Origin of the sequence: Deinococcus sp. Arct2-2 (assembly GCF_004801315.1) — a bacterium.
Classification (GTDB): domain Bacteria; phylum Deinococcota; class Deinococci; order Deinococcales; family Deinococcaceae; genus Deinococcus.
This window is the reverse complement of the sequence record NZ_SSNW01000002.1, coordinates 172,156-214,938: the sequence shown is the minus strand read 5'-3', so window position 1 is coordinate 214,938 and position 42,783 is coordinate 172,156. Positions and strand designations below refer to the sequence as shown.

At 62.1% G+C, this 42,783-nt stretch carries 39 protein-coding genes (1 of these 39 only partly in view); 20 read left to right on the top strand and 19 right to left on the bottom strand.

The window, feature by feature from the left end; translation table 11 throughout:
- The first annotated feature begins 110 nt into the window (after positions 1 to 110).
- Positions 111 to 2,177 (top strand): phenylacetic acid degradation bifunctional protein PaaZ, encoded by a 2,067-nt coding sequence (paaZ, locus tag E7T06_RS02120; RefSeq protein WP_136364202.1) that lies wholly within the window; start codon positions 111 to 113, stop codon positions 2,175 to 2,177.
- Positions 2,178 to 2,275: 98 nt separating this feature from the next.
- On the opposite strand, the gene E7T06_RS02115 is transcribed toward paaZ, so the two are convergent.
- Positions 2,276 to 2,788, bottom strand: coding sequence for an SRPBCC domain-containing protein (locus E7T06_RS02115; protein ID WP_136364201.1), 513 nt, complete (start codon positions 2,786 to 2,788; stop codon positions 2,276 to 2,278).
- Complete coding sequence (locus E7T06_RS02110) at positions 2,785 to 3,132, bottom strand: metalloregulator ArsR/SmtB family transcription factor (protein ID WP_136364200.1); 348 nt, start codon at positions 3,130 to 3,132, stop codon at positions 2,785 to 2,787. Before E7T06_RS02110 ends, E7T06_RS02115 begins: the two co-directional genes overlap by 4 nt.
- A gap of 162 nt (positions 3,133 to 3,294) precedes the next feature.
- On the opposite strand from E7T06_RS02110, the gene E7T06_RS02105 reads away from it, so the two are divergent.
- The 4 genes from E7T06_RS02105 to E7T06_RS02090 all read left to right on the top strand — a co-directional run bounded on the left by E7T06_RS02105 (position 3,295) and on the right by E7T06_RS02090 (position 6,439).
- Complete coding sequence (locus E7T06_RS02105; protein WP_136364199.1) at positions 3,295 to 3,609, top strand: hypothetical protein; 315 nt, start codon at positions 3,295 to 3,297, stop codon at positions 3,607 to 3,609.
- Positions 3,610 to 3,852: 243 nt separating this feature from the next.
- Positions 3,853 to 4,722, top strand: coding sequence for a metal ABC transporter substrate-binding protein (locus tag E7T06_RS02100; RefSeq protein ID WP_276605542.1), 870 nt, complete (start codon positions 3,853 to 3,855; stop codon positions 4,720 to 4,722).
- Positions 4,719 to 5,576, top strand: coding sequence for a metal ABC transporter ATP-binding protein (locus E7T06_RS02095; RefSeq protein WP_136364197.1), 858 nt, complete (start codon positions 4,719 to 4,721; stop codon positions 5,574 to 5,576). Before E7T06_RS02100 ends, E7T06_RS02095 begins: the two co-directional genes overlap by 4 nt.
- Positions 5,576 to 6,439, top strand: coding sequence for a metal ABC transporter permease (locus tag E7T06_RS02090; protein ID WP_136364196.1), 864 nt, complete (start codon positions 5,576 to 5,578; stop codon positions 6,437 to 6,439). The genes E7T06_RS02095 and E7T06_RS02090 overlap by 1 nt, the downstream gene beginning before the upstream one ends.
- 93 nt (positions 6,440 to 6,532) lie before the next feature.
- On the opposite strand, the gene E7T06_RS02085 is transcribed toward E7T06_RS02090, so the two are convergent.
- The 4 genes from E7T06_RS02085 to E7T06_RS02070 form a co-directional block, all read right to left on the bottom strand.
- Positions 6,533 to 7,420, bottom strand: a complete 888-nt coding sequence (locus E7T06_RS02085; RefSeq protein WP_136364195.1) for a BadF/BadG/BcrA/BcrD ATPase family protein — start codon at positions 7,418 to 7,420, stop codon at positions 6,533 to 6,535.
- Positions 7,421 to 7,485: 65 nt separating this feature from the next.
- Positions 7,486 to 8,586, bottom strand: a complete 1,101-nt coding sequence (locus E7T06_RS02080) for an ABC transporter permease (protein ID WP_136364194.1) — start codon at positions 8,584 to 8,586, stop codon at positions 7,486 to 7,488.
- Positions 8,587 to 8,629: 43 nt separating this feature from the next.
- Positions 8,630 to 9,601 (bottom strand): ABC transporter permease, encoded by a 972-nt coding sequence (locus tag E7T06_RS02075; protein ID WP_136364193.1) that lies wholly within the window; start codon positions 9,599 to 9,601, stop codon positions 8,630 to 8,632.
- A gap of 155 nt (positions 9,602 to 9,756) precedes the next feature.
- Complete coding sequence (locus E7T06_RS02070) at positions 9,757 to 11,499, bottom strand: ABC transporter substrate-binding protein (protein ID WP_136364192.1); 1,743 nt, start codon at positions 11,497 to 11,499, stop codon at positions 9,757 to 9,759.
- Positions 11,500 to 11,653: 154 nt separating this feature from the next.
- Between E7T06_RS02070 and E7T06_RS02065 the strand changes: the two genes are divergently transcribed.
- From E7T06_RS02065 to E7T06_RS02055, 3 genes are read left to right on the top strand one after another with little or no spacing between them, the layout of a single operon-like run.
- Positions 11,654 to 12,496 (top strand): GntR family transcriptional regulator, encoded by an 843-nt coding sequence (locus E7T06_RS02065; protein WP_168733320.1) that lies wholly within the window; start codon positions 11,654 to 11,656, stop codon positions 12,494 to 12,496.
- A gap of 41 nt (positions 12,497 to 12,537) precedes the next feature.
- Entirely contained in the window at positions 12,538 to 13,497 is a 960-nt protein-coding gene (murQ, locus tag E7T06_RS02060) for an N-acetylmuramic acid 6-phosphate etherase (protein ID WP_136364191.1), read from the top strand.
- Positions 13,494 to 14,492 (top strand): serine hydrolase domain-containing protein, encoded by a 999-nt coding sequence (locus tag E7T06_RS02055; RefSeq protein WP_136364190.1) that lies wholly within the window; start codon positions 13,494 to 13,496, stop codon positions 14,490 to 14,492. Before murQ ends, E7T06_RS02055 begins: the two co-directional genes overlap by 4 nt.
- A 152-nt stretch (positions 14,493 to 14,644) precedes the next feature.
- On the opposite strand, the gene E7T06_RS02050 is transcribed toward E7T06_RS02055, so the two are convergent.
- A complete protein-coding gene (locus E7T06_RS02050) occupies positions 14,645 to 15,040 on the bottom strand; it encodes an HU family DNA-binding protein (protein WP_019008439.1) in 396 nt (131 codons plus the stop codon).
- Between the two features lie 316 nt (positions 15,041 to 15,356).
- On the opposite strand from E7T06_RS02050, the gene E7T06_RS02045 reads away from it, so the two are divergent.
- Entirely contained in the window at positions 15,357 to 17,576 is a 2,220-nt protein-coding gene (locus tag E7T06_RS02045; RefSeq protein WP_168733326.1) for an APC family permease, read from the top strand.
- A gap of 105 nt (positions 17,577 to 17,681) precedes the next feature.
- Positions 17,682 to 18,302, top strand: a complete 621-nt coding sequence (locus E7T06_RS02040) for a hypothetical protein (RefSeq protein ID WP_136364188.1) — start codon at positions 17,682 to 17,684, stop codon at positions 18,300 to 18,302.
- Between the two features lie 32 nt (positions 18,303 to 18,334).
- Here E7T06_RS02040 and E7T06_RS02035 read toward each other — a convergent pair whose 3' ends face one another.
- The 8 genes from E7T06_RS02035 to E7T06_RS02000 all read right to left on the bottom strand — a co-directional run bounded on the left by E7T06_RS02035 (position 18,335) and on the right by E7T06_RS02000 (position 28,259).
- Complete coding sequence (locus tag E7T06_RS02035; RefSeq protein WP_136364187.1) at positions 18,335 to 19,582, bottom strand: cytochrome P450; 1,248 nt, start codon at positions 19,580 to 19,582, stop codon at positions 18,335 to 18,337.
- On the bottom strand, positions 19,579 to 20,220 hold the full coding sequence (locus tag E7T06_RS02030; protein ID WP_136364186.1) for a TetR/AcrR family transcriptional regulator: 642 nt from the start codon (positions 20,218 to 20,220) through the stop codon (positions 19,579 to 19,581). The genes E7T06_RS02035 and E7T06_RS02030 overlap by 4 nt, the downstream gene beginning before the upstream one ends.
- A 203-nt stretch (positions 20,221 to 20,423) precedes the next feature.
- Positions 20,424 to 21,704: an AMP-binding protein gene (locus tag E7T06_RS02025; RefSeq protein ID WP_136364185.1), complete on the bottom strand. Its 1,281-nt coding sequence runs from the start codon at positions 21,702 to 21,704 to the stop codon at positions 20,424 to 20,426.
- A gap of 161 nt (positions 21,705 to 21,865) precedes the next feature.
- A complete protein-coding gene (locus E7T06_RS02020) occupies positions 21,866 to 23,257 on the bottom strand; it encodes an FAD-linked oxidase C-terminal domain-containing protein (protein WP_136364184.1) in 1,392 nt (463 codons plus the stop codon).
- On the bottom strand, positions 23,254 to 23,973 hold the full coding sequence (locus E7T06_RS02015) for an ABC transporter ATP-binding protein (protein ID WP_136364183.1): 720 nt from the start codon (positions 23,971 to 23,973) through the stop codon (positions 23,254 to 23,256). Before E7T06_RS02015 ends, E7T06_RS02020 begins: the two co-directional genes overlap by 4 nt.
- On the bottom strand, positions 23,970 to 25,745 hold the full coding sequence (locus E7T06_RS02010) for a branched-chain amino acid ABC transporter ATP-binding protein/permease (protein ID WP_136364182.1): 1,776 nt from the start codon (positions 25,743 to 25,745) through the stop codon (positions 23,970 to 23,972). The genes E7T06_RS02015 and E7T06_RS02010 overlap by 4 nt, the downstream gene beginning before the upstream one ends.
- Before the next feature lie 67 nt (positions 25,746 to 25,812).
- On the bottom strand, positions 25,813 to 26,862 hold the full coding sequence (locus E7T06_RS02005) for a branched-chain amino acid ABC transporter permease (RefSeq protein WP_136364181.1): 1,050 nt from the start codon (positions 26,860 to 26,862) through the stop codon (positions 25,813 to 25,815).
- A gap of 245 nt (positions 26,863 to 27,107) precedes the next feature.
- A complete protein-coding gene (locus E7T06_RS02000) occupies positions 27,108 to 28,259 on the bottom strand; it encodes an ABC transporter substrate-binding protein (protein WP_136364180.1) in 1,152 nt (383 codons plus the stop codon).
- A 204-nt stretch (positions 28,260 to 28,463) separates the two neighbouring features.
- Between E7T06_RS02000 and E7T06_RS01995 the strand changes: the two genes are divergently transcribed.
- Together E7T06_RS01995 and E7T06_RS01990 are read left to right on the top strand one after the other, a co-directional pair.
- Positions 28,464 to 29,432, top strand: a complete 969-nt coding sequence (locus E7T06_RS01995; protein ID WP_136364179.1) for a hypothetical protein — start codon at positions 28,464 to 28,466, stop codon at positions 29,430 to 29,432.
- A gap of 53 nt (positions 29,433 to 29,485) precedes the next feature.
- Entirely contained in the window at positions 29,486 to 30,451 is a 966-nt protein-coding gene (locus tag E7T06_RS01990; RefSeq protein ID WP_136364178.1) for a DUF1731 domain-containing protein, read from the top strand.
- Between the two features lie 2 nt (positions 30,452 to 30,453).
- Here the strand turns inward: E7T06_RS01990 and E7T06_RS01985 are convergent, their stop codons facing one another.
- Positions 30,454 to 31,683, bottom strand: a complete 1,230-nt coding sequence (locus tag E7T06_RS01985) for a helix-turn-helix domain-containing protein (protein ID WP_136364177.1) — start codon at positions 31,681 to 31,683, stop codon at positions 30,454 to 30,456.
- A 121-nt stretch (positions 31,684 to 31,804) separates the two neighbouring features.
- Here E7T06_RS01985 and E7T06_RS01980 point away from each other — a divergent pair, with 121 nt between their 5' ends.
- The 8 genes from E7T06_RS01980 to E7T06_RS01945 all read left to right on the top strand — a co-directional run bounded on the left by E7T06_RS01980 (position 31,805) and on the right by E7T06_RS01945 (position 39,993).
- Positions 31,805 to 32,605 (top strand): fumarylacetoacetate hydrolase family protein, encoded by an 801-nt coding sequence (locus tag E7T06_RS01980; protein WP_136364176.1) that lies wholly within the window; start codon positions 31,805 to 31,807, stop codon positions 32,603 to 32,605.
- 62 nt (positions 32,606 to 32,667) lie between these two features.
- A complete protein-coding gene (locus E7T06_RS01975) occupies positions 32,668 to 33,414 on the top strand; it encodes a hypothetical protein (protein ID WP_136364175.1) in 747 nt (248 codons plus the stop codon).
- Positions 33,415 to 33,422: 8 nt separating this feature from the next.
- Complete coding sequence (hpaE, locus tag E7T06_RS01970; RefSeq protein ID WP_240740800.1) at positions 33,423 to 34,988, top strand: 5-carboxymethyl-2-hydroxymuconate semialdehyde dehydrogenase; 1,566 nt, start codon at positions 33,423 to 33,425, stop codon at positions 34,986 to 34,988.
- A gap of 124 nt (positions 34,989 to 35,112) precedes the next feature.
- Entirely contained in the window at positions 35,113 to 36,600 is a 1,488-nt protein-coding gene (gene hpaB / locus E7T06_RS01965) for a 4-hydroxyphenylacetate 3-monooxygenase, oxygenase component (RefSeq protein WP_136364173.1), read from the top strand.
- The gene (hpaD, locus tag E7T06_RS01960) at positions 36,593 to 37,576 is read left to right on the top strand and encodes a 3,4-dihydroxyphenylacetate 2,3-dioxygenase (protein ID WP_136364172.1); all 984 of its coding nucleotides are present in this window, start codon (positions 36,593 to 36,595) and stop codon (positions 37,574 to 37,576) included. The genes hpaB and hpaD overlap by 8 nt, the downstream gene beginning before the upstream one ends.
- Positions 37,577 to 37,588: 12 nt before the next feature.
- A complete protein-coding gene (hpaH, locus tag E7T06_RS01955; RefSeq protein WP_136364171.1) occupies positions 37,589 to 38,428 on the top strand; it encodes a 2-oxo-hept-4-ene-1,7-dioate hydratase in 840 nt (279 codons plus the stop codon).
- Positions 38,418 to 39,200, top strand: coding sequence for a 4-hydroxy-2-oxoheptanedioate aldolase (gene hpaI / locus E7T06_RS01950; protein ID WP_136364170.1), 783 nt, complete (start codon positions 38,418 to 38,420; stop codon positions 39,198 to 39,200). The genes hpaH and hpaI overlap by 11 nt, the downstream gene beginning before the upstream one ends.
- Positions 39,201 to 39,258: 58 nt before the next feature.
- The gene (locus tag E7T06_RS01945) at positions 39,259 to 39,993 is read left to right on the top strand and encodes a hypothetical protein (protein WP_136364169.1); all 735 of its coding nucleotides are present in this window, start codon (positions 39,259 to 39,261) and stop codon (positions 39,991 to 39,993) included.
- Between the two features lie 53 nt (positions 39,994 to 40,046).
- Here the strand turns inward: E7T06_RS01945 and E7T06_RS01940 are convergent, their stop codons facing one another.
- From E7T06_RS01940 to glf, 3 genes are all read right to left on the bottom strand, one after another.
- On the bottom strand, positions 40,047 to 40,934 hold the full coding sequence (locus E7T06_RS01940) for a ParB/RepB/Spo0J family partition protein (protein ID WP_136364168.1): 888 nt from the start codon (positions 40,932 to 40,934) through the stop codon (positions 40,047 to 40,049).
- Entirely contained in the window at positions 40,931 to 41,728 is a 798-nt protein-coding gene (locus E7T06_RS01935; RefSeq protein ID WP_136364167.1) for a ParA family protein, read from the bottom strand. Before E7T06_RS01935 ends, E7T06_RS01940 begins: the two co-directional genes overlap by 4 nt.
- A gap of 201 nt (positions 41,729 to 41,929) precedes the next feature.
- On the bottom strand, positions 41,930 to 42,783 hold the 3' portion of the coding sequence (glf, locus tag E7T06_RS01930) for a UDP-galactopyranose mutase (RefSeq protein ID WP_136364166.1). The gene runs 319 nt beyond the window's last position; the window shows 854 of its 1,173 coding nt (coding positions 320-1,173); the start codon falls outside the window, past its right edge; it ends in the stop codon at positions 41,930 to 41,932.

Here is a 42,783-nt window from a genome sequence, read left to right as displayed (position 1 = left end):
AAAGCTGAGCGCCTGCAACGGTACTCAGAGCTGCGGTGGAGTTCAGACACAAGCCCACGACTTTAGTCGCGGGTCATTGACTTAAAGACCAATCACCCAAAGGACACTCCATGACACAATCCTCCACCCAAATCCGCCCTATCCAGGTCGCCTCTTTCGTCTCCGGGCAGTGGCACGCAGCGAGCGGCGGGCAGGAAATTCGCGACGCTTCGTATGGGCAGCCTGTGGCCTACGTCTCGTCTGAGGGCGTAGATTTCGGCGCGGCCTTGCACTACGGACGCACGGTGGGCGGGCGCAATCTTCGCCGCACGACCTTCCATGAGCGGGCGCGGATGCTGCGGGCATTAGCCGTGTACCTGAATGAGCGCAAGGCCGAATTCAACGCCCTGTCTCACCTGACCGGGGCCACCCGCCGCGATAATTTAGTCGACATCGATGGCGGCATCGGCACGCTGTTCAGCTATTCCAGCATGGCGCGGCGCGATTTGCCCGACCAGAAGTTTTTTGTAGAGGACGACGTGAACCCGCTGGGCAAGGGCGGCACGTTTTTTGGCCGTCATGTGATGGTGCCGCGCGAAGGCGTGGCCCTGCATATCAACGCGTTCAACTTTCCGGTGTGGGGCATGCTGGAAAAGATTGCGCCCAACCTGATCGCGGGCGTGCCAGCCATCGTCAAACCCGCCTCGCAAACGTCGTATGTAACCGAAGCGGTGGTGCGGGCCATCCACGAATCGGGGCTGTTGCCGGAAGGCGCACTGCAACTGATTTGCGGCTCTACGGGCGATATTTTTGACCATCTGGAAGAACAGGACACCGTGACTTTCACCGGATCTGCAGCCACTGCCAGCAAACTGAAAGTGCATCCGAACATCGTGCGGCGCGGCGTGCCTTTTAATACCGAAGCCGATAGCCTGAACTGCATTGTGCTGGGCGAAACGGTCACGCCCGACGCACCGGAATTTGGCCTGTTCGTGCGCGAAGTGGTACATGAAATGACCTCCAAGGCGGGCCAGAAATGCACTGCCATTCGCCGCGTGATCGTGCCCGAAAACCGCGTGGAAGATGTGACAGCGGCGATCCGCGAGCGCCTCAGCGGAATTACGATGGGTGACCCTTCCCGCGAAGAGGTGCGGATGGGGCCACTGGTGGGAGCCTCGCAGCGAGACGACGTGGTGGGTGTGCTGGCGCGGCTGAGTGCTGAAGCTGAACTGCTGATTGGCGGTCAAGTGCAGCCCGAACTGTTGGGCGGCGACTGGGTAGCGGGCGCATTCATGGCCCCGGCCTTGCTGCTGGCCCACGATCCCCTCAACGCCCACGCCGCGCACGAACTGGAAGCGTTTGGCCCGGTGGCGACGCTCATGCCCTATACCGGAAGCGACATGGCCGCCGAACTTGCCCGCATGGGGCGCGGCAGTTTGGCGGGCAGCATCGTGACGCATGACCGGGATGAAGCCCGCGAGCTGTTTTTTGGTATGGCGTCGGCACACGGGCGCATTCTGGTGCTCAACCGCGATGACGCGAAGGAAAGCACCGGGCACGGTTCGCCGCTGCCTCAGCTCAAGCACGGTGGCCCCGGACGGGCAGGCGGCGGCGAGGAACTAGGCGGGCTGCGGGCCGTCAAGCACTACCTCCAGCGCACGGCCCTGCAAGCCGATCCCACCACCATGACTGCCATCACGGGCGAGTACGTACGCGGCGCAGCGGTGCGGGAAGACACGGTGCATCCCTTCCGCAAAAATTTTGAACAGTTGCAAGTCGGAGACAGCCTGCTGACCCCCCGCCGCACCGTCACCGAGGCCGATGTGAGCGCCTTCGCGGGCTTATCGGGAGACCGTTTTTATGCCCACACCGACGAAATTGCTGCCCAAGACAGCCTCTTCGGAAAACGGGTGGCGCACGGCTACTTTGTACTGAGTGCGGCGGCGGGTTTGTTTGTAGACCCCGGCGTGGGGCCAGTGCTGGCAAATTACGGTCTAGAGAATCTGCGTTTTACCGAGCCAGTGGGCTTTGGCGACACCATCCGCGCCCGCCTAACGGTGCAGAGCAAGACTGCCAAGGAAGCGCGGGAAGGTGAAACGCCGACAGGTGTGGTGAAGTGGCATGTGGACGTGACCAACCACAATGACGTGCTGGTGGCGACCTACAGCATTTTGACGTTGGTGGCTAGGGGCGATTAGGAGTCTGTGGGAACCGATTAAACAGCCGGGGCGGGTGCTTCCGGCTGTTCTATTGTGTTATTCATGGCTCAGAGTTCGCGACTCAAAGTTAAACTTATTCAGCCCGCTGCCACCGCCGCCAAATGCGCCTCCAGTTGAGCAAAGCTGCCTGCGAATCCTTGCTCCATGTTGGCCCGGAAGCCGTCAAACATGGCCTGTTCTTCGGGCGTGGCGTCCAGTGGTGCGCCCTGCAAGGTCAGGTGAGTCTGGCCGTTTTCTTCGGTCAGGGTCAGCGTGGTCATGATTTGAAGGGGCCAATGCTCCGAGAAAGGTGCTCGGGCAATCTGGCCCTCTGCATCGGCAAAAGCACTGACAAAGACGATGCGGGACGGAGGTTCCAATTCACGGAAGATCAGCAGCGCCTGCATCACGTTGCCGTCGGGCGTGGTTTGCTGATACAAAAAGCGTCCGCCGGGGCGAATATCGGCGCTGACCACGCGTAGGGGCACACCGGGCGATCCCCACCAGCGGGCCAGATGATCGGGGTCTGTCCATGCCTGAAAGACCAGTTCGCGGGGGGCATTGAACACACGGGTCAGCGTCAGTTCTGGGTGGGCGGTTTCGGTGGTCATGGGGTATCTCCTTTCTGCTGGGCCAAGAGGTCGGCCAGATGTTCTTCCAGACGGTCAAGCCGCCCAGTCCAGAGGGTTTGGAACGTGGCCGCCCAGTCGTAAATGGGCTTCAAGGCCGCCGCATTCAGCGAATACAGCCGCTGCTGACCCACGCCCCGCACCTGCACCAACTCCACTTCCTTCAGCACGGCCAAATGCTTGGAAACGGCAGGCTGACGCAAATTCAGAGTGGTGGCAAGGGCATTGACCGACAGCTCCCCTGCTGCCAGCACGGTCAGGATTTGGCGGCGCTGCGCCTCGGCTACGGCATTAAACACATCCGAAGTGGTGGGCGAGCGGGCCATGCGCCTAATATATTCCTTTATCAGAATATATTCAAGGGTGCCCCATACAGCGGCAACTTCTCACCCCAACCTCAATTGTGAGGGAACTCCCTAGGATCATGAACTCTGAATGTGAGGTGAGAGATACAGTTGCACTTTGACCCTTTCAGGCACGCTGTACAAGTGACTTCCAATGTGATGATTTCTGCCGACTCAGACGCCGCCTTACTGCGGACGTTGGCAGGTTCACGCATGGGCGGAGCCTCGCTGCCGACAGCAGACGAATTGGGTCAGTGTGTGCGGCCCTTCTTACCCGTGTTGTTTGCCTTGGCAGACCGGGCAGGCGTAGCAGACCGGGAAGCCGCCGTATTTGCCATGCTGGACGAGGTTCAGCACTGGTGTCACTGCTGGGAATCTACGGGCTTGCCTGCGCGGGCATGGGTCGTCGGTATGGCGCAAAAGCGGTTACGGCAATATCAACTGAGCAATCAACATTAAAATGTTGACCTGAGTAGGTAGGTTCTAGAGAGCCAACTCAACTTGAAAGCGTCGGCCTCACAGCGGCGCTTTTTGTTGGCTGCCAAGTTCGGAAGTTGGCCCACGAACGGCTCTTTTACCGCCAAAGAATGAAGCTTTCGAGCTTGACAAAAGAAATATTTTAGGGCAACCTAAATTATGAGTTCTTCGTCCAGAGACATTCGGTTGGCCGCCCCAAAGTCTCGATCTTTTGCACTACTAGGTTTGACCCTGCTTGTGGCTTCAGCATCAGCCCAAAACACTTCTAGCGGCAAAAAAACGGTACTGACAACATTTACGATCCTTGCCGATATGGTCAAAAACGTGGCGGGCGATAAGGTCAACGTGGTGTCTATTACCAAGCCCGGCGCAGAAATTCATGGGTATCAGCCGACGCCCAGCGACCTTGTGCGGGCCACCAAAGCCGACCTGATTTTTGACAATGGCCTGAATCTCGAATTGTGGTTCGAGCGGTTTCAGCGCAACCTGAAGGGCGTGCCGCGAATCACGCTGACCCAGAACATCACACCGGTGAATATTGCGGGCGACGCCTACCGGGGCAAACCCAACCCGCACGCTTGGATGTCACCCAAAAACGGCCTGATCTACGTGGAAAACATTCGGGCCGCGTTGGTCAAGCTCGATCCCAAGAACGCAGCGACCTTTAACGCCAATGCCAAGGCGTACAGCGCCAAACTCGCGGTGCTGGACAAGACCCTCAAAACTCAACTGGCGACGTTGCCGACTGGCACGCGAACCCTCGTGACCTGTGAGGGAGCCTTTAGCTACTTGACCCGCGATTACGGCCTCCGCGAAGCGTACCTGTGGCCCGTGAACGCCGAAAGTCAGGGCACGCCCCGGCAAGTGCAGGGCGTCATAGACACGGTTCGCAAACTGAAAGTGCCCACCGTGTTCTGTGAAAGCACCGTATCGCCCGGCGCGATGGAGCAGGTGGCGCGGGAGGCAGACACCAAGTTTGGCGGCCTGCTGTATGTAGATTCACTCAGCGATGCACGCGGCCCGGTGCCGACGTACCTGAAACTGCTGCAACACGATGTAGACACGATCTTACGTGGCTTAAAGGGGAACAAATGACCGCTTCCGTCTTGTCTAATACCGCCGGAACGGGCACGACTCAGCCCATTCCCAGCCTCAGCGTAGAAGGCGTGAGTGTGGCCTATTCGGGCGGACAAGTGGCCCTACGCGACGTGACCCTGCACCTGAATGCAGGCACCATTTGCGGACTGATCGGACTGAACGGCGCAGGCAAAAGCACCTTGTTCAAGACCATCATGGGGTTTTTGCCTACGCGTCAGGGGCAAGTGCTGGTACATGGGCAGCCGGTGCACATGGCGCAGCGCGGCGGCCTCATCGCATATGTGCCGCAAAGCGAAGAAGTGGACTGGACTTTTCCGGTGAGTGTCGAAGACGTGGTGATGATGGGCCGCTACGGGCATATGGGCCGCCTGCGCCGCCCGTCTCGCCACGACCGCGATGTCGTGACCCACAGCCTGAACCGCGTGGGCATGATCGACTTCCGGGGACGCCAAATCGGAGAACTGTCGGGCGGGCAACGCAAACGCGCTTTCTTGGCCCGCGCCCTGGCCCAAGAAGGCAAATTGCTGCTGCTGGATGAGCCTTTTGGTGGTGTGGATGCCAGCACCAGCGACACCATCATGGGCCTGCTGCGCGACCTGCGGGATGAAGGCCACACCGTGCTGATCAGTACGCACGATTTAGGCAGCATCGAAGCCCTGTGTGACACAGTGGCGCTGCTGGCGGGCCGCACCGTGCTTGCCAGTGGCCCCACGCGGGAAGTCTTTACGCCCGAAAATCTGGGCCGGGTGTTTGGCGGCCTGCCCATGCTGACCCCAAACGGGTCTGTGGTAGTGACCGGAAGCCAACCCAAATCACCCAACCCTAGTCCAACAAACACTGGGGCCAACTGATGGAAGTTCTAACAACTTTACTGGCCCCGCTGCAATACGATTTTATGCTGCGGGCGCTGGGGATCAGTGCACTGGTGGGAGCTGTCTGTGCCGTGCTGTCGTGCTTCGTGACCCTCAAAGGCTGGTCACTGATGGGCGACGCTGTGTCTCACGCCGTACTGCCGGGCGTGGTGCTGGCTTACCTCGTGGGCGTCCCCTTCATCGTGGGTGCGTTCGTGTTCGGGCTGGGCAGCGTTACGGCCATCGGGTTTATTCAATCGCGTTCCCGAGTCAAGGAAGACACCGTGATCGGCGTCGTCTTTACCGGACTGTTTGCGCTGGGATTGCTCCTGCTCTCCAAAGTGCCCAGCGACGTGCACCTCAGCCATATCCTGTTTGGCGACGTGCTGGGCATCCGGGATACCGATGTGATTCAGACCATCATCGTGGGCGTCATTGCGCTCATTTCCATCATGGTGCTGCGAAAAGACCTGATGCTGTTCGTATTCGACCCCACGCATGCCCGCTCCATCGGCCTGAATACCACGTTTTTGCACTACGCGCTGCTCACGATTTTGGCCCTGACCATCGTGACGGCGCTGCAAACAGTGGGCGTCATTTTGGTGGTCGCCATGCTCATTACGCCCGGTGCCACCGCCTACCTGCTGACCGACAAATTTAACCGCATGATCTGGATCGCGGTGGGCTGCGGCGTGCTGTCTAGCCTTTTGGGAACCTATTTCAGCTACTTTTTGGATGGTGCCACTGGCGCGTGCATCGTGCTGATGCAGAGCCTGTTTTTTGCTGCCGCCTTCCTGTTTGCGCCCAAGCACGGGCAACTGGCATTGGCGCGTCAGCGGGTGCGTGACCAGAGCGCCGCATAAGATAGACACGTTTAATTCTCAACAGCAAAGCTCAGGCCACTGCATCGGCCTGAGCTTTGTCCTTGCTTATCCTCAAGGCAGACTCTTTCTCGTTCACTCCCCTGCCAACACCGCCGCTGTTCTGGCCGCTGCTTCGGCGTGGTTGCGCTGCTGTACCACCGCACCGGGCAAAGCACGGGTCAGCAGCGCAGAAAACAAGGGGCTGACGCGCAGTGCGCCGCCTGTGACGGTAACGGGCAACGTCCCCACCCGTGCCCGAACCCGCCGCGCCAACTCGGCCAACGCTGCCGCCGAAGCGTCCAGAATCGCCAAAGCATCGGCATCGCCCCCATCGGCGGCGCGGCCTACGGCGGGGGCCAGACGGGCAATGGCAGACGCGCCGGGAGCAGCGTAGGCAAACGCCCGCAGGCTGTGCCAATCCAAGCCCCCGGTGATGGCTGCAAGCTCCCGTGCCAAGACGGTATCGGGCACCCGGCCCGAATCCAGCGCGTCGGTGAGGAGGCGTAGGGCCGCCCGGCCTATGCTGAAGCCGCCGCCTTCATCTCCTAACAAGAAGCCGCGCCCACCTGCCCGCACCACCGCACCGTTTTCTGCGACATGGTAGGCGATGCTGCCCGTGCCTGCATAAACCAAAATACCGGCACCGGGGCGCAAATGGGCGCGGTAGGCCAAGTCCAGATCGCCTTCTACACCCACCCGTTCGGGAGACATATTGAGTGCTGTAGCCAGCAACACTTTGACTTCTGCGGCGCGGGCAGAGTTGGTACTCAGGCCCGGCATTCCGGCGTGCAGAGCGTCAGGGTGGCCGGGCAGGGCGGCGGCCAATGCAGCCAAATTCGCCGCGCCCACCTCTGTGGCCAGCAGCGCGGCGGTCAGCGGCGGCGTCATTCCTGAAGCCACCGTGACGCCGCCGCGCACCAGCACCCATTTGGTACCGCTGCCGCCCGCATCGAGGCCCAACAGCAAGGGCGAGCGGGTCAAAAAATTACCGGGAATAGGGCTGAAGATAGAGGCATTTGGGGGTAGTGTAAGGCAAAACCAAGTTGCTAGCGGCTTTGGGTATCCGCCGCATCCCGCAGGGCATCACCGAAAAAGTTGAAGGCCAGCACCGACAGGAAAATGAGCAGGCCCGGAGCCAGCAGCCACGGACGGCCTGCCAGCGTCTCGAAGTTGTTGGCTTCCTTGAGGAGCAAGCCCCAACTGGTCATGGGTTCCTTGATGCCTACGCCGAGAAACGACAGCGTGCTTTCTCCGATGATGTAGCCCGGCAGAGCGAGGGTGGCCGACACGATCAGGAAGGAACTGAGATTGGGAATGACGTGGCGCAGGATGACGCGCAGATCGCGCACGCCGAGCGCCTGAGCCGCCGCCACATACTCCAGTTGCCGCGCCGCCAGCACTTGCCCGCGCACCACCCGCGCCACACTCGCCCAGCCGATCATCGCCAACACCGCCACGATACCCGCGTACACCCACGTAGACGGCCAACGCGCCGGAACGAGAACGCTGATGGCGAGCAGAATCGGCAAGCGCGGAAAGCTGAGCAGTACTTCTACGACCCGCTGAATGATGTCGTCGGTGCGGCCCCCGTAATACCCGCTGAGGCCGCCCATGACGATGCCGATGCCGAAGGAAATCACTACGCCCAGCACGCCTACTGTGAGGCTGACTTGGCCGCCGACCAGCATGCGCGACAGCAAATCGCGGCCCAACAGATCGGTGCCGAGCGGGAAGAAGAACTGGCCTTCAGGTACGCCGAACAGGTGAACGGTGGCCGGAATGCCCAGCATCCGGTAAGGCTCGCCGCGCACGAATAGGCTGATGTACACGGGGTTTTCGCGGTCTATGACATTGGTGCGGGCAAAGGTAACGGGATCGCGGCCCTGCTTGACGCCGTATACGAAAGGCCGCGACAGCTTGCCCTTGTGCACCATATGCACGGCTTGCGGAGCCTGATAACTGAAGGCTTCGTGTTGGGTGGTGACCGAATACGGCGCGAGGAAGGGCGAAAACAGCGTCACCAGATAGAGAATCAGCAGCATCCAGCCGCCCACCACGCCCAGCCGGGATTTCCGGTAGCGCCGCCAAGCCAACGCCAGCGGCGAAGGCACGCGGGCCACACCAGCAGGAGCAGAAACAGCCGTCACAGCCCCGCTCCCCACGGCGCATAATCCACGTTCCACACACCGGTCATGAGTACCTCACCCGTGGATCAGACCACGCCAGCAACAAATCCGACAGCAAATTGCCCAGCAGCAGCAACACAGCGCTCATCATCAGCAGGGTCAGGGCCATGTATTGGTCTTTGTTCAGCAGGCTGGTGTACAGCATCGGCCCGATGGTGGGCAGGTTCAGCACGATGGAGGCGACGATGGTACCGCTGATGAGGGCGGGCAAACTGAGTCCAGCGAGGCTGATCATAGGGTTGATGGCGTTACGGACGGCGTGCCGCCAGATCACTTTTTGCTGCGTCAGGCCTTTGGCTTTGGCCGTCCGCACGTAATCCTGCGTCAGCACATCCAGCATCGAGGCCCGCATTTGGCGCATCAGACCCGCCACACCCTCCAGTCCAATGGCAATGACCGGAATCCACAGGTGATTCAGCAAGTCCAGCACTTTGGGCCAAGACCAAGGCGCGTCTATGTATTTGGAACTGAGGATGCCGCCCACGTTGGTGCCGCCCAAGCTCAGAACGAAGGCCACCAACAACAGCGACGCCAGAAAGTCGGGCACGGCCAGCCCGATGTACCCGAAGAAATTGGCGATTTGTGCGCCGAGGCCGTTACGGTTGAAGGCCGTGTAAATGCCGAGCGGCACAGCCACCAACCAACTGACCAGCAGCGTGAGGCCCGAAATGAGCACTGTCCAGCCCAACAGTTCTCCGATGACGCTGGTCACAGGGCGGTTTTGAAAGAAGGAATAGCCGAAGTCGAAGCGGGACACCACGCCCCACAGCCAGCGCAAATACTGCACGGCGGCGGGCTGATCGAGGCCGAGTTGCCGCCGAATCGCGTCGGCGGTAGCGCGGGTAAACCGGGGGTCTTCTAGGTACTGATCGGTAAAATTGCCGGGTTGCAGCTTGATGACGGCAAAGCACACCACGCTGATGATCAGGATGGTGGGAATCATGCCCAGCAAGCGGCGCAGCGTGTAGGTCAGCATTGCGGGCGGTGGAGTGTGGGTTGTGGGGCGTGGAGAGACATCTGAAACTCCTTTGGGAGTCAAAACGGGGCGCGTGCGCGGGACGGGCGCTGTTCTGCCCTTTCACACGCCACGCGCCCCGAATTGACCTCTAGCAGCTAGCCTGACTGTCGGCCTTACTTCTGAAAAATAAGTGGGACGGGGTTGTAGCCCGGAATGACGCCGAGGTTGTAGATGTAGTTGCCGTATTTGTTGCTGACCGCGCCGATGTTTTCGGGCTTAGCCAGTGGCGTGACGGGCAGATTTTGGGCGAAAATAAGCTGCCAGCGGGTGTACAACGCCTTGCGGGTGGAGCGGCTGGTGGTGGTGGCTGCGTCGTTGAAGATGGCGTAGATTTCTTTTTCCCACGCAGCCATTTTCGCCAGATTGGGGGTTCCGCCGTCGACAGCGGGCTGCAAGGTACGGTGCCAGTAGTACAGCGCCCCGCCGGGTTGCCAGATGGGTTTGCGGAGTTCGGGGTCGGGCTGATCGCCAAAGGCGTGCAGGATCATTTCCCAGTCGCCGCTTTGCCCTGTAGACAGGAGTTTGCTGGACAAAATGCCCTTGAGGTTCACCTTCACGCCCGCCTTGGCAAAGTCGCTTTGGATAATGGCGGCAATGGCCGGGTACACGCTGGAATCGGTGCCGTAGGTCAAGTCGAATTCTAGATTTTTGCCGCCGGAGAGGTTGCGGATGCCGTCGCCATTGGTGTCGCGGATGCCGAGAGCGTTCAGGGCCGTGCCCACTGCCGCGATATTGAAGTTGCCGAGTTGCGGCTTGGTGTTGGCGTACCAATCTTTGTTGACCGGGGCCACGCCGTGACCGGGCAGGCTGGCGAGGCCGTTGTACACCGTATCGATGATGCGCTCGCGGTTCAGTGCGCCCTGCATGGCGCGGCGGAAGCGCACGTCGCTGAACAGTTTGGCGAGAGTCGCGTCTTTGGCATCAAAGTTGTAGGCCACGAAGGGCGGGCTGCCGAACAGGGCGGTAGAACGGAAGACCTTAAAGGCCGCGCCCGACACTTCTTTTTGCTTCAGGTCGGGGAACTGTGCGCCCGTAATGTTCAGTTGATCCACGTTGCCCGCCAAGAACTGGGCCACTTGCGCCTGTGGATCACGAATAATCAGGTATTCCACGGCGTTCAGGTAGGGCAGCTTGGTGCCGTTGGCGTCTACTTTCCAGTAGTTGGCGTTTTTGGTCAGGGCCACTTTTTGGCCTGCCGTGTAGCTAGCAAGCTTAAATGGCCCGGTGCCCACAATGTCGGCTGGGGCGGTGTTGCTGGGCCACACGTTGTTCACGGCTGCGCCTTTGGCATTGCCAAATTTATGCTGCGGCATAATGAAATACCGCTGCTGAAGCAGGAACGCAGGGGCGGCGCGGGGCAAGACGAACTGCACCGTGTAGGCGTCCACCTTCTTCATTTCTACGGGCTTGCCGTCCAGTTTGAAGTTACCCGGATCGCCCGCCCGCGCTTCGGGATTCATGATCAGGTTTTCGTAGGTGTACATCACGTCGTCGGCGTTGAAGGCTTGCCCGTCGCTCCATTTCACATCTTTACGAAGTTTGAAGGTGTAGGTTTTACCGTCGCTACTGACAGCCACGCTTTCGGCCAAAGCGGGTTCGAGCTTGTACGTAGACAGGTTGAATTCCATCAGACCGTCGAACATCTGCTGGGCCACCAAGCCGAGGTTACTGTCGATGACGCCGTAGTAATTCAGGCTTTGGGGGCTGTCACCGAGGGCGAGGGTGTAGGTGCCGCCCGCTTTGCCATCGACGATACCTAGAGAGCCGTACCCAGTTACTTTTTTGGGCGCAGCGAGGGCAGACCCGGCGAGGGAGAGCGTAATCAGGGCCAGCGCGGTCACGGAACGTTTGAACATAGACAGCCTCCAAAACAGGGGTTGGGCAAGCAGCGTGCAGGAATTGTGGAATTAAGCCCCTCTAGACTAATACCACTTGCTATCCACTTGCAAGCCCCTGACAAGTTTTGGCCCAGTGGTTGCGTAGAGGTGCGGAAGTGGTATGGTCTAAGCTATGACCGCTGTGCTGCCTTGGGTGATTCCGCTGGACGCGGCCAGTGCTACGCCCGTGTACGTGCAGGTGGCGCAGGGGCTAGAGCAGGGCATCGGGGCCGGGGCCATCCGCCGGGGCAGCGCCCTGCCCGCAGAACGGGAGTTGGCCCACACACTCGGCGTTTCGCGGGTCACGGTGCGGCAGGCGTTGGCGGTGCTGGCCGAGCGCGGCTTGTTGGTGCGGCGGCACGGCAGCGGTACGTTTGTCAGTTCGGCAGAGGTGAGTCCAACCCAGCAAACCGACTTGCCAGAGGATTCAGGCCAGCACGCAGCCTCTGGACTTGCTTCGCGCCCACTTGGACTTCTGACCGGATTCAGCGACGATATCCGCTCTAGGGGCCTCATTCCGGGGGCACGGGTGCTGCGGTTCGAGCGTGGGTATCCCACACCGCAAGAAGCTATGACGCTGGCGCTTTCACCCACAGAGGGCGTGATCCGCTTGCGCCGATTGCGAACAGCCAGCGGCGAACCTTTGGCGGTAGAAGACAGCACCTTGCCCGCCGCCCTCGCCGGAGACCTGACGCTGGACGCCGTGACAGACGCCAGTTTGTACGCCCTACTCGCGGCGCGTGGCCTGCGCCCCCACCGGGCCATTCGGCATTTGCGGGCCGTCAACGCAGATGCCGAACTGGCCGCGCTGCTGGACATCGCCCCCGGCGCGGCCCTGATCGCCACCGAGCGCGTGTCTTGGACGGCGGCAGGACGACCGATAGAACACGCCCGCGCCCACTACCGGGGCGACCGATACGACTTTGTGATGGAGTTGCAGGGCGGCCAAGAAGGGGAGTCTGAACGTGGGGGATAGAGCGTGCAGCGTAGAACGTGGAACATGGAGGAACAGACCAAATGACGTTTGAGCCAGCGCAGTTGACCGAACAGAACGGCACCGATCCGACTGACCAAGACCCGCGCCGTACCGAGCGGGTGCATCCTGACCACGCCGACCTTGATCTGCTGGACGCTGCCGCGCTGGTGCGGGTGCTGGTGCTAGATCAGCAAGACGCGCTGAATGCGGTGCAGGCCGCCGCCCCAGCGTTGGCGCGGGCCGTAGAAGCCGCACTGAGCCGCCTAGAGGCAGGCGGGCGCTTGGTGTATGCAGGCGCAGGCACCAGCGGGCGCTTGGGCGTGCTGGACGCCACCGAACTGACGCCCACCTTCTCTTGGCCGCCAGAGCGGGCCGTGCCCCTGATCGCGGGCGGCGAGCGGGCTATTCGGCAGGCGGTAGAGGGCGCGGAAGACGATGAGGAAGGCGGAGCAAGCGACGTGCGGGCGGTACAGATTGGCCCGCTGGACGTGTTGATTGCGGTGGCCGCCAGCGGAACTACGCCGTATGCCCTCGGCGCGGTGCGGGCGGCAAGAGAAGCGGGGGCGCTGACGATTGCGTTGGCGAACAATCCCGGTACACCACTGCTGCGCGCCGCCCACTGCCCCATTGTGTTGGACACTGGCCCCGAAGTGATCAGCGGCAGCACCCGCCTGAAAGCCGGAACCGCCCAAAAAATCGCGTTGAACACGCTGTCGAGCGCCCTAATGGTGCGGCTGGGCAAGGTGTACGGCAATCTGATGGTAGACGTGAAATCCACGAACGCCAAGCTGGAAGACCGAGCCGTGCGGTTGGTGCGCCACGCCACAGGTACAGACGAAACCACCGCGAAAGCTGTGCTGGACAACGCTGGAGGCAGTGTCAAGACAGCTTTAGTTATGCTGCGGCTAAAGGTGACGGCGGCGGAAGCCGAAGCACGCTTGGCAGCGGCGGGAGGCCATGCCCGGACGGCACTGGGCGAAACAGGTGAGGTGGACTCTTGATTCCTGACGTTAGTCGCGCCCTGTTGCAGCAAGCTGTGAGTGGGGGCGGAATACCGGGAGCCGCGCTGGGCGTGGTCTGGATGGACGGCAAGCGGGACGTATTGACTCTGGGGCACGCGCAACTTGTGCCGGAAGCCGTGCCGCTGCACCCCGATTTCTGGTGGGATTTGGCAAGCCTAACCAAACCGCTGTTTACGGCGAGGGCAGTCTTGCGGGCGGTAGAAGCGGGCCGACTTGATCTGGATGACCCCCTCTCGGCCCACCTACCTGACCTCGCGTGGATGCAGACCACCCCGCTGAAAGAGCGCACGCTGAGGCAACTGCTGACCCACACGGCAGGCTTGCCTGCATGGTCACCGCTGTACACGTGGGGCGCCGCCACCACCATCCGCGCCCGCTTATTGCAGGAGCCTTGGCAAGTGGCTGAAGCAGGACAAGTCGTCTATTCGGATTTAGGGTACATGCTGCTGGGACGCGTGCTGGAGCGGGTGTATGGGCAACCTCTGCGGGACTTTGCGCTGGACGACGGTCTGACCTTTGCCCCTGACCCAGCCCGCAGCGTAGCGGCTGAACACTGCCTGTGGCGGGAGCGGGTGCTGCGCGGCGAAACACACGACGAAAACGCTGCCGCATTGGGTGGAGTGTCGGGCCAGGCGGGGCTGTTCGGTACGCTGGCGGGCGTACTGGCGCAGGCCGAAGCTTTGTTGCGTGGCGGCTGGCTCTCCCCTGCTGGGCAAGCGGCGGCGGTGCGCCCCCACGCCGAGGGCCGAACCCTCGCCTTCGTGCAGGCCCAACCCGGCTGGAGCGGCGGAAGCCTGTGCAGCCCACAATCTTTTGGCCATACCGGATTTACGGGCACGGGGCTGTGGGTAGACCCGGTGCGCGGCGTGGCATGGGCGCTGCTCACCAACCGCGTTCACCCCACGCGGCATTCCGGCTTTGATATTCAGCGCTTACGGCGGGCGGTGGGGAATACGTTGCTGGCGGGAAATTGAACTGAGCATAGACGTGCAAAGTAGAGGTAGCGATTTCGTAGCGCCTGCGCCCCAGCACTTCAGGCCCTAGTCCTTTAGACCGCCCCTGCCCACCCACCAAAAAACCGGGCCACCCCCACTTGGGAGCGGCCCGGCCAACAGCTCTAAAAGTCTTAGAGGTTGCCCTTCAAGGTGCTGGCGACCTTGAAGGCCACTTTCTTGCCGGCGGGAATCTGGATTTTCTCGCTGGTGCCGGGGCGCACGCCGGTACGGGCGGCGGTGGCCTTGACGCTCAAGGTGCCCAGACCGGGCAGGCCGACACTCTTGCCGCTCTTGACCGCGGTCACGATGACGTCGAGCATGGCGCTGACGGCTTCTTCGCTCTGCTTCTTGGTCAGGCCGGTCTTGTCGGCGATCTGCTCGACGAGTTGGGTCTTGGCGACCTTGTTGCTTTCAGCGGGGGCGGCTACGGCAGCAGCCTTGGCGGGGGCCTTCGCAGCTTTGGGAGCGGCGGCAGCGGGTTTCTTGGCGGGGGCCTTCGTCGACTTTTTCGTCATGGTGAGCAGCATGACATATGAACTGTGCGCTGTGAAGGGGGGGGTAGGGTGGGGAAAGCCCACTGACACGCCCTTAGAGAAATCCGCAAAAATAAAACGACGTGCAGCACGCTCTTTTTCGGTTTCGGGCCGTTTTCTTGAGCGAGGCTAAAGAATGCCGTTGTGGTGGGCTTTCCCACTGTTTGGCCCAAGTATTAAGGCGGGCAAGCGGGCTATTCCGATCAGGGTTGGCCTAGTGCCGCTGCTTCGGCAGAACCGAAAGAGGCAAAACGATGGGGATTATCTGGCCAGTTGGCCAATGCAACCTAGCCAGTTGGCCACTAAGCTGATGGGCGTGCCGGATTCTGCCTCGCCCCCCCCACTTCGCAACGCCCGAACGCCCACCAGCCCGTTTTTGCGCTGGTTTTTAGATACTGGACAGCCCGAAAAAGAAGGCTTTTACGAGGAAGAAGGAGCCGTCAAGTCCCAGGAGCATACGCATCCGTGGTGGAAAGTGATGTGCCTGACGGGTGTGGATTACTTTTCGACGCTGGGCTACCAACCGGGCATCGCGGCGCTGGCCGCCGGGGCGCTAAGTCCGGTTGCGACGCTGGTGTTGGTCTTGGTCACGCTCTTCGGCGCTTTGCCCATGTACCGCCGAGTGGCTGCCGAAAGTCCGCACGGCGACGGCAGTATTTCTATGCTAGAGCGACTGCTGGCGTACTGGCCCAGCAAACTGCTGGTGCTGGCCCTGATCGGCTTTGTCGCCACCGGCTTCGTCATTACCATCACGCTGTCGGCGGCAGACGGCGCGGCCCACCTGATCGAGAACCCGTTGTTGAAAGAGGCGCTGGAAGGCAAGCAAGTGCCCATCACGCTGACCCTGATTGCCCTGCTGGGCGCGGTGTTCCTGAAAGGATTCAAGGAAGCCATCGGGATCGCGGTGGGCATCGTCATTTTGTACATTGGCCTGAGCGCGGTGGTGATCGGGCGCGGCCTGCTGGACGTGGTGGCCGCGCCGCAAGTAATCGGGGATTGGTGGCAAGCGCTGACCACGACCTACCTCTCGCCGCTGGCCCTGATCGGCGCGGCCCTGTTGGTGTTTCCTCGCCTGGCGCTGGGCCTCAGCGGATTTGAGACAGGCGTGGTGGTGATGCCGCTGGTACGCGGCGCAGCGGGCGACACCGAGGCCAAGCCTGCGGGCCGCATCCGCAACACCCAAACCTTACTCACCACCGCCGCCCTGATCATGAGTGTGATGCTGATCGGATCGGCGCTGGTGACGACCTTCCTGATTCCCCGCGCCCAGTTTTGGCCCGCCATCACGGTGACGCGCAACGTCAATGCCGCCGACCTGAACGCTGGCCGCGCCGTCTTCAACATGCCGCTGGACGACCCCGCGCAGCCCAACGAAGTGCATTCCTTGCCTCTGGTGGCCGGAAAGACCGGCACCTACCGTGTGGATGCACAAACGGCGGGCGGCGTGGTGCCCATGACCGTCACCGTCAGGCCCACCGCCGCCTCCGGTACCGAACAGGTCACGGTGGTCAAGCCCGCCGGAGAAGCCAACGGACGGGCGCTGGCGTACCTGGCCCACAAGCGGTTGGGTGAAGGCTTCGGCACCCTCTACGACGTTTCTACCATTCTGATCTTGTGGTTTGCTGGGGCCAGCGCGATGGCGGGCCTGCTGAACATCGTGCCGCGCTACTTGCCCCGCTACGGCATGGCCCCCGATTGGGCACGCGCCACCCGTCCGCTAGCAGTGGTCTTTACCCTGACCAGCGCCCTCGTCACCATCTTGTTTAAGGCCAACGTAGACGCGCAGGCGGGCGCGTACGCCACAGGTGTGCTGGCACTGATGACCTCGGCGGCCATTGCGGTCTTCCTCACCGAACTCCGGCGCAAGCACCGCTGGCCTGCCGCCGCGTTTGCGCTGGTGAGCGTGTTGTTCATCTACACCAGCGCCGTGACCGTCATCAGCCGCCCAGAAGGTCTATATATCGCCCTGATGTTTATTGGGGCCATTCTGGTGTTCAGCGTGGCCAGCCGGGTCAGCCGCAGCACTGAACTTCGGGTCAATTCTATTACCGTTGACGACACCGCCCACCTGATCATGGGCAGCACCAAAGGCCGCCCGCTGCGCCTGATCGCCAACGCGTTAGACGCCGGAGACACTGACGAATACCGCGAGAAGGAACTGGAAGTGCGGGCCGATACCCACCTGCCGGGACGCGACACCGCCACCTTTTTGGAAGTGCAGATTCGGGATGCCAGCTCCTTTAGCGATGATCTGCAAGTCACGGGTCACCATGTCGGGCCGTACCAAATCTTGCGCCTGAAAGGCGCCAGTAGCGTGCCCAACGCTATTGCCGCGTTCCTCTTGTTCGTGCGCGACGAAACGGGTGTACCGCCCCATGTGTACTTCGAGTGGGATGAAGACAGTCCTATCCGCAACGCCCTGCGCTTTCTGATTGCTGGAGAAGGCGACATTCCGCCCCTGACGCACGAGATTTTACGGCAGGCCGAACCCGAACGAAAACGCCGCCCGGTGGTCCACGCGGGAGGATAAAGCAGCGTCAGCGCAGCACAGGCGTAGGCAGTGAGGGGGAAACCGCAAAATGGGTTTCCCCCTCGCCTCACCTTGCCCGCCCCCCGGTTAGGGCACACTACACCTATGAAGCTGCGAACCCTGATTCGTCTGACCGGACTGGTGGAATCGGCCACCCGGACGCCTGAAACCCCTGCACCGGGAGCAGGCGGCGTGCGCGGCGCGGCGCGGCGGGTAGCCGACGTGGTGCGGCAAGATGGCCGCGTGCAGGGGGCGGCAGAGGGCGTGCTGGGGCGCGTGCGGGAAGCCAGAGCGTCGGTGAAGGAACGGGCCGACTCGCGCCTAGAGCAACTGATTTTTGAGCGCCGGGGCAATGTGGTGCCTGACGACGTAGCCGGCCTGCTGGCCCGCCGGAGGCAAGAACGCGAAGCCGAAGCTGCCCGCCTCCGCGCCCGCCAAACCCTGCTGGACACGGCAGAAAACCCGGTACAACGTCAAATCTTAATGTTGGTGGCCCAGACCACCGCTTGGGCAGGCGGCAACACGCCGGAAGCCCTGCGCTACACGCAACTGCTAGACCGATTGGCCCCCAGCGGCAAGGCCGAAGCCGAAATGCCCGTTCACCGGGCGCTGTGGACCTTGGCCGAACGCCGCGTGCTGGCCGTATCGCCGCACGGAGAAGTCACAGCCAGCCTGCCGGAAACGGGGCGGCAATTGGTGAAGGCGGGCACGCAACCGGCAGGGTAAGGAGAGTAGGACTGCGTGGGCAAGGTCAGGGGTTACAGCATCACGGGGAGCGCCTGTAGACCGCGGACAATGAAGCTTTTGCGCCACTGCAAGCCACTCGGCGGCGCAGATAAGCGCAGATTCGGCGCACGCCTCAGCAGGGTTCCTATGGCAATCTGGGCCTCTAAGCGCGACAAGGGCGCACCCAAGCAGTAATGCATGCCCTGACCAAATGACAGGTGCTTGTTGTTCTGACGGCCCACATCCAAAGTGTCGGGGTTCTGAAATACGGCTGGGTCGCGGTTGGCCGAAGCGATGACGGCCAGCACCAGTTCACCCTTTGGAATGCGCGTTCCTGCAAGGATCATGTCCTGTGCGGCGTAACGTTCAGTGGCGGTTTCGGCGGGTACGACGTACCGCACCAGTTCTTCTACGCCAGATTTGATCAAACCGGGATCATCGCGCAGACGGGCCAGTTGGTCTGGGCGGCGCAGCAATTCAAGCACGCCGCTGCCGATCAGGTTCACGGTGGTTTCGTGTCCGGCACTGAGCAGCAAAAACACCATCGCCAAAATCTCATCGTCGGTGAGGTGATCGTGGCTGTCTTGAGCCTGCACCAGCGCCGAAATCAGGTCGTCACCAGGCCGCGCCCGCCGCGTTTTAATCAGCTTGCGGAGATAGCCCACAAAGGACAGCAGCGGCGGAATCAGCAGCGGATTGGGGCTGCCCCCGATGGCGACGAACGCTGTCATGCCCCGGTTGAACGTGGCGTTGTCTTGCTCCGGTACGCCCAAAATTCGGCCAATGATGGTCAGGGGCACGGGTAGGGCGAAATCGGCCACCAAATCCATGTGGCCCACACGCTCGGCCCGGCCGAGTGCGGCGTCGGTCACGGCTTGGGTGAGGTCACGCATCCCTTCCACCCGGCGCGGCGTAAACGCCTGATGCACCAACACTTTCAGGCGGTCATGGTCGGCTCCGTCCAGGCTCAGCAGGTTGCGTTGCAGCGCTCCGAACATCGGCGGCAGCTTGGGCGCACGCTTTAGCTGTTCGGGCGACATAGCATTTTGTTTGTCTTTTACGAACCGCTTGTCATCTTTCAGTACAGCCAGCACGTCTTCGTAGCGTGTGATCAGCCAAGCCCGCTGCTGGCCGCGCAGCTTCAGCGTGACCGGAAACACAGGCGCTTCTTCGCGCAGACGGGCGTAAAACGGAAAAGGGTCGGCCTTGAATGCCGGGTCAGTGATGTTCAGACTCGTCAGGGAATCCAGCGGCACGGTGAGCAGATCGGCGGGAGTCATGCCTGCTCCCGCGTCTGGTCTTGCCCGTGTTCCGGTCTGAAACCTTCCATCAGCAGATCGGCCAGCATTCCCGGCAATTCGGCCCAGTGTGCTTCCAATGTTTCGTCGCCCAACACCCGTTGCAGGAGTAGGCCCAAGATCAAGCTGGACATCAGGCGCACCCGCAGCTTCAGGCGCGGCGCAGAATCTCCATTGTGTCCCGCCCAACGCTCAAATGCCGCCTCGCCGCCCACCAGCATCGGCCCCAACACCTGCGCCGAAAAGCGCCCGCGCAACTCGGGGTTGACCATCATTTCGGACACGATGACCCGGAACCATTCGAAGTTGTCAGCCCCCAGCGCCCGCAGAGGGTGGGCAAGGTAAGCGGCGATGAAGTCGCGCTGACGTAGGCCGGTAAAGCTGGCTGGATCGATATTTTGCTGCGCCCGAGTGCTCATAGATTCAAACAGGCCCAGCAGCAGCGCCGGTTTATTTTCAAAATAGTTGTAAATGGTGCCGTCAGCCACGCCCGCTGCCCGCGCCACATCCCGAATTGTGGCCGGGTGAAAACCTTTCTCGGCGAAGACGGTGGCGGCAGCTTCCAGAATCTGCGTGCGCCTCGCGGCCGCTAGCCCTTCTTGCACAGCATCCTTGACCATTCCGAACCTCCTTGAATTTCCATTCAACTGAATGAATACTCATTCAAAGCTTGACGCAAGAGAGGAGACGTGTCAAGTGGTGGGATGAGTGCGGGCACGTTGCTCACATATCCCCTCTCCTGCAAGGGGCGAGGGGACCGGCTAGAGGGGAAACTTTTCCCGCGACCTGAGCTGCTGAGACGCCCTCCCATCACCCCAATCTTCTACCTTTCCCCCCGCAAATCCGTCACGCGCTTCAGCTTGCCGCCTTCGCTACGGGGCAACGTTCCGGGCGGGCACAGCACGCATTCCACCGTCACGCCCACTTGCGCTTTGATCAGGCGGGCTACCTCATCCCGCAGAGCTGCCCCCTGATCGCTGGTTTCCAGTTGCAGGCGCAGATCGTCGCGGGTTCCGGTGCGCGTGAGGGTGATGTGGTAATGCGGGCTGATCTGGCCCATGCCCAGCAGCACGGCTTCCAGTTGGGTCGGGTACACGTTCACGCCGCGCAGGATGATCAGGTCATCGCTGCGGCCCCGGATCAAGTCCATGCGGCGCATCGTGCGGCCTGTGGCGTTGGTGGCAGGCAACAGGCGCGTGATGTCGCCCGTCCAGTAACGCAAGATAGGCAGGGCGGTGCGCGAAATACTGCTGAGAACCAGCACGCCGTATTCTCCGTCTGGCAGCACTTCGCCTGTTTCGGGATTCACGATTTCGGGATAAAAATGGTCTTCCCAAAGGTAACTTCCACTCTGCTCGGCGGCGTCCTCATTGCTGACGCCAGGGCCGATAATTTCCGACAGGCCGTAAATGTTGGTGGCCCGCACGCCCAGCCGCGTTTGCACTTCGGCCCGCGTTTTTTCGGCCCAGGGTTCTGCACCCAGCACGGCGTACTGCAGGGAAATGTGTTCTGGCCTAAGGCCCCGGCGAGTAAATTCGTCGGCCAGCACGAGGGCGTAACTGGGCGTGCAGGCAATCACTTCAGGCTGAAGGTCAAGGATAAGTTGCACTTGCCGCTCGGTGCCGCCGCCCGAGACGGGCACGGTACACAGCCCCAGCCGCTCGGCCCCGGCGTGCGTGCCTAGGCCGCCCGTAAACAGGCCGTAGCCGTAGGCATTGTGGAACGTCATGCCGGGGCGAGCGCCGCCCGCGTAGAGGCTGCGGGCCACCACTTCGGCAAACACGCCGAGGTCGTTGTCATCGTAGGCCACGATGGTCGCCCGGCCCGTCGTGCCGCTACTGGCGTGGATTCGGCGCAGATCGGCGCGGGGCACGGCGGTCAGGCCCAGCGGGTAGCTGTCGCGTAGATCGGCCTTGTAAGTGAAGGGGAAGCGGGTCAGATCGTCCAGCGTCTTCAGGTCGTCCGGAACGAGGCCCGCCGCCCCGAATTTGGCGCGGTAGGGGGGCACGTATTCCCACTGCCGCGCCACCATCGTTTGTAGGCGCGACAGTTGCAGAGTGCGGAGTTCAGGGAGCGGCAGGGCTTCTAGGTGGGGTTGAAACATGGAAAACCTCGGTGGAGAGAGGGTGGAGTTGGAAGGTGAACCTCCCGGTGCTTTGCAACGCCCCCCCTGAGCGGGGAGGACAAGTGCTCTTTTGCTTCCCTTCAAGGGGGGCTGGCTGCGGAGCAGACTGGGAATTCACCTTGCACCATAGAAGAAACCGCTCACTCTCCCACCACCTTCTCCGGATTCAGCAAATTCAAAGGGTCAAACAGGTTCTTCACGTCCCGCATCATGTCCAGCGCCTCGCCGTGTTCTTCACGCATATACACGCGTTTGCGGAGGCCCACGCCGTGTTCCCCCGTGCAGGTACCGCCCACCGACAGCGCGTGCAGGGCAATAGCGTGCAGCGCGTGATCTATGTGTGCCCAAGCTTTGGCATCTTCGGGCGGCGCGTGCATCAGCAGATGCAAGTTGCCGTCTCCGATATGCCCCACCAACGGGGCAGTAAGGGCGTGTTGGGAGAGAGTTTCAGTCATGAAGCCCACCGTTTCGGCGAGAGCCGACAGCGGGACGCAGACATCACCGATACGGGTGGAGTGGCCTGGCCATGCAGCGCGGAGAGCGTCATAGACGCCGTGCCGTGCCGCCCACAAGTCGCTTTGGGCTTCAGGCGTGCGGGCCTCGCCTACCACTTGCCCGCCAGTATCGGCAGCCACTTCGCGCAGCAGGGCCAAGCTCGCTTCGGCGTCGGCAATGTCACGGCCTGCGAGTTCCACCCAGAGCGTCGGCAACTCTGGGTCATGGCGGCCGCGCTGGCGGTTCACGGCGGCCACCGTGTCGGCGTCTACAAATTCCAGCCGTTCGGGGGTCAGGCCCAGGCCCCGGAGGGCGACACTGGCAGACACGGCGGCGGCCACATCGGGAAAGGCGAGTTGGGCACTGACGGTAGCGGGCGGAAGCGGATGCAGCCGCAGCGTCAGCGACGTAATGACGCCCAAGGTGCCCTCAGAGCCGATCAGAAGCTGCTTGAGCGCGTAGCCGCTGCTGCTTTTTCGAGCCAAACTGCCCAGATTCAGCACGCGGCCATCCATCAGAGCCACGCGCAGGGCCATCACGTTTTCACGCATGCCGCCGTAGCGCACAGTCGTCGTGCCGCTGGCGTTGGTGGCGGCCATGCCGCCCAACGTGGCGTCTGCACCGGGATCGACGGGGAAAAACAGGCCGTGTGGCCGCAGGCGACGGTTCAGCGCGATCCGCCGCACCCCCGGCCCCACCCGCACCGTGAACCCCACCGAATCGAAGTCAGAAATGCTGTCCAGTGCGCCCAGATCGAGGCTGATACCACCGAGAGACGGCAACACCGCCCCTTCCAAACTGGTGCCCGCGCCCCAAGGCGTGACCGGAACACCAAACTCACGCGCCACCGCCAAAGTTGCCAGAATATCGGCCTCGGAGTGGGCAAAAACCACTGCGCCGGGAAGGGACGTGAACGGTACGCCCTCATCGTGGGCATGGCCCGCCAAGTCGCCGGGGGCGAGGCTGACACGCCCACCAGAATTAGGCTCTGGCAGGGCGGATTGGAGCGCCGCCTGCCAGTTCGTCGCCTCGGTCACTTCCCAGTCCCCAAGTAGCTGGCCACCACTGCCGGATCGTGGGCGAGGTCGGCGGCTGGCCCACTCAGGCGCACTTGCCCGCCTTCCAGCACATAGCCGAAATCGCTGATGGCGAGGGCGGCCCGGGCATTTTGTTCCACCAGCAGCACCGTGACGCCCGCATCGCGCAGTTCGGCCACGATCCGCAAAATCTCGCGCACGATCAGGGGGGCGAGGCCGAGGCTGGGTTCATCGAGGAGGAGCAGTTTGGGGCGGGCCATCAGCGCGCGGCCAATGGCGAGCATCTGCTGTTCGCCGCCCGACAGGGTTCCGGCCAACTGCTTGCGGCGCTCTTCTAAGCGTGGAAAACGGGTGAACACGCCGCCCAAGTCGCCTGCGCCCTCGCGCCTGCGGGTGTATGCGCCCAGCCGCAGATTGTCTTCCACGGTCATGGAGGAAAACAGTTCGCGGCGTTCGGGCACCAGCGTCATGCCCGCCGCCACCCGCGATTCCAGCGGCGTATGGGCCAAGGTGCGGCCCGCGTACTCCACCCGGCCACGCGACGGCAACGCCCCCATGATCGCGCCCAGCAAAGTGCTTTTGCCCGCGCCATTGGCCCCGATGACACTCACGATTTGGCCCGCGCCCACGCTGAGGCTCACGCCCTGTACAGCTTCCACGCGCCCATAACTGACGTGCAGATCGTGAACCTCCAGCAACGGAGAAACAGCGGTCATGCGGCCCCCTCTTCCACATCCGCGCCCAGATACGCCTCGCGCACGGCGGGATTGTCGCGCACCTGCTGCGGGTTGCCCTGCGCCAACTCCTGCCCGCCGTTCATGACTACCAACCGGTCTACCAGATTCATCACCAAATCCATGTCGTGCTCCACGATCAAAATAGTCACGCCCTCATCTCGCAGTCGCCGGAGTAAGGCCGACAGTTCCGCCTTTTCGCCGTAACGCAGGCCCGCAGCGGGTTCGTCCAGCAGCAAAAAGGCAGGGTCGGCGGTGAGGGCGCGGGCGATTTCCAGCAGGCGTTGCTGCCCTAGCGCGAGGTTTCCGGCCTGATCGAAAGCGCGGTCACGCAGCCCTACGCGCTCCAGTTGGGCCAGCGCGACACCCTGCAACGCCGCTTCCTCGCGCCGCTCTAGGTGCAGCAGGCTCGCTACTATTCCAGCTTTTCCGCGTGCATAGCCACCCATCATGGCGTTTTCCAGCAGGCTCAGTTCTGGAAACAGGCGCACATGCTGAAAGGTGCGGGCCACGCCGAGGCGGTGAATGGTGCGGGCGGGCAGGCGCGTGGCGTCGCGGCCCAGCAGGTTCACGCTGCCGCGAGTGGCTGGATTTACACCCGTAATCAGGTTGAACATCGTGCTTTTGCCTGCTCCGTTGGGGCCGATCAGGCCCACGATTTCACCTGCCTGCACGTCAAAACTCACGTCCGACACGGCTTTCAGGCCACCGAACTGTTTCACGGCGTCCTGCACGTTCAGAATGACGCTGCCCGGTGTGGGGTCGGGGCGGTGAGGGAAAGTGAGGGCGCGGGCCAGCAGGCGCGGCGTTCCGGCGGGCACAAGGCGTTCCAGCAGCGGCCACAGCCCCCGCCGCGCAAATTGCAGCACCAGAATAATGATGATGCCCAGCACGATCACTTCATAATTGCCGCCTGTGCCCAGCAAAGAGGGCAGCACGTTTTGCAGAACTTCCCGCAGCGCCGTAATCAGGACTGCGCCCGCCACGCCGCCCCACACGTAGCCCGCGCCGCCCAGCACGGCCATAAACAGGTACTCGATGCCCACATTCAGGCCAAACGGAGTGGGATTCACGAACCGCTGCTGGTGCGCGTACAGCCAACCCGCCGCCGAAGCGAACACCGAACTAAGGACGAAGACTTGCACCCGCAGCGAAAAAGTGTTGGCCCCGAACGCCTCGGCCACAACTGTGCCGGAGCGCAGCGCCCGCATGGCCCGCCCGACGCGGCTGGACAGCAAAAATTGCGCGGCCACGATGCCCAGCGCCAAAAACACAAGCGCGAGGTACGCAAAGCGCCGGGGGTCGGTCAGGTCTAGGCCGAACACATTGACGGGCGGAATGCCCCGCAGCCCAGTAAAGCCGCCCAGCGCGGGCGAATTACCGAACACGTAGTACAGGCTGATGCCCCAAGCAATGGTCGCCAGCGGCAAATAGTGCCCCTGCATTCGCAAAGTTGCCAGCCCCAGCAGCGCCGCCACACCTGCCGTGACCACCATTCCGGCGGGCAGCGTCAGCCACGGATTCCAGCCGTACACCGTGGTGAGCAGCGCGGTGGTGTACGCGCCTACGCCCATAAACGCCGCTTGGCCGAAGCTGGTCAGGCCCGCCACGCCCGTCAGCAACACGAGGCCCACCACCGTCAGGGCCGCGATAGCCACGTTGGTCAGCAGCGTGACCTGAAACACAGGCAGCACGGCGGGTAGGGCAAGGGCGATCAGGACGGCGACGAGAGTCAGGATGAGGCGGGGAGTCATCGGACAGCTCCCACTTCGAAGCGTTCCCACGCGCTCTGCGCGGTTTGCGGCTGCGCCTTAAACGGAATCATTCGTCTTCCTCGTCATGGTGTTTGCTGCTCAGGCTGCGCCACAACAGCACCGGCAAAATCAGGGTAAACACGATCACTTCCTTCCACTGGCTGAGGCTGAAGCTGGCGTAACTCTCGATCAGGCCTACCAATAGTGCGCCCAGCGCCGCCACCGGATAAGACACGAGGCCGCCAATAATTGCTCCCACGAACCCCTTCAGGCCGATGAGGAAGCCCGTGTCGTAGCTGACGGCGATGCTGGGGCCGATGAGCAGGCCGCTGAGTGCCCCGATAAGTGCCGCCACCGTAAAGGCCAGTGAACCCGCCGCTGTAGGCCGAATGCCCACCAGCCGTGCACCCATGCGGTTGACGGCGGTGGCCCGCAGCGCCTTGCCCGTCAGCGTGCGGTCAAAAAAGTAATACAGCGCCAGCATCAGCACTGCCGACACCAGAATCACCAACAGGCTTTGGTTGCTGAGGGTCACGCCGCCCAGCGCGGTATTCCCTTCGGCAAAGGCGGGAGTGCGGCTGCCCTCCGGCCCGAAAAACACCAAGCCGAGACCCACCAACACCAGATGCAGCGCCACAGACGCAATGAGCAGCACCAGCACCGACGCGTTACGGAGCGGCTGAAACACCACGCGGTAGAGCAGCGGCCCCAGCGGAACCACCAGCAGGAGGGTGAGCAGGACTTGCACCAACAGCGGCGCTTTGGCGGCGGCCAGCGTGGTGGTCAGTGCCCAGACTCCCGCGCCCAGGGCCACACCTGAGCCAGCAGCAAGACCCGCCGCCCGTCCATCGCCGCGGCGGAGGGCTTCTACGACGTTCAGCACGGTAGAAATAGCCAGCAGCACCAGCAGCAGCGTCAGCGTGCCGGGAACGCGGCCCAGTTGTAGGCTCGCCAGGGTCAACGTTCCGAACATAACGAACTCGCCCTGCGGCACGAAAATCACGCGGGTCACAGCGAACACCAGCACCAGCGCCAGCGAAAGCAGCGCGTACACCGCGCCGTTGGTCAGACCATCGGCAGTCAGAATAGGGAAAATGGCAGGATCGAAAATATTCAAAGCGAGGCCTTTTGATGCTAGGGAAGGTGCAGATAAGGAAAAAGCTACGGGCCCGAGCATGCTTGCTCACGGCCCATAGCCCATAGCTCAAGGCCTACGACTCGTATAGATTCAGATGAAAAGCGGTGCATTTGCGCTTTTCATCCGAGCAGAGCGAGAAGGAAATGTACGGATTCCGGGAGATGAACGAACAGGCGGTGCTTTCCCGACTGGACGGGAATCAGACGGAATCCGTGATCAAAGCTTTACTTGATCAACTTCCAAGTGTTGTTCACGACTTGCACCATGACGCGGCTGCGGGCGTCTAGGCCAAGGTGATCGGTGGCGCTGAGGTTGAAAATGCCGTGTGCGCCGATGATGTTGCGTGTGCCTTGCAGGGCGTCTCGCAGAGCTTCACGGAAGTCGGCGGTGCCGGGTTTGGCTTTTTTCAGGGCCACTGGAATAGCTTTTTGCATCAGCAGGCCCGCGTCCCACATGTGCGCCCCAAACGTGCTGACCGAATTCTGGCCGTATTTGCCCTCATAGAGATTGCTGTAAGCCAGTCCGACTTTTTTCATGGGGTTCGAATCGGGCAATTGATCGGCCACCAGCACGGGGCCAGCGGGCAGGATCGCGCCCTCGACGTCTTTGCCGCCCACACGCAGGAAATCGGCGTTGGCGACGCCGTGCGTCTGGTAAATTTTGCCCGCGTACCCGCGGTCATTCAGGGTTTTTTGGGGCAGCACGGCGGGCACGCCCGACGCACCGACCAGCACGGCGTCGGGCTTGGCGGCCAGCACTTTCAACACTTGGCCGGTCACGCTGGTATCGGTGCGGGCGTAGCGTTCGGTGGCCACCACCCGGATGCCCCGTGCGGCGGCGTTCTTCTGCAACTCGGCCAGCCAGCCTTCGCCGTAGGCATCGTTGAAGCCAATGTATCCCACAGTTTTGACCTTGTTTTGCTGCATATGCGCCACGATGGCCGCTGCCATCAATGCGTCGGTTTGCGGCGTTTTGAAGACCCAAGAGCGGCGGGCATCTACCGGCTTGATGATGCTTTCGGAGGCGGCCAGAGAGATCATCGGCGTCTTGCTTTCGGCCGCCACGTCAATCATGGCGAGGCTGGCAGGGGTAGTGGTGGTGCCGATAATCAGGTCGACTTTGTTTTCCTGAATCAGCTTGCGGGCGTTGGTCACGGCAGTGGTGGTGTCGCTGGCATCGTCCAAAATGGTGTAGATGATCTTTTGGCCGCCGATGGTTTGGGGCAGCAGGGCCACCGTGTTCCGTTCGGGAATACCGAGGCTGGCGGCGGGGCCAGTGGCCGAAACGATTACGCCCACCCGCACATCGGCGAGGGCCAGCGAGGACACGGCGAGAAGTGCAGTGAGGGTCAGACGGGCCTGATGGGAACGCTTCATGGGTGAACCTCCATACGCCGCCGAGCGGGAAACTGGGCGGGAAAACTGGCAACTTGGATTAGAGGGATGGTAGCAGAAAAAGCGGTCAGGCTAACAAGCGTTAGCCAACGCGGGGCAATCAAACCTAGAGGCAACGGGGGCAGAGGGCGGCAACCGTCACCCGCCTGACGTTTGGCTGTTTGGGAGGCCCTACAGTGAGGCACGATGCCCCGGCCTCCGCTCCCCATTCGCCCCACCTCAGTTGCCGCGCTACTGACGGCGGCCCTGCTGTCCAGCTGTGCGCCGCTGACGTGGCGCCCCGGTGCGTCGCCTGCGCTGAACCTGAATGCCGCGCCGCCCGATGTGGTGCTGCTCAGCGTTTCGGGACGCTGCGGCCCCCCCTGCGCCGCCCCGCGTGACGATTGGGATTCGCTGACGCCGAGGGGGACGGTAGACGCTGTGGCCAATGCCTTGGCCGCCACAGGCCTGAGCGTGCAGGTGGCTGGGTACGCCAGCAACGCCAACGAAACTTTTTTCTCGAGGCAGGTCTTGGCCTTTCAACCCGGCTTCGGGGCGCTGGTGCGTGACCTAGACCGCATGAAAACGTCTTGGCTGGCCGGGCCGAATCCGCCGCGTCTGGTGTTGCTGGGCCACTCGCAGGGCGTGATCTGGACGCATTACCTGACGCGCATCAACCCAGATGTCCGCTTTTCGCTGCTGATCGACCTAGACGGAAGTTGCACCTTCTGGACGGCAGACCGCGCCACCGACCGGCCGCCCGTACCGCTGAATTATCCGGCCCCCGGCCTGCCTAAGCCCGCCCAAGCCTGCGATAATTTGGCGACTTCGGCGGGTACGCTGCGCGGCAAGGATGTCGTGTGGCCCAACGTAGAACGCAATTTAGAGGTGCAGAGCAAGCGCCTGCCTGCCCGCACCAGTCCGGCGGGTGGCCTGCCCATCAATTACCTGTTCGACCTGACCCGCAACGCCCGCCCAGATGGGAGCCGCACCGGAATTGAGACGTTCGTGTCGGTGCGCGAAGACCACAGCGCCATTTCTAGCCCCCGCAGCGACGCTGTGCGCTGGATATCGGAACACGCGACCCAGTTGACTGTGGGCTGGAAACTTCAGCGCCCAGATCAGATACAGACAGACCAGATTCAGACCGGAGACGCGGCCCCCGGCACACCCTGACGGCTGGGCGGAGCGGGCCATCTGTCCAGACTGGCCGAGCGTAACTTAGAGCCATGCACACAAAGCAGGCGCGGCGCATGGTCATCGCGGGCGGTTCAGGATTTTTGGGCCGCGCACTGGCACGGTATGTTGCTGCGCCAGCGCAGGGCGCTTGGGATGTGATCATCCTCTCGCGTTCGGCACCCTCCATGCCCACTCCGGCCCGCTGGGTGCAGTGGGACGGCGTGCGGCAAGGCGCGTGGGCGCGTGAACTGAACGGCGCGCAGGCAGTGGTGAACTTGGCGGGCCGAACGGTGAATTGCCGCTACACCGCTCAGAACATGCTGGACATCTACACGTCGCGCCTTCTCAGCACCCGTGCGCTGGGCCGAGCGATTCAGGAGGCCGCCCAGCCACCCCACGTCTGGCTGAATTCCAGCACCGCCACCTTCTACCGAGATGCCCGCGACCACGCCCAAACCGAAGCAGCGGGCGACATCGGCAGCGGCTTTAGCGTGGATGTGGCCCGCCGCTGGGAAGCCGCGCTGATGGAAGAAGAATTGCCCCAGACCCGGCGCGTGGCCCTGCGAACCGCGATGGTGTACGGCGTGGGTGCAGGCGGCGTGATGCAAACCACCGACGCTGTGGTGCGGCTGGGCGGCGCAGGCGCGATGGCGGGCGGCGGGCAATACGTCTCATGGATTCATGAGCGTGATTTTTGCCGGGCCATAGAGTTTTTGATCGAACACGACTTAGCAGGCGGCGTGAACGTCAGCGCTCCCGAACCTCTGCCCAACCGGGAGTTTTTGCGCGGTTACCGGGCCGCGTGGGGCGTGCCGCTGGGGATTCCGTCTACCGCTGGCCTGATCGGTTTGGGCGCACGGGTGATGAAGTCTGAAGCAGAACTGCTCCTCAAGAGCCGCTGGGTTACACCGGAGCGTCTGCTCAAGGCGGGCTTTGTCTTCGAGTTTCCACAGTGGGCCGGAGCTATTGCCGAGTTGGTACACACAGCCCGTGCAGAGGGTCACGCGCAGCGGTAAGGTCAGCCCTCCTCCGCCCCAAACGCCAAATACAGCCGGGCCAGCAGTTGAGGATCGCTAAGGCTGCCGCCCAAGACTTCCTCGGCGCGGCGCAGGCGGTAACGTAGGGTATTGACGTGCAGATTTTGGCGCATTGCCAGCAGCGACAGCGAACCTGTGTGCGTCAGGTAGGCCCGCAAGGTAGTCTCTATGCGCCCATCGTCGTCCAGCACGGCCAAGCGGGCCCGAATCTGGGCTTTCAAGGTGCCCAGTGCGCCGCCCGACAGCAAGGCATACAGCGCGTCCATCGAGTGAAACAGCGTGAACCCGCGTGTCTCACGGGTGGCAGCGAGGGCTTGCCGGGCCTCGTTCAGCGCAGCGCGGGCCGTTCCTGCCCCCACATGCCGCCCGCTGACCCCGAGGCGCACATCCTGAGCAGTCGAGGCGGTCAGGGCGGCGTGCAAACCAACTGATTCCCGCTCTAGCTCGTGCGTGGGCCACAACCACACGGCGCGGTTGTCTTGCACAGTGCAGTAGACCAGTCCGGCCCGCTCAGACGCCAACTCTGGCCCAGGCGTGCGCTCAAAAAAGTAGCCTTCGCCCACTGCTGCCAACACATCCAGCGCGGCGGCACGGGCGGTGCGTGCCCGGACGCCGGGAGCCGATTCGGAAGAGAAGGCAGCCACAGCCACAGCGTAGGATTCGCCGTCCAAAACAGCATTCTCGGAACCATTGCCCAGCAGCAAAGCGTCCAGCGTGCGCTCGCCCACCCGACGCCGTGCCGCGCCCGCCGCCGCCGATTGCAAGCGCGCCAGCAGCGCATATTCGGCAGCGATGGGCAAGATGGCCTGCCACTGGGCGGGTACGTCCAACAACAGCGCCCCCACATGCCGCCCGCCGTGCATCAGGCGCAGCGAGAGAGGCTCACCTGTAGGCAAGCCTGCACAAGCCACCACGTCGCCCCAACTGGCCCGGATTTCGGCGCGGCCTCCAGTCAGACGGGCCAAGAGTGCGGTAAGTTCTTGCTCTGGGCGGACATGCAGCATGGATTCACGCAATGCCGAGAGCAAGGCAGGAAGTGCGGCGGGGGCCAATGCTTCTTGCGCCAAAAGTCCAAGAGCAGCTTCTTGCACTTGTTTCGCAGACACAGCAGGAAGCAGTGCAGCAGCTTCTTCCAGCGTTCCAAAGGTCTTTTGCCCTTGCTTTCCGTTGGGCAGATGTAGAGAAACCCGCAACTGGGTAAGGTTGGGCATTTGTCGCATTGTACAAAGCAGACGAACACAATCCACATTTTGTCTAAAAGGCAGCGGAGTGTTGGGCTTATGCTGAGCAAATCAACAATCCAACGTTCTCTCCACCAAAGGAGTCTCAACCTTGAAATACGCCAGATTTATTGTTGGGGGCCGGCAGCTTAAAGGCCACCTGCACGACGGAAAATTGATAGATGCTGCTGGTGTCGCCCATGACCCTGCCGCCGTGCAATTTATGTTGCCCGTAGACCCGCCCAAAGTAATCGCGCTGGCACTGAATTACAACGACCACGCAGGCGAATTGGGCCTGACGCAACCCAGCGAACCGGCCCTGTTCTGGAAACCCAACACCACTTTGCTGCCTCACGGCGGAACGGTAATTTATCCGCGTGGCGCAGAATTTATGCACTATGAGGTGGAATTAGGCGTGATCCTTGGCCGCGACGCCCGCCGCGTGAAGGCCAAAGATGCAATGGATTATGTGGGCGGTTACACCATCGGGAATGATCTGGTGGTGCGCGATTACGTGACCAACACGTTCCGGCCCCCGATGCGCGGCAAAGGCTGGGATACATTTGGCCCGCTGGGGCCGTACTACGTGACCGCCGACGAGGTAGCCGACCCGCACAATCTGACACTGACGGCGCACGTCAACGGTGAGTTGCGGCAGCAGGGCAGCACCCGCGACATGATTTTCTCAATTCCCGAATTGATCGAGCATATTTCACGCTTCATGACCCTGCAGGAAAACGACGTGATCTTGACGGGCACGCCCAAAGGCATCAGCCATGTGCGCCCCGGCGACGTGATGACGTTGGAAGTGGAAGGCCTCGGCGTTCTGCAAAACGGGATTGAGGAAGAGGATGAGGGTGCGGAGCCGATTACGGGGAAGGAAAGCAAAGAAGGCGAGTGGGACGGGCGATGAAAGGCGATGAGTGGTCAGCCAATTTGGGGCGAAAGCTCATGCGTGGAGAGCAGTCTGCGGGTATGACTTTTCGACTCTTCCTGCTGGCTCTGACCCTCGCCGCTTCTGGTTCTGCCGCCGCTCAAGCCGCTTACCGGATGGATTCTTACGTGACGCTGAACGGCAAAACGCAGCCCGCCTTTGCTTGGTGCGATGCTCCTGACCGCGTGCTGGCACTGACCAACCCAGCCAAAGCACCCGCCTCACCGCAGCCTGTGACGCTGGCCCGCTGGCTGAAGCGTGCGCCCAATAAGATTCAAACCGGAACCTATCAACTGGGGCCGGGAGAGGGAGCGGCGGGAACGATTTTTGTGGCTCTGAATCCAGCCAAACAGCCTGATTCGGACGGCAATGTACGCCTCAGCAACGTGCTGAACGTTAACGACCCCGCTTACCGCATGAGCGCCGTGAACGGTTTCAAAACGCCTTATGAGGATGTGCGCTGCCGCTACGTGCCGGACGCCGCTTTTATGGGCGTAACCGCCAAACGCACCGTCATCATTTGGGAAAACGGTGGCAAGATTACCTATGCCACACGCAATTTTGACGGCACGCTGGAAGTTTATTTGACGGGCGGCACGGTGGCGCACGATGACATTGGCCCGGAATACACCTTCAATAAAGCCGGCTATACCTATCTGATTAAATTTCATCCCTACGCCGCGTTTGTGCAGGTAAAGCAGGGCACAAAGCTGTTGCAAACCGAACCGTTCCTCGCCTATTCCATCAGCACGCCACTCACCCGCACGCCTACTCAGGAGCAACCATGACCCAAACGATGCTTCCCAAAACGACGCACCCGAACGTAGAAAAAGCGGCAGCTCTTGTAGCCAAGCTTCAGCCCCTACGCCATCTGATCGGCGGGCACTGGGCAGAATCGGACGGGGGCGAACGCTTCGACTCGGTGAATCCTCACGATGGCAGCGTGCTGACCAGCGCCCCCAGCGGCACGGCGGGCGACATTGACCGCGCTGCCCGCGCTGCCCACGGCGCCTTCCAAATCTGGCGCAACGTGAGCGGGGCCGAACGCCGCCGCCTGCTGCACCGTATCGCCGACCGAATCGAGGCCCGCGCCGACGAAATCGCCTTGCTGGAGAGCCTCGACACCGGGCAGGCCATCCGCTTTATGAAATCGGCGGCCATACGCGGGGCTGAGAACTTCCGCTTTTTTGCCGACCGTGCCCCCAGTGCAAACGATGGCCAAAGCCTTCCTGCACCCGGGTTTATCAACTACACCCTGCGCCAACCGATTGGCCCGGTGGGAGTGATTACGCCGTGGAATACGCCGTTTATGCTGAGTACTTGGAAGATTGCCCCAGCATTGGCGGCGGGCTGCACGGTGGTCCACAAACCCGCCGAATGGAGTCCGGTAACGGCCACGCTGCTGGCCGAAATCATGAACGGCGTGTTCGAGGAAGCGGGGTTGCCCGGCGGCATCGTGAATGTGGTGCACGGCTACGGCGAAAGCGCGGGCAAGGCGCTGACCGAACACCCGCTGATTCAGGCGGTGGCCTTTGTGGGCGAGACGACGACGGGCAGCCACATCATGCGGCAGGGGGCCGACACCCTCAAGCGCGTTCACTTCGAACTGGGCGGCAAGAATCCGGTGGTGGTGTTCGACGATGCCGATCTAGAAAAAGCGCTGGACGCCGTCGTCTTCATGATTTACAGCCTGAACGGGGAACGTTGCACCAGCTCCAGCCGGGTGCTGATCCAAAGCGGCGTTTACGATGAATTTACCGCCCGCATTGCCGAACGCGCCCGCAATCTGCGCGTGGGCCACCCGCTCGACCCCGCCACCGAAGTCGGGCCGCTGATTCACCCCCGGCACACGGGCAAAGTCACCTCCTACTTTGATTTGGCGCAGGATGAAGGCGCGACCATTGCGGCGGGTGGAGAAGCGCGGGGCGGAAATTATGTGGCCCCCACGCTGTTTACCGGGGCGCGGGCCGACATGCGAATTGCTCAAGAAGAAATCTTTGGCCCGGTGCTGACCGCTATCCCCTTTGCCGACGAAGCCGAAGCCCTGAGCGTCGCCAACGGCGTGCGCTACGGCCTCGCCGCCTACCTCTGGACGAACGACATTACCCGCGCCCACCGCTTTGCCCAGCAAGTGGAAGCGGGCATGGTCTGGGTCAATTCCGAAAATGTGCGGCATCTGCCCACGCCCTTTGGCGGCGTGAAAAACAGCGGCATCGGGCGCGACGGCGGCGACCATTCCTTCGAGTTCTATATGGAAACCAAAAACATTGCTATCTCGCTGGGCACGCACAAAACGGCGCGGCTGGGCGTGGGGGAAGGGCAGCCAATGCGGGACGGAGTAGATAAGAAGTTGGCGGAGTAATCCCCAATTGCTTCGCAATGTTTCCCTCGAATGGGGAGCAGCTCTGAGTTTTTGTCCTCCCCTTAAGGGGAGGTAGACGCAAAGCGGACAGGGGGTTTTCTGCCCCCAAAAGGAGCACAAACACATGGCTATTCTGACCGGACAGCAGTTTCTAGACCGCCTTCAGCACCAGCCGCCGACGCTGTACATCGACGGCGAGCGCGTCACCGATCCCACCACGCACCCGGCCACGCGCAATATGGCCCGCAGTTTGGCAGGGTTGTACGACCTTCAGCATCAACCCGATTTGCGCGACATGCTCAGTTTTGAAGAGGACGGCGAACACTACGCCATGAGCTTTTTCGTGCCGCGCAGCAAGGCTGATTTGGCCCGGATTGGCAAGGCACATCACCTTCGAGCCAACTATTCCCTCGGCTTTTTGGGCCGTGCGCCCGACTACATGAATGCCAACGTGATGGCCGCCGGATTGGGCGCGGCCTACTTCGGCGCGTGCGGGGCCAGCGGCGAGGGCCAGCGCGATTTTGCAGCCAATATGCGGAACTATTACGAGTTCGTGCGGCGTAACGACCTCTGCCTGACGCACGCGCTGACCAATCCGCAGGTGAACCGGGCCAAGCAAGCCTCCGAGATGCCCGACCCCTATATTGCGCTGGGCGTGGTGGAGGAGCGGGAAGACGGCGTGGTGGTGCGCGGCGCACGCATGATGGCGACCCTGCCGATTGCCGATGAAATCTTGGTGTTTCCGTCAACGGTTCTCAAGGAGAACGCCGACAAATCGCGCTACGCGATGGGCTTTGCGCTGCCGACCAACGCCCCCGGCCTCAGCTTTCAGTGCCGCGAACCGTTCGATATTGGCCGCGACCCCGAAGACCACCCACTGGGCAGCCGCTTTGATGAGCAAGACGCCTTCGTCATCTTCGACGACGTGCTGGTGCCTTGGGAGCGTGTGTTCCTGCTGTACGACACCGAACTGGCGAACAAAGCCTACGCGGGCACCGACGCCGTACTCCACATGGCCTATCAGGTGGTGAATCTGAAAATTGCCAAAACCGAGGCTCTGCTGGGCGTCGCGCAGGGCATCGTGAACGCTATTGGCAGCGGGCAGTTTCAACATGTTCAGGAGAAAGTCAGCGAGTTTATTTTGACGCTGGAAATTATGAAAGCGCTGGAAGTGGCGGCCCGTGACGGCGCAACCCTCAACCAATACGGCGTGATGACCCCGGCGCGTGGCCCACTGGACGCCGCCCGCAACTATTACCCCGCCGTGTACGCCCGCCTGACTGAACTGATTCAGTTGTTGGGCGCGTCGGGAATCATCATGATGCCGAGCAAGGCCGACCGGGAAGGCCCGCTGGGGCCGATGATCGCCAAGTATTTGCAGGCCGGAAACGCCAGCGCCGAAGAACGTCTGAAACTGTTCCGGCTCGCATGGGACATGACCATGAGCAGCTTTGGCGGGCGGCAAAACCTGTATGAAAAGTTCTTTTTCGGCGACCCAGTGAGGATGCGCTCGGCCCTGTACGACGTGTACGACAAAGCGCCGTATGTAGAGCGGATTCACACCTTCCTAAAACGCAGCGAGACGCCCGAAGCCGTGGCCGCCGATGACTGATCTGTCTCAAGGCATGCCCGACATCATCCGGATTGCCCACACTATCTTCACAGTGACGGATTTGGCCGCCAGCCGTGCCTTTTACGTAGACCTGCTGGGCCTGAACGTGCTGCACGAAGAACCGGACGCGCTGTATTTGCGCGGTGTAGAAGACCGCGAATGGACGCTGAAACTAGAACTTGCGGGGCAAGCGGGCGTGCGGCACATTGCTTACCGCGTGCGGGCCGACGCCGATTTGGAACGCATGGCGGCGCTGGCCGAACGCGAAGGCCTCCCCTACCGCTGGGAATCCGAACGAGACCGCCCCCGAATGCTGCGAATGCAAGACCCATTTGGTGTGCCCGTCGCCCTTTTCCGCGAAAGTGTGACGTACCCTTGGCTGCTACAGGACTACCATTTGCACCGGGGGCCGGGCCTGCAACGGGTAGACCATGTGAATGTGATGACGCCCGAAGTGGGCAAGATGCGCGACTGGTATGCCAAAGAACTGGGCTTTCGCACGTCGGAATATACCGAGGACGATGAGGGCCGAATCTGGGCAGCGTGGGTGCAGCGGCGCGGCGGCGTCCACGACCTCGCCATGACCAACGGCACCGGCCCCCGCCTGCATCACTGGGCCTACTGGATGCCCGATGCCATGAGCATTATCCGCACCTGCGACATCTTGGCCGGGGCGCGGCAGCCCGAACGGATAGAGCGCGGTCCCGGACGCCACGGCATTTCCAACGCCTTTTTTCTGTATGTCCGCGACCCGGACGGCCACCGGATCGAACTGTATACCAGCGACTACATCACGGTTGACCCGGATTTCGAGCCGATCCGCTGGCATCTGAACGATCCCCGCCGACAAACCTTGTGGGGAGCCAAAACGCCGCGCAGTTGGTTTGAAGAAGGCTCCAGCCTAGAAGCGTTTGAGGGCGGCTGGATTGAGGCGAAAGAAGGCGAGCTGAAGGGAATGCCGGTTCATGTTATTTAACGTGTGGCAAGGATGACCGACCTTGGGCGCGTCATTCCAGACGGTCAGCTTTCAGCCCTCGCCGCCGAGTTGGAACAGGCCGAGGCCACAGGCGTCACGCTCTCCCCTTTTTCAGAGCGCTTTGCAGGCATGACCATTGCCGATGCCTACGCGGTGCAGCGGGCGTGGGTGGCCCGTAAAGTCAGTACGGGGCGGCGCATTTTGGGCCATAAAATCGGCCTGACTTCGCGGGCCATGCAAATGGCGTCCCAGATCACCGAGCCGGATTACGGGGCGTTGCTGGACGATATGTTCTTCGAGCCGAACGGCGACATTCCGCTGTCGCGCTTCGTAGCCCCGAAGGTCGAAGTGGAACTGGCTTTTCTCCTGAAATCGGAGTTGAATGGCCCCGGCGTAACGCTGCTGGACGTACTGCGGGCCACCGAATACGTGACGCCCGCCGCCGAGATCATCGACGCCCGTATCGAGCGCATCAGCCGTGCCACAGGCAAGCCGCGCCGCGTGCTGGACACCATCAGCGACAATGCCGCCAACGCCGGAATCATTCTGGGTGGGCGGGCGGTGCGCCCCGACGATATAGACCTGCGGTGGGCGGCGGCGCTGTGTATCAGGAACGGTGTCATTGAAGAAACGGGCGTGGCCGCAGGCGTGCTGGGGCACCCAGCAGCGGGCATCGCGTGGCTGGCAAACCGCCTAGCCCCGCATGGCGAGGGCCTCAAGGCCGGAGAAGTGGTCTTGGCCGGATCGTTTACGCGCCCCGTAGACATCGGCACCGGCGACGTATTTACCTTCGACTACGGGCCATTGGGAACCTTTTCTTGCCGATTCGCGGGGGCTGCACGTGGACAGTAACAACACTCTGGCAAATAACACTTTTAAAACGCGCTTGGGTGCTGGCGAACATTTGTTCGGCTTCTGGCTGGCGTTGGCCGATCCTTATAGTGCAGAAATCTGTGCAGGGGCAGGATTCGATTGGCTCTTGATCGACGGCGAACACGCGCCCAACGACCTGCGTTCCACACTGGCACAGCTTCAAGCCGTTGCGCCGTATCCCTCGGCGGCGGTGGTGCGGCCCCCAGTGGGCGACCCCGTGCTGATCAAGCAACTGCTAGACATCGGCGCACGCAACCTGCTGATCCCGATGGTAGAAACGGCGGAGCGAGCCCGCGCAGTGGTGGCTGCAACACGCTATCCGCCGCAGGGCATTCGGGGCGTGGGCAGCGCCTTAGCCCGTGCCAGCGCCTTTTCCCGCGACACTGAGTATGTGCAGCACGCCAACGAGGGCATCTGCCTAATCGTGCAAGTAGAGTCGGCGGCGGCGCTGGGTGAGTTGGAAGACATTGCTGCCACAGACGGTGTAGACGGTGTGTTCATCGGCCCCGCCGACCTCGCCGCCAGCATGGGTCACTTGGGCAATCCCAATCATGCTGATGTTCAGGCCGCAATTCAGGCCGCCGCAGCCCGCCTCAAAGCTGTAGGCAAGCCAGCGGGCATCCTCGCTACCGACGAATCTGTGGCCCGCACCTATTTGGGATGGGGCTATTCGTTTGTCGCCGTAGGGGTAGATGTAACCCTCTTAGCCCGCACCAGCACACAACTTGCCGCCAAGTTCAAACTCAGGTAAATGTTGCTCGTCACGTGACGAGCGGCTTCGGGGGGCTTGCTTGCCCTAGCATGGGCGCATGATTTACGCCTTCCTGAACCCGGTGGATACCTTCACTGCCGCGCCCACTTCGGACGGTTTCCCTGCCGACGCCTTCGTCGTGGGAGAGTTTGACCGCCGCATGTCGGGCCTGTCCCGCTTGCTGCACGAGGCCACGCTCATCCCAGTCACGGGCATGAACGAGGACGAGTTGCTGAACGTTCCCGCTGCCTTTTTCTCTTGGCAAGTGTTGCTGCACGGTGCAGTCGTGGTCAATCCGGACGGAGAAGAAGACCCGGCGTGGCGGCGACTGACCGTAGAAACGCTGGCGCAGCGGGCCGACGCCCTGAATCTGGCGTTTCAAGCGGCGCAGCATATCGGGCAACTGGGGCAACTGGGCACCGAGGCCGAGTTGATAGAACGGGCGGGCCGTCCGCTGCTGGTGCGCCTGACCCACCCGCACGACCTCGATTACGCGCTGGACGCGGCTGCTCTGACGTGGGCCACCTGGCTAGAAGAAGGCCCATTCCGGGGCGACCTGCGCCTGATGCGTGAAGGCGACCTGCTGACCATGCTGCCGCGTGAAATTAACCCCGAAAGCGCCGTGAACTACGTCCTGTCTGCACTGGAAGGCGAGGTGGAGTTGACGGTAGGTGTGAGCGCCAGCCAAAACGACGCCACGTTTCTGTCCCTGTGTGACTTTGCCATGATTCCGGGGAGTGGGCCACTACTGAGGCTGTCGGCGGCTGTAGATGCAGACCTAGATATGGAGTAAGTTGGCAGAGCAAAAAACTGCTCGTCACGTGACGAGCAACTTGTCAGATTTGGTTATTCGCCGTCCAGCAAAGCCCGCACTTGCCCCAGCAACCGCTCAACTTTTTTGCGTCGGGCGGGGTCAAGGTTATCCAGTGCCCGATTATGGCTGAGGCGGCGAGCCACTGCTTGCCAACCCTCGGCGGGTTCAGCGGTAGGTGCAACCTGTGCGCGGAGGTCTTGCACAGTGGCTCCCGCTTCGGCGGAGTGCAATAACTTGGCGCGGGCGTCGGCATCGGCAACACGGCCAATGACCAATGCCTTGCGGTAATCCAGACCTAGACGCACGGCGGTCTGCACGTCTTCGGGCAAGTTGAGGACGGCGGCGCGGTTGCGAATAAACGAACGCCACGACTCGCGGCCCAGTGCGCCAAAGGTCGTATCGAGGCGTGACACAATTTCTGGGTCGGCCTCCGGCGTGCGGTCTAGCGCGAACATCCGGGCCACAGCTTCGGTTTCCGGCACGTTCAGCGTTGCGGCGGCCACTTGCAGCCGCGCCCGGACTTCCTCAATCACATTTAAATTCTCGCGTTGCAAGTTTTCTACGGCAGCAGCCAACCGTGCCTGTGCATCGTCCAGGTCACGGATCAGAACGGGAACCTCGGCAAGTCCGGCCAAGCTTGCCGCCCGCCAGCGCCGTTCTCCAGCCATAATTTCGTAGCGGCCCCCGGCCAACGGACGCACCAACAGCGGTTGCAGCACGCCCTGTTCACGAATGCTGCGGGCCAAATCTTCCAGCGCTTCAGGTGCAAAATGCACGCGGGGCTGGAAGGTTCCGGCTTGTAAGGCCGCGACGGGCAGACTCGTCGAAGCGGGCTGAGATAGGGCTTCCACGCCAGAGACCAGCCCGCTGAGGCGCGAACCGACGACAGGCCGGACGGCAGGGCGACTTTTGGCACTCACCGCTGTACCTCTGCTCCGGCTGGATCGGGTTCGCTGAGGTGAAATGGCAGCCCGATGACGGCTGCGATTTCGGCGGTCACGCGCAACACGTCGGCGTGCACAGGCGAACCTGGCGCGTACACGCCAACCGGTTGGCCCGCACTGGCACTGTCGTTCCACACGGCTCCCCGGTCTGGAATCGGGCTGGCAAGGGGTTTCAGAATGCCTTGTAAGGCCGCATACGCCTCACGGTCATGAGAACGTCGGGCGTCGTAGAGCGTGGGCACATACAGGCCCACCGTCAGGTCGGGGCGCAGCTTGCGGTAAGTGGCCATCGCCTCACCCAACCCGGCCAGCGCGTTCATTCCTTTTTGGCGCGTCGGCACGGGCACGATCAGGTGATCGGCGGCCAGGGCCGCCAAGATGGACAGTTGGCCGAGACTGGGGGGACTGTCGATCAGCACCACGTCGTATTGATCTGAGACCTGTGCCAGCGCTCCCCGCAGGTGCAGGTGCGCCCCCACCACGCCCATCATCTGCCCTTCTGCCAGTGCCAAAGACACGTCGCTGGGAATGAGGTGCAGGCCATGCACAGGCACCGGCACAGGCAAGGGATCGCCCCGCGTCGCCATACCGTAGGCGGTCTGTTCGCGGCGCACAGCTTCTACGCCCAGCCAGTCGGTCAAGTTGGCCTGAGGATCGAGGTCGATCAGCAAAACCCGGAGCCCGGAGTGTGCGAGCGTGTAGCCCACATCCCGCGTCAGGCTGGTTTTCATCACCCCACCCGCATGATTAAAGAGCGTTAGCGTTTGCATCTACGCTTAGAGTAGCGCGAGTCGGCTTCAGCGCACCTCGGGCGTGGGCATTCGGCGACACGGAGCGGCGGCCCCTACATCAGCGGGCCGCCTTCAACTTGAAATAGCTGCTCCGAAGAGCGGTGGAACACGCCTGGGCTTGCCCGGAGTTGAGGTGTTAGGGAGCGGCACCTTCATAGCCACCAACCCCCAAGCGGCACCCTAGACCTGAACTTCCGCCTCCGTCCTCACACCTGCCAGATCAGGCTCCAACTGCTTAAAGGTCATCAACGCCTGCGCCACCACCTGATCCATGTTGTAGTACTTGTACGTGGCGAGGCGGCCTACGAAAGTCACGCCCTGCAAGGCTTCGGCGTCGGCGGCATACTTGCGGTACAGCTCAGCGTTTTCAGGGCGCGGCACAGGATAGTAAGGGTCGCCCTCTGAGGTGGGATATTCGTACACGAGACTGGTCTGCGCGTGCGTTTGCCCCGTGATGTGCTTGAATTCCGACACGCGGGTAAAGGTGGAATCGTTGGGATGGTTGACTGTGCCCACCGGCTGAAACTGCTCCTGCGGCAACGTGACGTGTTCAAAATTCAGGCTGCGGTAGGGCAATCGGCCATAGCGGAAGTCGAAAAACGTGTCGATGGGGCCGGTATAAATCAGGTGATCGTGCGGCAGCATGTCGATTACGTCGCGGTAATCGGTATTTAGCATCACGCTGATGTGAGGGTGCGCCAGCATCGCTTCGAACATGCGCGTATACCCGTGACGCGGCATGGCCTGATAGGTGTCGGTAAAGTAGCGGTCGTCGCGGCTGGTGCGGGTCGGTACGCGTGCGGTGACCGAAGAATCGAGTTCGGAGGGGTCAAGGCCCCACTGTTTGCGGGTGTAGCCCCGGAAAAATTTGTTGTACAGGTCGCGGCCTACCCGGTTCACGATCACGTCTTCGCTGGTTCGCACCTGCTCAACGGGTTCAGCCACGCTGGAAAAGTAGTCTTCGAGTTGCGCGGCGGTCAGGCTCAGGCCGTACAGGCGGTTCACGGTGTCGAGATTGATGGGAATAGGCAGCT

What these genes read in the sequence shown, in the direction of transcription:
- E7T06_RS02015 (WP_136364183.1), bottom strand. Translation starts at nt 23,973, where the DNA reads ATGACCGCTGTTTCTCCGTTGCTGGAGGTTCACGATCTGCACGTCAGT.
- E7T06_RS02045 (WP_168733326.1), top strand. Translation starts at nt 15,357, where the DNA reads ATGGGCGTGCCGGATTCTGCCTCGCCCCCCCCACTTCGCAACGCCCGA.
- E7T06_RS01990 (WP_136364178.1), top strand. Translation starts at nt 29,486, where the DNA reads ATGCACACAAAGCAGGCGCGGCGCATGGTCATCGCGGGCGGTTCAGGA.
- E7T06_RS02065 (WP_168733320.1), top strand. Translation starts at nt 11,654, where the DNA reads ATGACCGCTGTGCTGCCTTGGGTGATTCCGCTGGACGCGGCCAGTGCT.
- hpaD (WP_136364172.1), top strand. Translation starts at nt 36,593, where the DNA reads ATGACTGATCTGTCTCAAGGCATGCCCGACATCATCCGGATTGCCCAC.
- E7T06_RS02070 (WP_136364192.1), bottom strand. Translation starts at nt 11,499, where the DNA reads ATGTTCAAACGTTCCGTGACCGCGCTGGCCCTGATTACGCTCTCCCTC.
- E7T06_RS02050 (WP_019008439.1), bottom strand. Translation starts at nt 15,040, where the DNA reads ATGCTGCTCACCATGACGAAAAAGTCGACGAAGGCCCCCGCCAAGAAA.
- hpaB (WP_136364173.1), top strand. Translation starts at nt 35,113, where the DNA reads ATGGCTATTCTGACCGGACAGCAGTTTCTAGACCGCCTTCAGCACCAG.
- E7T06_RS02025 (WP_136364185.1), bottom strand. Translation starts at nt 21,704, where the DNA reads ATGTTTCAACCCCACCTAGAAGCCCTGCCGCTCCCTGAACTCCGCACT.
- E7T06_RS02095 (WP_136364197.1), top strand. Translation starts at nt 4,719, where the DNA reads ATGACCGCTTCCGTCTTGTCTAATACCGCCGGAACGGGCACGACTCAG.
- E7T06_RS01995 (WP_136364179.1), top strand. Translation starts at nt 28,464, where the DNA reads ATGCCCCGGCCTCCGCTCCCCATTCGCCCCACCTCAGTTGCCGCGCTA.
- E7T06_RS01975 (WP_136364175.1), top strand. Translation starts at nt 32,668, where the DNA reads ATGACTTTTCGACTCTTCCTGCTGGCTCTGACCCTCGCCGCTTCTGGT.
- paaZ (WP_136364202.1), top strand. Translation starts at nt 111, where the DNA reads ATGACACAATCCTCCACCCAAATCCGCCCTATCCAGGTCGCCTCTTTC.
- E7T06_RS02035 (WP_136364187.1), bottom strand. Translation starts at nt 19,582, where the DNA reads ATGACTCCCGCCGATCTGCTCACCGTGCCGCTGGATTCCCTGACGAGT.
- E7T06_RS02040 (WP_136364188.1), top strand. Translation starts at nt 17,682, where the DNA reads ATGAAGCTGCGAACCCTGATTCGTCTGACCGGACTGGTGGAATCGGCC.
- E7T06_RS01945 (WP_136364169.1), top strand. Translation starts at nt 39,259, where the DNA reads ATGATTTACGCCTTCCTGAACCCGGTGGATACCTTCACTGCCGCGCCC.
- E7T06_RS01935 (WP_136364167.1), bottom strand. Translation starts at nt 41,728, where the DNA reads ATGCAAACGCTAACGCTCTTTAATCATGCGGGTGGGGTGATGAAAACC.
- E7T06_RS02090 (WP_136364196.1), top strand. Translation starts at nt 5,576, where the DNA reads ATGGAAGTTCTAACAACTTTACTGGCCCCGCTGCAATACGATTTTATG.
- E7T06_RS02030 (WP_136364186.1), bottom strand. Translation starts at nt 20,220, where the DNA reads ATGGTCAAGGATGCTGTGCAAGAAGGGCTAGCGGCCGCGAGGCGCACG.
- hpaH (WP_136364171.1), top strand. Translation starts at nt 37,589, where the DNA reads ATGACCGACCTTGGGCGCGTCATTCCAGACGGTCAGCTTTCAGCCCTC.
- E7T06_RS02115 (WP_136364201.1), bottom strand. Translation starts at nt 2,788, where the DNA reads ATGACCACCGAAACCGCCCACCCAGAACTGACGCTGACCCGTGTGTTC.
- E7T06_RS01985 (WP_136364177.1), bottom strand. Translation starts at nt 31,683, where the DNA reads ATGCCCAACCTTACCCAGTTGCGGGTTTCTCTACATCTGCCCAACGGA.
- hpaE (WP_240740800.1), top strand. Translation starts at nt 33,423, where the DNA reads ATGCTTCCCAAAACGACGCACCCGAACGTAGAAAAAGCGGCAGCTCTT.
- E7T06_RS02000 (WP_136364180.1), bottom strand. Translation starts at nt 28,259, where the DNA reads ATGAAGCGTTCCCATCAGGCCCGTCTGACCCTCACTGCACTTCTCGCC.
- murQ (WP_136364191.1), top strand. Translation starts at nt 12,538, where the DNA reads ATGACGTTTGAGCCAGCGCAGTTGACCGAACAGAACGGCACCGATCCG.
- E7T06_RS02075 (WP_136364193.1), bottom strand. Translation starts at nt 9,601, where the DNA reads ATGCTGACCTACACGCTGCGCCGCTTGCTGGGCATGATTCCCACCATC.
- E7T06_RS02110 (WP_136364200.1), bottom strand. Translation starts at nt 3,132, where the DNA reads ATGGCCCGCTCGCCCACCACTTCGGATGTGTTTAATGCCGTAGCCGAG.
- E7T06_RS02010 (WP_136364182.1), bottom strand. Translation starts at nt 25,745, where the DNA reads ATGACTCCCCGCCTCATCCTGACTCTCGTCGCCGTCCTGATCGCCCTT.